We start from the raw sequence: 55738 nt of genomic DNA on the forward strand, positions 1-55738 counted from the left end.
CACCCACTGAAAGGAACTGATCGTGAACACCCTGACCTCGAAGGACGGCACCACCATCGCGTACGAGACGACCGGCTCCGGCCCCGCCGTCATCATCATCAGCACGGTCGCCGAGGACCACACCGGCGTCGCCGGCATCGCCGCCGAGCTGGCCCAGCACTTCACCGTCGTCAACTTCGACCGGCGCGGCCGCGGCGGCAGCGGCGACCCGCAGCCGTACGACCCGGCCCGCGAGATCGACGACATCGAGGCACTCATCGATACCGTCGGCGGCCGCGCGGCGCTGGTCAGCGGGTCGGGCGGCTGCGTGCTCGCGCTGGACGCCGCCAGCGCGCTCGGCCCGAAGGTCACCGGCCTCGGGCTGTTCGAGCCGCCCTTCATCGTCAGCGGCATCCGCCCGCCGTCGCCGGCAGGCTACGTCGCGCACCAGGAGGCACTGGTCGCGGCGGGCCGGCGCAGCGAGGCGGTCGAGTACTTCATGACCGAGCTGCTGCTGGTCCCGGCCGAGTGGGTCGAGGGCATGAAGCAGGACCCGTCGTGGGACGCGATGGCCGCGCTCGCGCACACCTATGCCTATGACGGGCGCATCGTGCAGGGTACGCAGGACGGCAAGCCGCTCCCCCGCGACCGCTGGTCGATCGACGCCCCGGTCGTGGTGCTGGTCGGCGAGCACGGCGAGCCGTTCGTGCACGAGGGCGCCCACGCGCTGGCCGACGTGCTGCCGCACGTCACGGTCGAGACCCTGCCCGGCCTGGACCACTCGGCGTTCTGGATGGCGCCCGGTCCCGTCGCGGAGTCCGTCCGCGCCTTCCTGACCCGCTGATCGGGTGGGCGGCGGCTCCTTCACGGGGCCGCCGCCCCGACATCGGTCAGTCGGTGCCGGCCTCCATGGCCGCCCGGTCGAGCATGACCTCGTCGGCGTCGACCTCGCCGCGCGAGGCGATGGCCTCGGCGCCGCCCTCCGGAAGCTCGCCGATGAGGTGCGTCGCGCCGATGAGCTCGGCGTGGGAGTCGCCGACCAGGCCGAGGCCCGCGTACTGCTCGAGCTTGGCCCGGGAGTCGGCGATGTCGAGGTTGCGCATGGTCAGCTGGCCGATGCGGTCGACCGGGCCGAAGGCGGAGTCCTCAGTGCGCTCCATCGACAGCTTGTCCGGGTGGTAGCTCAGTGCCGGGCCGTTGGTGTCGAGGATCGAGTAGTCCTCCCCGCGCCGCAGCCGCAGCGTCACCTCGCCCGTCACCGCCGAGCCGACCCAGCGCTGCAGCGACTCGCGCAGCATGAGCGCCTGCGGGTCGAGCCAGCGGCCCTCGTACATGAGCCGGCCGAGCCGCCGGCCCTCGTTGTGGTAGTTGGCGACGGTGTCCTCGTTGTGGATGGCGTTGACCAGCCGCTCGTAGGCCGCGTGCAGCAGCGCCATGCCGGGCGCCTCGTAGATGCCGCGGCTCTTGGCCTCGATGATGCGGTTCTCGATCTGGTCGGACATGCCCAGCCCGTGCCGTCCGCCGACGGCGTTCGCCTCGAGGACCAGCTCGACCGCGCTGCCGAACTCGTGGCCGTTGATGCTGACCGGCCGGCCCTGCTCGAAGCCGATGGTGACGTCCTCGGTGGCGATCGCGACCTCGGGGTCCCAGAACCGGACGCCCATGATCGGGTCGACGGTCTCGATGCCGTTGTCGAGGTGCTCCAGCGTCTTCGCCTCGTGCGTCGCGCCCCAGATGTTCGCGTCGGTCGAGTACGCCTTCTCGGTGCTGTCGCGGTACGGGAGGTCGTGCTCGCGCAGCCACTCGCTCATCTCGCGCCGGCCGCCCAGCTCACCCACGAACGCGGCGTCGAGCCACGGCTTGTAGATGCGCAGGTTCGGGTTGGCGAGCAGGCCGTAGCGGTAGAACCGCTCGATGTCGTTCCCCTTGAACGTCGACCCGTCGCCCCAGATCTGGACGTCGTCCTCGAGCATCGCCCGCACCAGCAGGGTGCCCGTGACCGCGCGGCCGAGAGGGGTGGTGTTGTAGTAGCTGCGGCCGCCCGAGCGGATGTGGAACGCGCCGCACGTCAGCGCGGCCAGCCCTTCCTCGACCAGCGCGGCGCGGCAGTCGACCAGCCGGGCGATCTCGGCGCCGTAGAGCTTCGCCCGCCCCGGCACCGAGTCGATGTCGTCCTCGTCGGCCTGACCGAGGTCGGCGGTGTACGTGCACGGCACCGCCCCCTTGTCGCGCATCCACGCCACCGCCACGGAGGTGTCGAGACCGCCGGAGAACGCAATGCCGACCCGCTCGCCGGCGGGCAGGGAGGTGAGCACCTTGGACACGAGCAAAAGTATGCAGGGTTCCGCATGACTATGCAAGCGGGTCTTCTGGTGATGTGGCCCACCCTGACCGACTGGGCTGGCGCTGCGCCGCGGGGTGGCGACGACGACCGGCTGACACCGGAGCGCCGGGGTGCCCGTTGGCCGGACCGACCGTTCGCCGTTGGTGCGACCGTTCGCCGTTGGTGCGACCGTTCGCCGTCCCCCCTGCTGTCCCATTCTCTTGCCGCGAACGTGGGCCTCGAGCGGACCGACGGGGCGCTCCGCGCCGGTGATGACCGCATGACCCGCACGCCCGCACGCCCGCAGCCCGCAGCCCGCAGCCCGCAGCCCGCAGCCCGCAGCCAAGAACGTGGCCGCTATCCGGGGGACGGGGCGAGCCCGGGCACGCCTCGATGTTCACCGGCGTGGTCCCGGGGCGTGTGCCGTGGGGTGACGTCGTGGTGGCGCCTGTGGACAGCCATGATCATCAACGATCGCATCCATCACCAGGCGTTCTGGTGCTTCACGAGGCACGCATGCCAGGCGAAGCGGGAGAACGCCTGGTGATGGCTCCTTGATCGCCGGCGACCGTGGCCCCGGCCTCAGTGAACTCCCGCACCGACCTCGCACACCGATCTCACCGTCGACCACGACGGCGTCCCATGGCTGCCGCCGGCCTTGCTCCGCGTCACCCGTCGACCGTGCCCGAAGCCTCCCGCCGGCCTTGCCCCGGCTCCCGTGAGCCGATGCGCCGGATGCCCTGATGCACGTCGGCCGACCTGTGGACCACGATGATCATCAACGATCGCATCCATCACCAGGTGTTCTCCCACTTCACCAGGTACGCAGATCTGGTGAAGCGAACAGAGTCCTCGTGATGGCTCACCAACGGCGCCGAAGTCTCACCGTGGACGCCACCACCACCCGGCCGGCCCCGAGCCGCCGGCAAGGCCGCCGTCACGCGTCGGGCGACGGATCCGGGAGGGCGGGATGCTCCGTCGGGTAGAGGGCGGCGACGAACCCGAAGACGGCGTCGCCGGAGCGCGGGATCGCGCTGAACTCGCGAACCAGCTCCAGCACCTTCTCCCAGAACTCCATCCCCCGCTCCCGCGGGATGCGGGCGTGGCGGTGGATGCTCATCATCACGTCGGCCTCGTACGCGGCCCGAGCCTCGGCCGACGCGACCGAGAGGTCGTTCTCCCAGATGACCGGGTGGTCGACCTTGCCGATGCGGAACAGCCGCGCCGTCCGGCCGTAGTAGCGCTCGTCGATGGCCCGCACCCGCCGGGTCCGGACGACGCGCAGCAGGCCGGCGTCGACCAACACTCCTACGTGGTGCGCGACGGTCGACTTGGGGCGGCCGACCGCCGCGGCCAGCTCGGTGACCGTCGCCGCGCGCTCGAGGACCAGATCGAGGAGGGTCGATCGCAGTGGGTCGGACATCGCGCGCAGCTGCGCCGGCGCCGTCACTACGGCCTGGTCGTCCAGGTCGTAGTCGGGCGTCGCGCGATCGATCGACATTTCCGGTCCATTCCATTAGTTTGGATTGATCCGTAGATCTGGATCATATCGAACCCGAGAGGGCGAACCACCATGCACATCGTTCTGATCCCCGGCCTCTGGCTGGACGGCTCGTCGTGGGAGCGGGTGATCCCCGTCCTCGAGCGGGCCGGTCACACCGCACACCCACTCACCCTCCCGGGCCTGGAGTCCCGCGACGCCGACCGCTCCTCGGTCACCCTGCGGGACCACATCGACGCGGTCGTGGCGGCGATCGACGCGGTGCCCGAGGAGGACGGGAAGGTGCTGGTCGTCGGGCACTCCCTCGGCTCCGGACTCGCCTACGCCGCCGCCGACGCGCGGCCGGACCGGGTCGCCCGCACCGTGTACATCGGCGGCTTCCCGGCGACGGACGGCGAGCCGCTCGGCCGGTTCGCGGCCGAGAACGGGGAGATCCCGCTGCCCAGCTGGGAGGACATCGGCGAGGCCGACCTCAAGGACCTCGACGACGCCGCGCGCGCCGACTTCCGCGCCCGCGCCGTCCCGTCGCCCGAGCGCGCCACCACCGACCCGATCCGGCTCACCAGCGAACGCCGCTACGACGTCCCGGTCACCGTCATCTGCCCGGAGTTCTCCGCGGCCGAGCTGCGCGCCTGGATCGACGGCGGCGAGCCGCCCGTGCAGGAGTTCACCAAGCTCCGCGAGGTCGAGTACATCGACCTGCCGACCGGGCACTGGCCGCAGTTCAGCCGTCCCGACGACCTCGGCCGGGCGATCAACGAGGCGGCGGCGAAGTGACCGACGTCGACGAGCACGGCCGCCCCGAACCCCCGGTCGACGGCGACGAGCTGCGCACGCTGACCGGGTTCCTCGACTTCCAGCGCGCCACCCTGGCGTGGAAGTGCCGCGGCCTCGACGCCGCCGGCCTGAACACCACCGCCGGCGCCTCGACCATGACGCTCGGCGGGCTGCTCAAACACCTCGCCTTCGTCGAGGACGACTGGTTCACGTTCTGGCTGTTCGGCCGCGAGCGCAGCGCGCCGTGGGCCACCGTCGACTGGCCCGCCGACTACGACTGGGACTGGCACTCCGCCGCCGACGACACCCCGGAGCAGCTGTTCGCGCTGTGGGAGGAGTCGGTCGAGCGGTCCCGGGCGAACCTGGCCGAGGCCATGGCCGACGGCGGGCTGAGCCGGCTCGCCGACCGTCCCTGGCGCGACGGCCGCATTGCCAGCGTGCGCTGGATCCTGACGCACATGATCGAGGAGTACGCGCGGCACAACGGCCACGCCGACCTCATCCGCGAGTCCGTCGACGGCAGCACCGGGGAGTGACCATGCCCGAGCCGATCACCATGCGCGCCTTCCACGCCGACGACCGCACGCGCGACTGGCGGGTCGTCGGCGACGGCGCCACCGCGGTCTTCCGCACCGGCTCGTTCGCGGCCGGCGCCCGGCTCGTCGCGACCATCGCGGCCGCGGCCGGCGCCGGGCCGCACCGTCCGGACGTCGACCTGCGGCACGACACCGTCGCCGTCCGGCTGCTCACGGAGACGCCCGACTACATGGGCATGACGACGGACGACGTCGAGCTGGCGGTGCGGATCTCGGACCTGGCCCGCGAGCAGGGGCTCGTCGCCGACCCGTCGCTGATCCAGACGGTCCAGGTGACCATCGACGCGCTGGTCAGCGCCGACGTCATGCCGTTCTGGGCGGCGGTGCTCGGCTACGAGCGGCGCGCCGACAGCCCCGACGAGGACCTCGTCGACCCGCGCTGGCGTGGCCCGTCGATCTGGTTCCAGGACATGGACGCGCCCCGCCCGCAGCGCAATCGCTTCCACTTCGACGTCTGGGTGCCGCCGGAGCTGGCCGAGGCGCGCGTCGAGGCCGCCCTCGCCGCCGGCGGCCGGCTGGTCCGCGACGCGTCGCCCACCTGGTGGACGCTGGCCGACGCCGAGGGCAACGAGGTCGACGTCACGTCCGCGGCCGGGCGCGACTGACCAGGGCCGGCCCCTCGCGCCCGCCTGGCGCGCGAGGGGCCGGCCGTCCGTGGTGCCCGGCGCGGTCAGCGCCGCAGGTCGGCTGCCTCGTCGACGTCGTCGACGTCGTAGACGGGGCCGGCGTCGCGGTGCGTCTGCGCCCGCAGCTGCGCCGATCGGGGCTCCTGGAACTCGACGGTGACGCCGGGCCGGCCGGCCTCGACCAGGAACTCGGCCGCCGTTCGCACCGTCGCTCCACCGGGCTGCCAGACGGTGTCGACCAGCCGCAGCGAGCTGAGCATCCGCTCAGGCGTCACGTCGCAGACCACGTAGCCGCGCTGGTTGTCGAAGTACTTCCAGTGCGGGCTCTCCTCAGCGATCGGCCGGTAGGTGTTCTGGAACGCGACCGGGTCGGAGTTGCCGCCGGACGAGATCGACGTGCCGGTGATCTCGGCGCCCACCACCGGCGACGACGGGTCGTCGAAGTCGGGGTGCAGGTCAGCGACCCAGGTGCAGTGCCGGTCCCCCGTCAGCACGACCGGGTTGGTGACGGCGTCGCTGCCGAACACCTCGAGCAGCCGGCGACGCTGGACGCGGTAGCCGTCCCAGTTGTCGAGGTCGAACGTGTCGACCTCGCCGGCGGTGCGGTCGTTCTGCGCCCACATCACCTGGTTGGCCAGCAGGTTCCACCGCGTCGCGCCGTCGGTGACGCCCTCGACCAGCCAGCGCTCCTGCTCGTCGCCGGTCATCGTCAGCGGCTCGGTCTCGGCCTGCTCGAGCGTGGCCGGCTGGTCCGAGCGGTACTGCCGGGTGTCGACGACGTGCAGGTCGACGAGGTCGCCGAACCGCAGCCGCCGGTAGAGCTGCAGGTCGAGGCCGCGCGGGCGGGCGCCGCGGCGCAACGGCATGTGCTCGTAGTACGCCTGGAACGCGGCCTGCCGCCGGGCCCGGAACGCCTCGGGCGTCTGGAGGTCCGGGTCCTGCGGGATCTCGTCGGCCCAGTTGTTGTCGACCTCGTGGTCGTCCCAGGTGACGATCCACGGGAAGCCGGCGTGAGCGGCCTGCAGGTTCGGGTCGGAGCGGTACTGGGCGTGCCGGTTGCGGTACTCGGCCAGCGTCATCGGCTCGCCGGTGCCCTCGTGGGTGCGGACGGTGGTGGTGCGCGGCACCGACTCGTAGATGTAGTCGCCGAGGAACGCGACGAAGTCCAGGTCCTCACCGGCCAAGTGGTGATAGGCGGTGAAATAGCCGTCCTGCCAGTTCTGGCAGCTGGCGAACGCGAACCGGACGGCGGCGACGGACCCCGCCGGTGCCGTCCTCGTGCGGCCGACCGGCGAGATCCGGCCGCCGGCCCGGAAGCGGTAGGCGTAGTCGGCGCCGGCACGCAGGCCGCCGACCTCGACGTGAACGCTGTGGCCCTGCTGCGGCAGCGCGATGGTCCGGCCGCGGCGCACGACCCGTGCGAACGTGTCGTCCTCGGCGACCTCCCACTCGACGGGGAACGGGCGATCCGGCATGCCGCCGCCGTTCAGCGGATCCGGCGCGAGCCGCGTCCACAGGACGACGCCGTCCGGCAGCGGGTCGCCCGAGGCGACCCCGAGCGAGAAGACACCGTCGGGCAGCGTGCCGCCGGTGCCGGGCGGCGCCGCATGAGCGCCGTCGACGCGGATGAGGCCGGGGACGGAGGCGGCCGCGGCGGTCGCGCCGAGACCGGTGACGAAGTGACGACGGGACAGGGGACGCTGGGGGGAGACATCCATGGACTCACGCTTCCCGCGGGGGTTAACGGAGAGTATGACAGGAAGTGACCGTCCGCTGAACGTCGCCGCGAGTCAGGTCGCGTCAGCGACACCGAGGTCACGCAGCAGCGGGCCGAGAAGGCGCCGGCTGATGCCGCCGGCATCCTCCGGCACGTCCGCGGCGCTCGCCTGCACGGTCATCACGTAGAGCTCCCGGTCGAGCGGCCTCGGGTCGCCGCCGGCGAGCAGCGTCGCCGACCCGGATCCAGTCGCCGGCCGTCAGATCGGGGGCGAAGCCGGCCCGGCCACGCCTCGTCAGCGCGCGCCCGGCCGCGGCCGCGACACGTTCGGGCTCCAGCGCCCAGTGGCGCGGCGCCGATGGCCGGACGACCAGGGCGAGGTGGCCGTTGCGGCGGTCCGCCCCGGGGACTCCGGTGGCGGTGAGCCGCGTCAGCTCATCCATCAGGTCGGCGCGACGACGGCGTGCGAGGAACCGCGAAGCGGTGGCGCGAGGAGCGCTCCGCTTCGGCCGGAGCCGGCGCCGCACCATGACCCAGCCGACCCAGCCGGTCAGGACGAGCCCGGCCACACCGAGCGGTGTCGGCCGTGGGAAGGCGAACTGCACCAGCAAGCCCAGGGCGCTGACACCGAACGCCGCCATCGCGATACCGGGCTCCACTTCGGCGAGCCCGGCCCGGACCCACGACCTGCGCCGGCGCGCGCTGCGGACGGCGATGTCCGTCGCCCAAGCCGCACCGCCGAGGAACGTCAGCGCGGCGAAACCGTCGGCCGGAACGGCCTGCCAGGGATGCGCCGTCGTCTCCAGCACGGTCCCGGAGGGCAGCCGAACCCACACCGCCTCGGAGCCGGCGAACAGAACCTCGACCATCGCGCCGGCCCGCAACTCGTCACGACCGGCTTGCCGGCGGAACTCCACCTCCAGCCGTCGCTCGTACGGTCCGCGCGGCCAGTCGCCCTGGACGTCCAGTTGCCACGTCCGGATTCCGGTGGAGCGGTTGCCACGGCGGTCGAGCGTCGATTCCGGCATCGCGTCACGGCTGGTGAGGCAGCTGGTGTCGAATTCACGGACGCACCGGGCGATGCCGGTCGGCTCGGCGGGGCGGGCGAACGCCCGCACCGCCTCGGCGGCGAACACCAGGCCCGCAAGGGCCGCGACAAGAGCCACGACGAGCCACAGGAACGGCCGGTTGAACCAACCTGTCCACCGCCGCACGCGCCCCTCCCCGTCGCCGGTGCGCGCAGCCTATCCCTGGAACCGCAGGTCAGGGATCTCGTCCTCGGGGACAGCGGTCCGGCACCTCAGGTGGAGGCCCCGGACCGGCCGCCGTTCCTAGCGTGCTGGACATGACGATTCTCCTGTCCGACCCGCGGGTCGCAGCCATACCGGTCGCCGACGAGGGCGAGCCGCTGGTCGAGCTCACCCCGTCGTTCGGCCTGGCCCGCGCGCGGGTGCGGGTCTCGCTGGCCCAGCGGCTCCTCCTCGCTCGCGACCGGCTGCCCGAGGGCGTCGGCCTGCGGGTGGTCGAGGGGCACCGCAGCGTCGCGGACCAGCGTGCGATCATCGCCCGCTACGCCGCCGAGCTGTCCGCCGTCCACCCCGGCCTCGACCGAGACCTCGCCGAGCTCGAGCGGCTCACCAGCCGGTTCGTCTCCCCCGTCGCCGTCGCGCCGCACGTCGCGGGCGCGGCGGTCGATCTCACCCTGGTCGACGGCGACGGGCGGGAGCTGGACCTCGGCACGCCGATCGACGCCACGCCGGAGCAGAGCGACGGCGCCTGCTACTTCGCGGCGCGCAACGTCTCGGCCGACGCACGGGTGCACCGCGCACTGCTGGCCGACGTCCTCGGCTCGGCCGGGCTGGTGAACTACCCGACCGAGTGGTGGCACTGGAGCTACGGCGACCGCTACTGGGCCCTGACGACCGGCGCGCCGGCCGCGCTGTACGGCCCGATCGGCGCCCACCTGGTGGCGGCATGATCGCCGCCGCGACGATCGACGCACGCCCGCGAGCCGCCGCCGTGACCAACCGCCCCCTGCTCACCGCCGACCTCGCCGCCGTCGCCGCCAACACCCGCGACCTCGCCGCCCATGCGCCCGGCGCCGCGCTGATGGCGGTCGTCAAGGCGGACGGGTTCGGGCACGGCGCCGTGGACGTCGCCCGGACGGCGCTCGCCGCGGGCGCGACCCGGCTCGGCGTCACCAGCGTCGACGAGGCGCTGGCGCTGCGGGCGGCCGGCATCGCCGCGCCGATCCTGAGCTGGCTGAACCCGGTCGACGCGGACTTCGGCGCGGCCGTCGCGGCGGGCATCGACCTGGCCGTCGCGAGCCGCCCGCACCTGGAAGCCGTCGCCGCGGCGGGCGCCGGACCGGCCCGCGTCCACCTGCACCTCGACACCGGCATGGCCCGCGACGGCGCCCCGCCGGCCGAGTGGGCGCAGCTCTGCGGCGCCGCCCGCCTCGCCGAGCAGCGCGGGCAGCTCCGTGTCGACGGCGTCATGGGCCACCTGGCCTGCGCGGACGTCCCCGCCGACCGGGCCAACGCGACCGGCCGGACCCGGTTCGCCTGGGGCGTCGAGGTGGCCCGGTCGTCCGGGCTGCGGCCGGCGCACCGGCACCTCGCCGCGACCGCCGCCACCCTCACCGACCCCCGCACGCACCACACGCTGGTCCGGATCGGAGCCGGTCTGTTCGGCATCGACCCCTCGCGGACGGTGCGCCTGCGGCCCGCGCTGACGCTGACCGCTCCACTCGTCGGCGTCCGCAGGGTCCGGGCCGGAACGCCGGTCGGCTACGGGCACGCGTGGACGGCGCCCGCCGCGACACACCTGGGCCTGCTGCCGCTGGGCTACGCCGACGGGCTGCCGCGGGCCGCGTCCGGGCGGGCCGAAGTGCTGGTCCGCGGCCGGCGCCGCCGGCTCGTCGGGCTGCTCTCGATGGACCAGGCGGTCGTCGACCTCGGCGACGACGCGGTCGCGCCCGGCGAGGTCGCGACGCTGTTCGGCCCCGGCGACGACGGCGAGCCGACGGCCGCCGAGTGGGCCGCCTGGGCCGGGACCATCGAGCACGAGATCGTCACCGGCATCGGCCCCCGCGTCGCTCGCGAGAGCGTCGCCGTGCTGCGGAGCGTCCGATGAACGCCCGCGGCGCCGCCCGGGTCGCCGTCATCGGCGGCGGGCAGAACTGCGAGCACGACGTGTCGCTGGCCTCGGCCTCCGCCGTCGCCGACGCCCTCGAGACCGCCGGCTACGCCGTCGTCAGGCTCACCATCGAGCGCGACGGCGGCTGGCGGCACGGCGCCGGCGGCTGCCCCGCCGACCTCGCCGACGCGGTCCACGTGCTGCGGACCTGCGACGTCGCCGTCCCCGTCCTGCACGGGCCGCGCGGCGAGGACGGCGCGCTCGCCGCGCTGTGCGAGCTCGCCGGCGTTCCCTACGTCGGCTCCGGCGTGCTGGCCGGCGCGTTGGCGATGGACAAGTGGGCGACGAAGCTGGTCGCGGCCGACCTCGGGATCGCTACCGCGCCCGGCGTGCTGCTGACCCCGTCGACGGCGCCCGGCTACCGCTGGACCCGTCCGGTCGTCGTCAAGCCGGTCGCCGCGGGGTCCAGCCAGGGCGTCACCCTCGTCGAGTCGCCCGGCGAGCTCCCCCAGGCGCTCGACGGCGCCTTCGCGCTCGACCGCCGCGTCCTCGTCGAGGACGTCGTCGCCGGCCGCGAGGTGGACGTCGCCGTCCTCGGCCGCCCGGACGGGTCGCGCACCGTCGCGCCCGCGCTGGAGATCGTCGTCGACGGGCTGTTCGACTTCGCGACGAAGTACGGCGGCGCCGCCGACTTCCGCATCCCCGCCGAGCTGGCCGACACCGAGCGCAAGGAGCTGGAGGACGCCGCCGTCGCGATGTTCGACGCGCTCGGCTGCGCGGGCGTCGCCCGGGTCGACTTCTTCCTGACCGCGGCCGGACCGGTGCTCAACGAGGTCAACACGATGCCCGGGTTCACCGAGCAGTCGCAGGTCCCGAAGATGTTCGCCGCCGCGGGCGTCTCCTACGCCGATCTGCTCGACCTGCTCGTCCGCGACGTCATCGGATGAGCCGCCGGATCGACGGGCTGGACCTGATCCGCGGCATCGCGGTCGGCCTGGTCATGCTCCGGCACGCGTTCCCCGGCCCGTTCGCCGGGGCCGGCGTGGTCGGTGTCGTCATGTTCTTCGCGCTGTCCGGCTACCTGATCACCGGGCTCCTCGTCGACGAGCTGGGCCGGACCGGGCGGATCGACTACCGCCGCTTCTACGCGCGACGCGCGCGCCGGCTGGTGCCGCCGCTGCTGGTGCTGGTCGCGGGCGTCGTGGTCGTGACGCTCACCTTGGACCCGCTGGGCGACCGCGCCGAGCTGCCGAAGACGGTGCTGGCGGCGCTGACGTGGACCGGCAACCTGCCGTTCGGCCACGCCAGCGACGCGACGTTCCACCTCTGGACGCTGGCGACGGAGGAGCAGTTCTACCTGCTGTGGCCGGCGCTGCTGGCGGTCGCGTTCGCCCGCGGCCGGGTGCGTTCGGCGCTGGTCGTGACGGCTGCCGCGTGCGGGCTGGCGTGCGTCGCGACGCTGGTCTGGCTGCGCTCGGACCCGGACCTCGCCTATGCGCTGCCGACGTCGTGGGCGGTGTGCTTCGTGATCGGTGCGGCGGCGCGGGTGTACCAGGACCGCTGGTCGGCGCCGCGGGGTCATGGCCCGCCCGGCTGGGAGGGAGTCCCACCCTACGGGCGGGCACCGACACCCACCGCGCGCACGCCCACACCGGCCGGGCGGGCGCCGGCGTCGATCGCCGTCGTCGCCGCTCTGACCGGCCTCGCGGTGCTCAGCGTGGTTCCATTACGGGGACACGCCCTCACCTACCTCGCCGGAGGCCCGACCATCGCCGCGCTCACCGCCGTCCTGCTGCTGGCCTGGCGCGGCTGGGCCGACGTGACGACGCCGGCGCTGCGGGCGCTGGTGTGGCTCGGGACGGTGTCGTACGCCGCGTACCTCTGGAACTACCCGCTGACCCTCTGGCTGCGACCGCACGCCGGCGCCGTCGCCGGGCCGCTCGCCCTCGTCCTCACGCTGGTCGCGGCCGAGCTGAGCCGTCGCTACGTCGAGCAGCCGCTCGCGCGCCGCGCCGTCCGGTACCGGGCGGTGGCGACGTGACGACGACCTGGCGGGCATGGGTGCCCGACATCGTCGCGGCGGCGATCGTCGCGGTGCTCGGGCTTTACGAGGCGGCGACGGCGGACGTGCTGCCGGAGTGGCGCATCGAGCTGGCGTTCGTCGCCGTCGGCACGGCGGTCGCCGTCGGGCTGAGCCGCCGGTTGCCGGCCGCCGCGCTCGCGCTGGTGTGGGCCGTGTGCGGGCTGCAGCTGCTGAGCGGCATCGACCTCATGCTGGTACAGGTCGCCATCGCCGCGGTCGCGTTCGGGACGGCGCGCTGGGGCAGTGCGGCGACGGTGTGGCTGAGCGCGCTCTCCATCCCGGTCGCCGCGGTGATCGTCAGCGTCATCGTCAACTCACGCGGCCTCGGCGGGCTGGCCGACCTCGCCGGCAACCACGGCCTCCTCGAGACCGTCCGCAGCCTCAGCATCACCTGGCAGCTCGCCGCCGTCGTCATGGGCATGGCGACGCTCGGGGCGCCCTGGCTGGTGGGGCTCGCGCTGCGCTTCGGCGACCGCGCCCGCACGTCGAAGGCGTCGCAGGAGGCCGCCGAGGAGGACGCCGCGCGCGCCGTCAGCGAGACCGAGCAGGCGCGCGAGATCGCCCGGCTGCGCGAAGACCAGGCACGGCTGGCCAACGACGTGCACGATGTGGTGGGGCACTCGCTGGCGGTCATCCTGGCGCAGGCCGAGTCCGCCCAATACCTCGACGACACCGACCCGAAGGCACTGAAGGACACCATGGCGAAGATCGCGACGTCGGCGCGGACCTCGCTGCGCGACGTCCGGCAGGTGCTGGCCGACACCGAGCAGCGGCCCGCTCAGCCGGCCGGCCTCGACACCCTGGTCGACGGCGTCCGCGCGAGCGGGCACGAGGTGGTGTCGACCGAGATCGGGATGCCGCGGCCGCTGCCGCCGGAGCTGGAGGTGGTCGCGTTCCGGGTGCTGCAGGAGATGCTGACCAACGCGATCAAGCACGGCCGCCGCGACGCCCCGGTCCGGGTCGAGCGGCACTGGGAGGGCGAGCTGCGCATCGAGGTCCGCAACGTCGTCGCGGCGTCGCCGTTCGCGGCCGCGGGCGCCGCCGACCCGGCCGGCGGGTCCGGCCTGGACGGTATGCGCCGGCGCCTCGAGTCCGTGGGCGGGCGCCTCGACGTCCGCCGCCGCGACGAGGAGAGCGGGACGACGTTCACGGCGACGGCGTGGGTGCCGGTCCGGGCGGGCGGCGCATGACCGCTGACATCCGGGTGCTCCTGGTCGACGACCAGGAGCTGTTCCGTGAGGGCGTCCGGGTCATCGTCGGCGCCCAGGACGGCATGACGGTGGTCGGCTCGGCCGGCGACGGGCTCGAGGCGGTCCGTCTGGTCGACCAGCTCTCCCCCGACGTCGTTCTCATGGACATCCGGATGCCCGACATGGACGGTGTCGAGGCGACCCGGCAGATCTTCCTTCCCGACCGGGTCGCGCGGCGGTCGCAGCCGGTGCGCGTCGTCGTCCTCACCACCTTCAACCTCGACGACCGCGCGGCGACGGCGATCCGCTACGGCGCCAGCGGCTTCCTGCTCAAGGACACCACGCCGCTGCAGCTGCGAGACGCGATCCGGACGGTGTACGCGGGCAATGCGGTGCTCGCGCCGCAGGACCTCGCGACGCTGCTGGACGGCCAGTTCCGCTCCCGCTCCGCCGTGCCGTCGGCGTACCTGTCGTTGACGGACAAGGAGCGCGAGGTGTTCACCGCGGTGGCGCGCGGCCTGTCCAACACCGAGATCGCCGGCCTGGTCTTCGCCAGCGAATCGACCGTCAAGACGCACGTCGGCGCCATCCTGCGCAAGCTCGCCCTGCGCGACCGCGTCCAGATCGTCGTCTTCGCCCACGAGCACGGCCTGCTCGACGGCGCCTAGCGACGCGAAGGCAAGCAGCGAGCAAGGGCGACGAAAGCGGGCTCGTCCACGCTGTGCGGCGTACCTGCACGACGACACGAGGAGGACGACGTGCGGACGCGAACACGACGCATGGCCGCGGTGGCGCTGAGCGGGCTGACGGCGACGGTGGTCGGTGCCGCACCGGCGGCGGCCGACGTGCAGCCGAACGTGACCTGGCGTTCCTACGGATACTCGGAGGCGTCGGAGGACGACGTCGGCGGACGCGACGTCTACGCGAGTCTCAACACCGGGACGGGGTCCGCCTACGAGGCGGGTTTCCGGGCCTACGGCGAGTGGTTCTGGGTGCGCGAGAACCGCACCGACGGCCACGGCCTGCGGGCCTACCTCTCGGTCGAAGGCTTCGGCACGGCGACGTACGTCATCAACACCTCGGGCGACGACTGGAACCTCAGCTTCCCCGAGGGCCGGGCGGTCTCGGTGAAGGTGTGCATCGACGGCACCAGCACCTGCTCGAACTGGTACGGCGGCGGCCGCACCTGACCTGGACCGACAGGCGGGTGAATTGCCGCTAGAGTCCGCTCGTGGCAGTCCACCTTCGAACACCTGGGACACCGCGTCTGACGGTCCGTGCCGCCGCCGGTCTCAGCGTCCTCGCGCTCTTCGCCGCCGGTTGCGGCGGCGAGTCCGCTCCTGCGGAGGCCGAGGACGACAGACCGGCGGCCGGCTCGGCCACGCCGGCCGCGACGGACGCGCCGGAGGTCGTGCCGTGGGCCGAGATCGAGACCTATCTCGCGGCCCGGCATGGCTACTACCGGAAGTTCGACAACCTGGCCGCCGGTGGCGAAGAGGTCACGATGACCAGTGAACGGGTGCAGTTCGACCTCGACGTCCCGTACCACGACCGGAGCATCGACATCTCCGCCGCGGCGGCGGAGATGTTGCCGGACGAGCCGCTGACGGGCAGCGGGATCATCCGGTTCGTCACGACCGACACCGTGGTGCTCATGCGGAACCCGGCCGCCCAGGAGCCCTGTGGGACACCGTGGGTCGACATGACCGCTGCGCTGGAGGACCGCACCGCCGAGTTCGGGCTGCCGCCCGCCGACCCACGGCTCGTCGAACCCTTCGACGTGCTCCGCTCGATCGTCGGCGAGCCGGAACCGGTCCGGGTCGACGCCGACGGCACGCTGTACGAGATCACCGTGCCGGACGGTGTCGGGCTGTCGCTGTCCGGCGAGGCGCAGACCGACCCCGGCATCCTCGCGACGATCGCCGGCATGGAGTCCGCCGGCCAGGTCTGGCTGCCGGCCGACGGCGGGCAGCTGCAGGTGAACGTCGACTACACCGACATCGTCATGGCGGTCACGGGGAACCCGGCCCCGGACGACACGACGTACACGTCGTCGTGGTTCATCAACACGGACATCGCCGAGATCCCCACCGACCTGCCGCCCGACGTGGCCGACCTGTCCTGCATGGACCAGGGAGCGGACGGCTGAGCGCCATGCGGACCGTCGGCGTCGACCTGAGCGCGGAACCGGCCGGCACGGCCGTGGCGACGATCCAGTGGGCCGGCGGCGCCGCCGTCGTGACCGCACTGGCCGAGAAGGCCGACGACGCGGTCATCATCGAGGCGATCGCGGGCGCGGACAAGAGCGGCATCGACTGCCCGTTCGGCTGGCCGTTGCCGTTCGTCGAGTTCGTGTCCGGCCACCGCGACGGACACGTGTCGGGCCACCCGACGCTCGAGGGGCGCGACTGGCGGCGCGAGCTGGCCAACCGCCGCACCGACGAGGTCGTGCGCGAGGCGACCGGGCTCATCCCGCTCAGTGTCGCGGCCGATCGCATCGGACACGCGGCGTTCCGGTGCGCCTGGCTGCTGGCCCAGCTCGCCCGCCGCGGGCTCGACGTCCATCGCGCGGGGAGCGGCACCGTCGCCGAGGTGTACCCGGCCGCGTCGCTGAAGGTCTGGGGGCTACGGCACCGCGGCTACAAAGGCACCGCGAACCGGCCGGCCCGCGAGGGGCTGGTGACGGCGCTGCGCGAGGCCGCACCGTGGCTGGACCTCGGCCCGTACGACGACACCTGCCGGCGGTCCGACCACGCGTTCGACGCGGTCGTCGCGGCGCTCAGCGCGCGGGCGGCGGCGCTGCGGCTGGTCTCGGCGCCCGAGGGCGAGCAGGTCGAGAAGGCGCGGGTCGAGGGCTGGATCGCCGTCCCGGAGTGCGGGCTCGACGACCTGCGCTAACGGCGCCGCCGGCCGCCCGGGGTGTGCCCGAACTCCTTGCCGTACGCCGCCACGAACGCCGACGGGCTGGCATAGCCGACCTGCCGTGCCACCCGCGTGACCGGCTCGGTCTCCAGCAGCACCCGGGCCGCGCGCAGCCGCAACTGCGCGCGGTAGCGGCGGTACGACGTGCCGAACTCGCGGCGGAAGTCGCGCTGCAACGTCGTCACGCTGGTGTGCAGCCGCGCCGCCCACTCCTCCAGCCGGGTGTCGTCGCCGGGGTCGTGCGCCAGCGCCCGCGCGACCGTCGCGGCGAGGCCGGCGCCGGCCACGGGCCGCCCGGGCAGCTCGTCCGCCGACGCGCCGAGGCCGGCGAGGATCCGCGCCCGCGCCGCCAGCGCCCGTTCCTCGTCGTGGCCGGGCCGGGCGATCATCCGCAGCGACCGGCCCGCCTCCGCGTCGACGGCGACGGCACCGGCCCGCAGGTCGCCCAGCGCCGGCGGCACCTCGCGCAGGCACACCCGGTAGACCAGCTCGCCGCCAGTGACGCGCACCTCGTGGCTCACGGCCCGCTGCACCCAGAACGCCTCCCCCTCGCCGACGAACCGCACGCTCAGCCCATGCCGCGCCGTCAGCACGCCGCCGGGCGCCCAGTACAGCTGGTGCAGGAAGTCCTGCCGCCGCTCGCCGAACTCCAGGACGCCGGACGACCGGTACTTGAGCAGGTAGATGCCGCCCGGGCTGCCGATGCCGTAGCCGTACTCCTCACACCACAGCGGATCGCCCCCGAACCGCTCCGTCAGCGACACAAGTTGACCTCTCGTCGACAGTTCCACCTCGTCCGGTAAGGCTAGCCTCACCTGCATGCGTACTCTGCTCCTCCCCCTCGTTCTCGTTCTCGCCCTGGTCGCGGCCTGCGGCGACGACGACGGCGGCAGCGCGAGCTCCGCGTCGCCGGAGTCCGGCGACATCCGCACGTTCGCCGCCGACAACGGCGACATCGACATCCCCGCCGACCCGCAGCGCGTCGTCGCCACCGGATACGCCGTCCCCGCGCTGATCGAGGCCGACGCGGCGCTGGTCGGCGTCTCGTCGTGGGAGCGCGGGCTGGCCATGATGACCGACGAGGACCGGGCGACGTACGAGGAGCTGCCACGGGTCGCCGGCGAGGCGGCGGCGGAGACGGACTACGAGGCGATCGCCGAGCTGCGGCCGGACCTCATCGTGCTCGGCATCCCGCAGCCGGTCATGGGCGACATCGACCTCGACTACCTGGAGTCGATCGCCCCTGTCGTCGCGATCGGCCCGACCGTGCCGGACGCCTGGCGCCAGCTGTCCGAGCGGCAGACCGACGCGGCCGACCGGCTGGAGGACTTCGAGGCGGGCCGGTCGGCCTACGAGGAGCGCGCCGCGGAGCTGGCCGCGAAGTACGAGGACGCGCTCGCCGGCCTGGAGTTCGGGCACGTCGGCGGCTACGGCGTCGCCGAGGACGGCACGTTCCAGCGCGAGTTCTCGCGGTCGTGGGGCACGAACATCGCCGAGGACGTCGGCGTCACGTACTACGGCGAGGTGGCCGAAGCGGGCGGCGGAGGGCGGGACGTGTCGGAGTACCCGGCGCTGGAGCAGATCACCGACAGCCTCGGCGAGGCCGACGCGATCACCTACACCGTCCAGCCGGACGGCACGCCGAACCCGTCGGTGCAGGCGGTCCTCGACTCCGGGCTGTGGCAGAACCTGCCGGCGGTGCAGGCCGGGCGCGCGTTCCCGATCCGCTACACCGAGGCGTCCACCTACCCGTCGGCGATGTTCACGCTCGACGCGCTGGACGAAGCCCTCGCGCCGCTGCTGGCGGCCCGATGAGCGCCGACATCGACCGCAGCGACCCGGGCCCCAAGGTCGCCGCCCACCACCGCTCCGGCAGCGGGGTCACGCGGATCCCGTACCCGATCGGCGTCCGCAGCGTCGCCGTCCGCCGCCGCGAGCAGGTGACGCCGCGGATGCTGCGCCTGACGCTCGGCGGTCCGGGCCTGGCCGGTCTGCACACCTACCACGCCGACGACCACGTCAAGATCGTCTTCCCGGACGACGACGGCGTCCTGCGCGCGCCGGTGCCCAACGACCGCCAGCTGCTGGACTGGCCGCGACCGCTGCCGCCGACCCGCGACTACACGATCCGCCGCTACGACCCGGACGGTCTGGAGGTGGACCTCGACGTCGTCCTGCACGACGGCGGCCTGGCGTCGTCCTGGGCGGCGGGCGCGCGGGTCGGCGAGGAGGTGACGATCGCCGGGCCGCCGGGCGGGAAGGCGTTCCCCTACACCTACGACCACTACGTCCTGGCCGTCGACGCGACCGGGCTACCGGCCGTCGCGCGCTGGCTGGAGTCCGCGCCGGCCGGCGTCAGCGCCGACGTCGTGGTCGAGACCGGCGAACCGGCCGAGCACGACTATCCGGTCCCTCACGGTGAGCGGGTGACGGTGCATCCGCTGGTCCGCGCCACGACGGGCTCGGCGCTCGCCGCGACCGTCGACGCGTTGCCGCGGCGCCTCGGGCGGACGTTCCTGTTCGCCGCGGGCGAGGCGGGCGACGTCAAGCCACTGCGGAGCTCGCGGCGCGGCGAGGTCGACGCCCTGGTGACCGGGTACTGGAAACGCGGCGTCGCCGGGCACGACGACGACTAGGACTCGTCGCCGGACTCCTTGATCGGCTCACCGGCCGGCGAGACGACGTACCAGACCTCGCCGACGTCCTCACCGGTGACGTCGCCCGGAGCCTGGTCCTGGGCGTAGGTGTAGAGCGGCCAGCCGTTCAGCGTGAGCTGCGGCTTGCCGTCGACGCCGGTGATGGTGCCGACCTCGCCGGTGACCCCCTGAACCGCCGGGGTGGCCGACGCGGCGGGGACGGCCGGCCAGGCGGCCGCACACTGGTCGGTGCACGTGGACGTGCCGGCACCTTGCGTGTCGTTGGTGTAGACGTACACCGTCATGCCCTTGCCGTCGACCACGATCTCGCCCAGACTCGACGACGCCGCGGCCAGCTCGAGCGAGGCCGGCGCGACCGGCGCGGACGGCGCCTCCGACGATCCGGACGACGACGTGGGCGCCGCGGGCGCGGCGGTGTTCCCGTCTCCGCCGCTGTCCGAGCAGCCGGCCAGTGCGAGCACGAGCCCGGTGCCGAGGACGGCCACAGTGCTGATCCTCATGATGACGTTCCCCCTGCCTGCCGCGAGTTCGCGGCCCACGACAGGTCATACGGAGGACGCGCGCCGCGGGATGGGCCGGTCCGCCCGCACTAGCCTGGGCGGGTGACGACGCAGCCACCGATCCCGGACCCGGCGCTGGTGGTGCTGGTGGGCGCCTCCGGCGCGGGCAAGTCCGAGTGGGCGCGGGCCCGCTACCGCGCGCAGGAGATCGTGTCCTCCGACGACCTGCGCGGCGTGGCCGGCAGCGGCCGGCACGACCTCGACGCGACGGACGACGCGTTCGCGCTGCTCGACCGCATCGTCGCCGCGCGCGCCGGCCGCGGGCTCACCGTCGTCGTCGACACACTGGGCCTGGAGGCCGACCGCCGCCGCGGCTATCTCGCCGTCGCCCGCGAGGCCGGGCTGCCCGCCGTCGCCGTCCGGTTCGACACGCCCGCCGAGCTGTGCCGCACCCGCAACGCCGCCCGCGACCGGCCGGTCCCCGCCCCGGCGCTGGCCGGCCAGCTGCGCCGAGCGGGCCAGGTCGCGGCGGAGCTGGACGGCGAGGGCTGGGACCTGGTCGTCACCATCCGGGCCGACACCCCGGAGACCGCCGCCGCACCGCCCGCGCCCGCCGCCGTGCCGGCGACGGGCGACCGCCAGGTGATCCTGCAGGTCTCCCGCTTCCCCTGGGGCGACGACCCGTCCGGCTGGCTCACGGAGGTCGCGCTGGCCGCCGACGAGGCGGGCTTCGCCGGGCTGGCGCTGATGGATCACCTCATCCAGATCCCGCAGGTCGGACGCGCGTGGGACCCGATCCCCGACTCGTTCACGACGCTGGGCATGCTGGCCGGCCTCGGCGCCGGGCTGCGGCTCGGCCCGCTGTGCACGCCGGTGACGTTCCGGCCCGGAGGCGTCATCGCGAAGGCCGTCGCGACGCTGGACGTGCTGAGCGGCGGCCGGGCGTTCGTCGGCATCGGCGCCGGCTGGTTCGGCCGCGAGCACGAGGTGCACGGGCTGGCGTTCCCGCCGCCGAAGGAACGGCTGGACGAGCTGGAGCGCGCCATCGAGATCATGCGAGCGCTGTGGGCGTCGGGCACGAAGGCGTATTCCGGGACCCGGGTCGCGCTGCCGGAGACGACGTCCTACCCGCGCCCGACCGGCCGGCCGGAGATCGTCGTCGGCGGGTCCGGCGACCGGTCGCTGCGCATCGCCGCGGCCCTCGGCGACGCCTGCAACCTGCGCACCGACGACGGCTTCGACGAGCGGCTGGCGGTGTTCGAGAAGCACCGCGACCGCACCGGCCGCGACGTCGCCGTCACCGTCCTCGACCTGCCGATCGTCGGCAGCGACCGCGACGACGTCTGGCGGCGGGTCGAGCGGTCCCGCGGCAACGCGCCGGCGGCGGCGTACGCCCGCAAGCACCACGCCGCCACGGCCGACCGGACGGCGCGGCGCTACCGCGAGCTGTTCGACCGCGGCGTCCGCACGATCTTCGTCGCCGTGCAGGACCTCGCCTCGCCCGACGACGTCCGCGCGCTGGCCCCGATCGCCACTCCCTGACGCCGTCAGCGGAAGTCGCGCTCCAGCCACGACGTCGGCGGCGCGTCCCATGCCAGCAGCACGAGGGCCGCGAGCAGCGCCAGCAGCACCGCCAGCACCATCCAGTCGTCCCGGTCCCAGGACCGCCGCGGCGGCCTCACGACGCCAGCCCCAGCGCGCGCTCGAGCAGGTCGCACCAGGCCGCGACGCCCGCGTCGGACGGATGCACGCCGTCGGACAGCAGGTCGCCGGTCACCGCCCCGGCCCAGTCGACGACCACCAGGTTCGGATGGCGCTGCGCGAGGGCGCGCAGCTGGTCGTTGAGCCAGTCCGAGTGGCTCCGGTCGGCCGCCCGCTGGACCGCGTCGCCGCTCCACCGGTCGACGTGGACGGTGAGCCAGTACACCGGGCGGCCGTCCGCCGCGGCCAGCACCCGCTCGACCTGCCGCCACCAGCCCAGCGGGGCGAAGACGTCGTTCGCACCGCTCACGACGACGATGCCGCGGTCCGGGATCAGCGCGGCGTTCTCGTCGATCCAGTCCGCCGCAGGCTCCGTCGGCCGGCCCGGGTGCGCGTTGACGGCGACCGGCAGGCCGTACGCCGCACCGGCCCGGACGGCCAGCTCGTACGCCGTCGCCTGCGCGATCGAGTCGCCGACGACCAGCAGCCCGTCGGCGTCGCGGACCCGGCGGAACTGGCGGGGCGTGCTGATGGACGGTGTGCGGTGCCGCCACTCCCCCAGCGTGCCGGTGCCCGGCACGGTCCGATCCTCGGTGAGCGCGGGTGGCAGCGCGGCTGCGCTCGGCGGTTGCGCCGCGAGCGGTGATGGCGCGGCCAGCACGGTGACGTCGTCCGGGGCGGCGCAGCCGGCGGCCGCGCCGAGAGCGAGCGCGAGCGTCAGGGCGCACGCGGGCAGGGTGAACCGGGGCATGGTGGTGCCCTTTCGCGAGGCGGCGCCGTCCTGGCGCCGTGACAAGGAGTTCTGGTGGCTCTGTCCCGCGCGGCCGCCGTGCCCGCGGCCGGCGTGCGGGCGGAGCGCTCAGCCCGGCCCGTCGCGCCCGTTCGCCATCGCCGACCCCCCGATCCGCGGGTTCTCCCCCGCCTCACTCTCAAGGACGCTGCGAGCGGACGATTCGGTTGCATTGGACGAATCCATGACGGAATCTCGATGCAGCGTTCCGGGCACGTGGCGCGTCCTCGGCTGTGACGGCCCACGACGGGAGGCAGGGTGGATTCGCAGATCGATGACGAGTTCCGGCGCTTCGTGGCCGGACGGTCGCTGGCGCTGCTGCGCACCGCGTACGCGCTGTGCGGCGACCGGCACACGGCCGAGGACCTCGTGCAGGGCGCGCTGGCCAAGCTGTACCGCCGCTGGCGCAAGGTCGACGACCCCGAGGGGTACGTCCGCCGGATCCTCTACAACGACCAGATCAGCCGGTGGCGCCGGCGGCTGGTCCTGCACGAGGACCCGGTCGACGTCGTGCCGGAGAACGCGGCGCCCGATCTCGCCGGCGCCGTCGGCGACCGCGTGGACGTCCTGCAGCTGCTGCGACAGCTGCCGCCGCGGCAACGGGCCGTGCTGGTGCTGCGCTACTACGAGGACCTGTCCGAACGCGAGATCGCCGCGGTGCTCGGGTGCTCGACCGGGACGGTCCGCAGCCAGGCGCACCGGGCCCTCGCCCGGCTGCGGGGCCTCGCCCTCGAACCGACCCTGGACGGAGCCTGACCATGAACGTCGATGACCTGCTCAAGACCACCGTCGACGACGCGGTCCGGGACGTGCCGCCCGGCTTCGCCGACGGCGCCATCCGGCGTGGACGTCGTGCCCGGCGCCTGGCCCGTGCCGCCGCCGGCGGTGGCGCGGCGCTCGTGGTGGCGGCCGCCGCGGTGGCCGCCGTCGTCGTGCCGAGCTCCTTGCGCGACAGTGCCGAGCCGCCGGCGGTCGACCGGCCGCCGGCCGAGGAGCCGGCGCCGGGGATGCCGGACGTCGTGCTCGACCTCGGCGCCCTCGGTCGTGGTCCGGAGCCGGCAGTGCCCTGGTACGAGCCGGCCGGCATCCTGCATTTCGGCACGGAGCAGTCACCGCACGTCATCGAGTCCGACTACCCGGCGCTGCGTCGGGTGGACGGTGGCTTCGTGGTGTGGGACGAGCTCAGCCTCGACCAGCCGGAGCGGTCGCTCGTGTTCGTCCCGGGGAGCGGCGGCCACACCGTGGAGATCGCCGGCGGCCCGATCTCGCTCCCGGTGGTCTCGCCCGACGGCACCCGGGTCGCCTGGGCGGTCAGCAACGGAGACCGGGACACCGACACCAGCACCCTGCTCGTCGCCGACGCCACCACGGGTGAGGTGCAGGAGGAACTGCCCGGCGTGCCGGGCCCGAGCACCCGGCCGATGGGCTTCCTCGACGACGACACGATCCTCGTCCAGGCAGGGGCCAACACCGTGTCGGGCCTGCACACCTGGGAGCTGGGCGGAGGGCTCACGCCATACCGGGACGAGACCGCGGTGGACGCGATGTCACCCGCCGGTGACCTGCTCGCCCTGACGGGAGCCGCCGGCGGCATCGACGTGGTCGACGTGGCCTCGGACGCGACGCTGTGGACCCTGCGGGACGGCTACCCACTCGCGTTCTCCCCCGACGGCAGCTACCTCGCCGTGGGTACCGAGCCGGTGAGGAACTGGCTGACCCCCGAGGACCTCGCGACCGCTCGGCCCGGCGACGTCATCGCCAGAGACGAGCACGAGGTCACCGTCACCCAGGACATGCTCGACACCGCGGCGCGCTATCCGGACGGCTGGGACCACCTCGAGCACCTCGTGGTCCTGGACGCCCGCACGGGCGCGGAGCTGCTGCGGGTCGAGGGCGAGCTGCCCGAACTCTCGGTGGTGTGGGAGTCCGGCACCAGCGTGGTGTTCAGCGCCTACCAGGACAGCGCGGAGGCGGCACTGGTCCGGTGCACCGTCCGGGCGAGTTGCGAGCTGGCCACCGAGCCGGCCGTCCTCGACGACGACCCGGATACCTACGACATCCCGTACCGCCTCGGGTTCTAGTCGCGCAGGGCGAGGTACTCGGCCCGGGCGGCGAAGATGCCGCGCATCTCGGCGGTCACGCCGGCCATGAACTCGTCGCGGTAGGTGGAGTCGGTGAGGATGGAGATGGCGTAGTAGAGCCCGGTGAACGCCGCCATCCCGCCGGCCACCCGAAGCAGTGTCTCCGTCAGGTGCACCGGGTGGCCGAACAGGTCGAACGGATAGTCCCACGAGCCGGTCGTGCCCGCCCAGGACTGACCCACCTCCGGAGTCACCGCGAACAGACCGAACGCGACGAAGAACGCGCCGACGCCCAGGCTGACCACGGACACCTGCATGATCTGGCTCACCACCAGCGTCAGCCCGACGTTGATCCGCTGCCGGCGGCTCAGCGGCCGGGAGTCGCCGTTGAGGTCGCCTTCGAGCTGCCGCACCAGCCCGGGCGCCCGGACGGCGAAGAACACCAGCCCCAGCCCGAACAGGAACCCGATGACGACCAGCGCGAACGCCCGCGGCATGGTGCCGAACATCTGCCACATCTCGGCGTTGACGAACAGCACCAGCGAGAAGATCAGCAGCAGCGGCAGCGTCCGGACCAGCCGCCCCAGCGACGCGGCCAACTCGTCGGCCATGCGGCTGAGCGCCCAGACCACCGTCGCGATCAGCCCGTACCCGACCACCAGGTAGACCAGCAGCAGGAACAGCGAGTTGCCGGCGATGATGCCGAAGAACTGCCGCCACTGACCGGAGAAGATCACCGGCAGCAGCGCCGGCACCAGCACGAACGCCACCAGCTCGGGCCGGCCGACCTCGCGCGGCAACTCCAGGAACCGGCGGCCGCGGATGCGGTTGAGCGCCCCGAACGCGGCGACCAGGATGGCCAGCCCGCCGAGGGCCGCGGCCACGTTGAGCAGGATCGGCCACTCCAGCTCGGTCGCGGCGAGCATCTCGCCCAGGAACACCAGCGCGAGCCACGGCGCCGCGCGGGTGAAGATGTCCTCGCTCGCGCTGTAGTCCTCGATGAACAGCGGCAGACCACTGCGCCGGAACCGGCGCTCGTAATCGGCGAGGTCCTCGCGATGAGCCACGTGCCGGACTCTAACCGACCACCGGACACGCACCCGTGTCAGCCGGGACGTCCGACAGCCGATGTCTCCCGCTTCGTCCGGGTACGATCCGGTTCTCGGGCCCACGAGGAGGAGCGGTGAGCGAGCAGCGCTACAAGCGGGACGAGGACCAGGCCGACCGCTACGACCGCCACTGGAACGAACTGCTCCAGGAGTTGCGCATCGCCCAGACCGGTGTGCAGATCCTGTTCGCGTTCCTGCTCACCATCGGTTTCACCACGCCGTTCCGCGAATCCGACGAGTTCACCCACGACCTGTACGCGGTGACGATCGTGCTCTCCGCGATGTCGACCGCGCTGCTGATCGCGCCCGTGTCGTTCCACCGGATCGTGTTCCGGCGGCGGGTTCGCGACAGAATGATCCCGATGGCTTCCAAGATGACCGCGGGCGGTCTGCTCTTCCTCATGCTCGCCGTGTGCGGCGGGCTGCTCCTGGCGCTCGACGTCGTGCTGGATCGCTGGCTGGCGATCACCGTGAGCGCCGCGGCGCTGCTGTGGTTCGTGACGTTCTGGTACATCATCCCCGGCCGGTTGCGCGCGCGGAGCGCGTCTTGACGCTCGTCCATCACCGGCACGACGGCGACGGCTGGGTGGACTGCGCCTGCGGGCAGCGGCACTGGGGCCGGTACGGCGCCGCGGGGCTGCTGCTGGTCGACGACGAGCGCGGAGTGTTGTTGCAGCACCGGGCGCACTGGAGCCACCACGGCGGCACGTGGGGCGCCCCTGGCGGCGCGCGGGCGTCGTCGGAGACGGCGCTGGAGGCGGCGCTGCGCGAGAGCGCCGAGGAGGCCGCCGTCCCGCCCGACGCCGTGCGACCCAGCCACGCCTGGGTCGAGGACCACGGCCCGTGGTCCTACACGACGATCGTCGCGCGCGCGACGCGGCCGGTCGAGGCGCGGCCGGCCGACCCCGAGAGCCTCGACATCACCTGGATCCCGCTCGACGACGTCTCGGCGCTGCCGCTGCTGCCGGCGTTCGGCGCGCTGTGGCCGCGGATCCGCGCCGCCGCGCCGTCCGATCTGGTGCTGGTGGTCGACGCCGCCAACGTGGTGGGCTCGCGGCCGGACGGCTGGTGGCGCGACCGAGTGGGCGCGACGACGCGGCTGCGCGACCAGCTGGGGCTGCTGGCGCCGGTGCCCGCGGCGGCGCTGGAGCTGCCGGCGACGCAGTGGTGGCCGCGCATCACGCTGGTGGCGGAGGGCCGGGCCCGCGGGGTCGGGTCGCTCGACGGCGTCACGGTCATCGACGCGCCCGGCAGCGGCGACGACGCCGTCACCACCGCTGTCGCGTCGGCCGCCGCCGAGCGGCCGCAGGACCACGTCGTCGTCGTGACGGCCGACCGGGAGCTACGCGGCCGCGTCGCCGACGCGGGCGGCCGCAGCATCGGCCCTTCCACCCTGTTCGAGATCGTCCACGGCGGGCGCTGAGCGGCGCAGACACAGATCTGAAGAGATTCTGAAGATCGCGAGTCGTTCCCTGGGTCGAGGCGGCCGATCGGCCGCCTCGACCTCCACAGGAAGGGGAACGACATGTCCCGGCTACGTCCTCACCGACTCACGGCACTCCTCACGGCCATGCTCGGCCTGGCGCTCCTGCACTTCGGCGCCACGCCGGCGACGGCCCAGCCCGACACCGCCGCCTCTCCGCGGGTGGCCGGCTGCGTCGGCACCTCGTTCGCCGGGACCCTCGGCAACGGGAAGGCGATCTGCAACGGCAACTACCTGGTCCGCATGCAGGGCAACGGCGACCTCGTCCTGCGCGTGATCTCCACCGGGCGGGCCTGCTGGACCAGCGGCACGGCGGGCGCCTGGTCGAACGACGCCTCCGCGACCTTCAACAAGAACATCTGGGGCCGGCCCTACGTCGACATCGACAAGGCGTCGCAGGGACGCATCGGGCGCGTCGTCGGCGCGCACACAGCCACGACGTTCGGGACCAACGCCAGCGTCAACAGCCGAGGCGAGTTCTGGATCGGCTATCGGAAGGTCGGTTCCTGCTGAACCCTCCCGCACCGGCGGCCGTCAGGCGGACTTGCGCTTGGCGGCCGCCTTCTTCGCCGTCTTCTTCGCCGGAGCCGGCGCTTCCTCGGCCTCGGCCTTGCCCGCCGCTCGGTTCTGCTTGGCCTCCTCGACGCTGCGGCGCAGCGCCTCCATGAGGTCGACGACCTTGCCCTCGGCCGGCGCGGCCTCCGGCGGCGCGACGACCTCGGCGCCCTCGGCCTTGGCCTCGACCACCTTCAGCAGCGCCTCGCGGTAGTCGTCGTGGTATTCCTCGGGGTCGAAGTCGCCGGAGAGGGTGTCGATGTAGGACTCGGCCATCGCCATCTCCTGCTTGCGGACCTCGATGTCCTCGCCGAGGAAGTCGAACTCGGGCTTGCGGATCTCGTCGGGCCACAGCATGGTCTGCACGATCAGCGTGCCCTCGAACGAGCGCAGCACCGCCAGGCGCTCCTTGTTGCGCAGCGCCACCTTGACGACGCCGACCCGGCCGGAGCGCTCCAGGGAGTCGCGCAGCAGCGCGTACGGCTTGGTGTCGCCGGTGGGCTCGGCGTAGTAGGCGCGGTTCAGCGACGTGGGGTCGATCTGCGAGAACGGCACGAACCCGAGCACCTCGACCGACCGTGAGGACGAGATGGGGAGGTCCTCGAAGTCCTCGTCGGTGAGCACCACCAGCTGGCCGCCGGGCAGTTCGTAGCCCTTGGCGATGTCGGCGTAGGCGACCTCATGCCCGCCGGCCTCGCAGACGCGCTTGTAGCGGACACGCCCCCCGTCGGCGGCGTGCACCTGCCGGAAACTGACGTCCTTCTCCTGCGTGGCCGACACCAGCCGGACCGGGATCGACACCAGCCCGAACGAGATCGAGCCCTTCCAGACCGTCTGCACAGGCATGTTCCACTCCGTCCGCCGGCACCTCATCCATCGTGCCCGTCCAGCCTAGTGTGGCTCCTACCGGCCCCGGCGCGCCTCCTGGGTCCGGTCCGGCCCGCGTGTCACTCTCGGAACATGAGGGCAACACGCAACCTGAACGTCGCGGCGCCCGAACTGCTCATCGGGTCCCTCACGGCCTGGTGCGGTGAATGCGACGCGGAGACCGAATTCGACAAGGTCCCGGGCGGACTGGGCGTGGAATTCGCCTGCCGGGAGTGCTCGGCGGCCGTCTTCAACGGCGACCTGCCGCTCATCGAGTCCATCTTCCAGCCCGTCGCCGTCTGACGACACCGAGCCGGAGGCGGCGGCCGGGCTGCTGCCGCGGTGTGTCCACTGGATGAGATTCCCCGACGATTTCGGGGGCCTTGCCCAGGACTGTGTTCGCTCTGCGAGGCATGCATGCCTGGTGGAGCGGGAGCACGCCTAGCGACGTACGCGATCGTTGATGATCACCGCTGTCCACAGGCACCAACGCCGCGTCACACGCCCCGGGACCACGCCCGTGCACCCCGAGGCGTGCCCAGACTCGCCCCGTCCCCCTGATAGCTGCCCGTTCTCGGCCGCGGTCGTGCGCGGCAGGAGAATCGGGCAGCAGGGGGACGGCCAACGGTCGAACACCGGCGAACGAGAGCACCGCCCCACGAGAGCCCGTGCGACTACGCCGCTGCCGCGGCGTCCACCACCTGGCCGTCGCGGAGCTCGACCGTGCGGTCGGCCTGCGCCATCAGGGCGGGGTCGTGCGTGGCGACGATCGCGGTCGTGCCGCGCCGCCGCACGAGGTCGTGGATGAGCTCCATCACCGAGGCGCCGGTCCTGGTGTCCAGCTGCGCCGTCGGCTCGTCGGCGATCAGCACGCCCGGATCGCCCGCAAGCGCCCGCGCGATGCCGACCCGCTGCTGCTGCCCGCCGGACAGCTCGTACGGCCGCTGTTCGGCGTGGCCGCCCAGCCCCACCAGCGCCAGCAGGTCGGCGACCCGCGCGGCCCGCGCGACCGGGTCCAGTTCCTGCAGCCGCAACGGGATCTCGACGTTCTCGGCGGCGGTGAGGATCGGGATCAGCCCGAACGACTGGAAGACGTAGCCGATCTGGTGCCGCCGCACCGGGACGAGCTCCTTCTCGCTCATCGCCGACACCTCGAGGTCGCCGACGAACACCTGGCCGCTGGTCGGCCGGTCCAGCGCACCGAGCATGTTCAGCAGGGTGGTCTTCCCCGACCCGGACGGCCCCTTCACCACCAGCAGCTCACCGGGGTGTGCTTCGAGGTCGACCGCGCGGACGGCGTGCACCTCACGAGCGCCGCTGCCGAAGACCCGGCCCACGGCGACCGCGCGGACGGCGTGGTTCTCACTCACCGGCGACCCCTTCTCCACGACGTTCCCGTTCGTCCGGCCACACGCCGATGTGGTCCGGTTCCAGCGCCAGCCGGACGCGGTCCTGCAGCTGCAGCTGCCCCACGAAGTCGTCGGGCAGCTGGAGCCTGCCGGCGCGGTCCAGGACGGCGAACTCCTCGGCGATGTGCTGCTCCTGACCGTGCTCGTCGAGCTCGGTGCGCCGCAGGATCTCCGTGGCCGTGCGGCCGTCGCGGATCTGCACCGTCCGCCCGACGTGCCCGGCGACGGCCTGATCGTGCGTCACCACCAGGACCGTCACGCCGAACTCGGTGTTCGCGCGGCGGATCGCCTCGAACACGTCGGCCGACGTCGCCTCATCCAGCTCGCCGGTGGGCTCGTCGGCCAGCAGCACCCGCGGGTCGTTGACCAGCGCGACGGCGATCGCGACACGCTGCTGCTCGCCGCCGGACATCTCGGCGGGGCGGCGGTCGCGGCAGTGCCCCACGCCCATCGCGTCGAGCAGCAGATCGATCCGCGCCGCGCGGCTCTTCGACCGGGCGATGGCGGCCGGGACGGCGAGGTTCTCGGCGGCCGTGAGGTACGGCAGCAGATTGCGCGACGCCTGCTGCCAGACGAAACCGACGGTGTGCCGCTGGTACCGGACCCGCTCACGGCCCTTCATCGTCAGCATGTCGTGCCCGGCGACCTTCGCGACCCCGGCGGTCGGCGTGTCCAGCCCGGACAGGATGTTCAGCAGCGTGGACTTGCCCGACCCGGACGCCCCGACGACCGCGACCACCTCGCCCGCGTCGATGCGCAGGTTGAGGCCCTGCAACGCCTGCACCTCGACACCCTCGGCGGTGTAGATGCGCACGACGTCCTCGCACACGATGTCGCGCCGGTCGGTCCGGTCGTCCTGCAGGAGTTCTGTCACGTCTCGTCACCAATCCGTAGCACGCCGGACGGGGCCAGTCGCCGTCCCGTCAGCACCGACACCACCACCGCCGCTCCGACCACCAGCACGAAGCCCAGCGTCACGAGGCCGAGCAGCCCGAACGGCAGGTGCACCGCCGGTTGCTCTCCGCCGCCGGTCAGCGACCGGAGGTCGACGCCGGAGAGCACCGCCCACGGCAGCGCCACACCCAGCACCAGCCCGGTCACCAGCGACACCGCCGCCACGGGCGCGGCTTCCCAGACCACCAGGCCCTCGCCCTGCCGGCCGGACAGTCCCAGCGTGCGCAGTTGCGAGAGCAGCCGGCCGCGGGACGGGGCGCCCACCACCATGGTGAGGACGACCGCGGCCGCGCACAACACCCCGGTGAGCGCGATGGCGCCGACGATGGCCCGGGCCGTGCCGTCGGTCACCGGGCCGCGCAGGTCCTCGATCGCCGACGCGGGCGTCGTCACCGTCCGCTCCCCCAGCTCCGCGCCGACGGCGGAAGCACTGCCGCCGGAACCGAGGTCGACCAGCGTGATCCGTGGCGGGATGATCGGCAGGCCGGCGTCCTCGAGCACGCCGCGGTCGACCAGCATCCACTGGCTGCCCGTCGTCAGCCCGGCGATCGGACCGGAGGTTCCGGCGACGACGGCGTCCAGCCGCTCGCTCAGCGACAGCGTGCCCGTGACGTCGTCGTCGACGACCCCGTCGGCGACCAGCAGCGGGATCGCGCCGTCCGGCCCCGGTGTGGTCAGACCGGACGGCAACGGGTCCAGCGCGGTCCCGGCGGCACGCAGCGCGTTGAGGGCGTCGACGTCGACGACGTAGAGCGGGATGCGGTTGTCGATGGGACCGACCTTGAACAACGTCGGCCCGGTCGTCACGACGGGCACGACGGCGTCGACACCCGGCAGGTCCGCGACGGCGGCGAGCTCGTCCTCGGACAGCGGCGGGCCGGCCACCCGGACATCCGCGCCGACCTGCTGCCATGCGGTCTGCTCGATGCCCCGCTCGGTGGTGGACCAGACGACGATCGAGAACGCGGCGATCGACATGCCGACGACCAACGCGAGCATCGGGACGAACCCGGCGACGGGGTCGCGGACGGCCCGCGCGGTCCCGAGGTAGGCGACGGTGCCCCGGCGGCCGCCGAGCACCCGGCCCAGCGTCGCCATCGGCCGCGGGTACAGCCGCATGACCAGCACACTGACGGCCAACGCGAGCAGCAGCGGCGTGGCGGCGGTGAGCGGGTCGACGCCCGCGCCGCCGGCATCCAGCCCCCGGGCGTTGAGCGCCAGGCAGGCGGCGGCCGCCGCGCCGACGGCCAGCCCCTCGACCAGCTTGCGGGCCCGCGACGGGCGACCCAGCCCGAGGTCGCGGCGGACGGCGCGCAGCCCCTTCGGGCGCGCGGCCAGCGGCAGCAGCACGGCCGGCGCCAGCCCGACGATCAGCGGCAGCACCATCCCGGCGGCCCCGCCGACGCCGTCGACGAACCAGGCGACGAGCACCGTGGCCAGCGCGGCGGCCGGCAGCCCGAGCAGCACGCCCTCCGTCACCATCAGCAGCCGCAGTTGCAGCGGCGACGCACCCCGGGCGCCGATCAGCGCCAGCGCGGAACGCCGTCGCTCGACCATCAGGCGTGCGGCCAGCGCCAGCACCGCCAGCGCGACGCCGAACGGGCCGGCCGCCACGATCGCCATGACCGCCTGGGAACTCTCGTGCCGCTCGGCCACCCGGTCCAGGACGTCGACCGAGCCGGTGGTGAGGATCGGGGCGAACGGATTGCCGTACTGGCCCGTCCCGGCGCCGACCGGCGGCGCGGCGGCGATGAACCGGCTCAGCGCGTCGCGCAGCGGCACGGTGAAGTCCGCCCGAGCCGACGAGACGTCCACCGGGTACCAGAGCCGGGTCTCGATCGGGGACCCGAGCACGGGTGCGAGCGCCGCCCAGGACTCCGGGTCGACATACCCGGCGACGGTCAGCACCCGGCCGAGGTCCCAGTCGTCGAAGACCTCGGGCGCCAGCGCGGCGCGGTGGTGCGCCCACGCCGGCGCGTCGGCATCCAGCGGCTCGTACACGCCGGACAGCCGATACGCGATCCGCAGCATGCTGACCGGCTCGAACGCCGGCGTGACGGTGCCGATCGTCCAGCCGACGTCCTCGGCCGAGGACCGCTCCACCATGACGTCGACGACCAGCGGCTCGCCGGGCGTGACCGGTCCGGTGACCGGTGCCGGCGGCTCGCCCTCGACCACGCGGACGGTCTCGGCCCAGTACGGGTCGGCGGTCGGCAGGAGGTTCGTGACGCTGTCGAACGCCCGCACCTCGACCCGCCAGATCGGCGAGGTGACGACGAACCGGCCCGGCCCGGTGGCCGCGCGAACGGGCTCCGGAGCGCCGTCGCGGACCGCGGCGATCGATCGGTCGAGCGGCCCCCAGAGGTCACCGTCGTCGCCCATGGGCGGCGGCACCGCGGCCACCGACGTCACGTCACGCAGCACCGGCCGCGTGCCGGCCATCTCCGAGCGCAGGTCGTCGGTGAGCACCTGCTCGGTCAGCCGCGGCAGCGCCGCGGCCACGAACGCCAGGACGAACACGACGCCGACGACGACCAGCGCCGCGGCGCGGTCGGCGAGGAACTGCCGGCGGAACAACCGCCCGGTCCCCAGACCCCGGCTCATCGCCGCTCCTCCCCTGGGACGGCCAGCGCAGCGTCACGGCCCGCGCGCGAGGCGTGCAGCAGCGCCACCGCCGCGACCACCGCGCCCAGCACGATCCCGAACAGCGCCAGCGCGCCCAGGCTCGTCCCGCCGACCGGATCCAGCGTCTGCGGCACGCCGGACGTGGCCGCCCTGGCCAGCACGGCCACGGTCAGGGCCGCGACGACGAGCCCGCCCACCCCGCCCGCCACCATCGCCAGGAGTCCCATCCCGGCCTGCTCGATGCGCCGCGACCTGGCCTGCTCCGACGGCGCCACTCCGACGACCCGCAGAACGGCCAGCTCGCCGCGCCGCTGCCGCTGCAACGTCGTCGCCGAGGCGATGGCGCCGATCGCCGTCAGCACGATCGCGGCCCCGGCCACCGACCAGAACGCCGGCACGACGTGCCGGGCGAGGCCGTGGTCCAGCAGCCCGGACCGGACCGTCTCGCGGTCGGTCAGCTGGGCCGCGGCGGCCAGCCCGGCGTCGCCGACCGCCGCCGCCAGCCCGGCGGCGTCACCGCCGCCGGCGCTCATCCACACCTCGGTGATGCGCTGCGGACGAGAGGCGACGCGCAGCAGTCCCTCGGTGAGGCTCGGCAGGTCGGCGACAAACGCGACCGGCTCGGCCACACCGGGCACCACCGGCACCGACGCCGCCACCAGACCGTCGATCTTGGAGCCGACGACGTGCATGCTGACCGGGTCGCCGACCTGCAGGCCGAAGCGATCCAGCGCCGCCTGCGACGCGACGACGGGAATCGGCTCGCCCGGGTCACCCTCCGGCATCAGCCGGACGGTCGCGCCGGGAACGGCCAGGAACGAGGCCGACACCGCGGAGACGGCGCCAGGGGCGATGTCCGGTCCGACGAGACGACTGGCGCGCGGCTGTGGTCCCCACGGCCCGACGTCCCCGAGCGGCACGTCGGTGGTCGCGCCGGATCCGTCGACCGCCCGCAGCGCCGTCACGGCCGGCTCGGCCGGGCCGGAGTGCGAGACGGCGAGGTCGGCGGCGACGACGGTCTCGAACCCGGCGGGCAGCTCCGCGACGCCGTCCTGGACGACGGCCTGGGCCAACACACCGTCGGCGTCGGCGACCAGCAGGGTCAGCGCGGAGACATCGCTGACGTCCACCTCCAGCCGCTCGGTGCCGGCCGGCAGCTCGAAGCCGGTGAGCCGCGGCCGTTCCGGCGCGACCTGGTCGGCGACCCGCCCCGCGGGGAACACGTCGTCGCGGCCCTCGACCACGTCGCGCAGCCCGTAGGCCGGCATCGCCAGCAGCGCGGTGCTCTCGTCGCCGATGCGGGCGCCGGTGGACAGCACGCCGACGGCCTCGCCGGCGCCGTCGACCCGCTGGAACGGCTCGGCGGACTCGGCCGGCCGGGTCGGCGTGAGTGGCCCGGCGCGGTCGAAGGTCACCCGCACGTCGGCGCCGGAGCGCACGTCGGCCAGATCCTCCTGCAGACCGGTCCACGTGGCGGAGTACGACGCCGCGAGCACGCCGGCGCCCGACGTCACCACCACCAGCACGACCACCGACGCGTAGACCGGCAGCCGGCGGGTCACCTGCCAGGCCGGCAGCAGCAGCCCCAGCCGGCGGCGGCCGGACAACGCCCGCTCGGCCAGCGCCAGCGGGAACGGGACGGCGAGCAGCGCGAGCGCCGCGCAGGCCAGCAGCGCCAGCGCCGGACCGGGTGTGGCCAGAAGATCAGCACTGCTGCTCTCGGACGCCCCGTCGCCCGCGCCGTAGCGGCGCAGCTGCCAGATCGCGACGGCGGCGGCGATCAGCGCGACCGCGGCGAAGGTCCAGCCGATCGCCCCGGTGGCGCGGCGGCTGGTGAACGCGACGGTGTCCTGGACGCGGCGGCGGGCGGTCGCGGCGGCGCCGGCCACCAGCAGCACGAGCGTGCCGACGGCGACGCCGGCAGCGCACCAGGAGGCGATCGCGGTGTCGACGGCCGGTCCGCCGCCGGCACGCAGCGCGGCCACCGTCGCGGCCGCGCCGAGCGCCGCGGCCGGCACGACCACGGCCACCGACTCCAGCACCGACCACCACACCAGTTGACCGGCGGACATCCCGCGCGAGCGCAGCAGCGTCGTCTCGACCTCGCGGACCACGCCGAGCAACCGGGCCACCTGGGCGCCGGTGACGATCGCGACGGCCACCAGGACGACCAGAGGCACGGCCGAGACGCTGGTGCCGCGGGCGACGTCGTCGTCCAGGGCGGCCGCGGTGGCGGCGAGGTCGCCGCTGGCCGCGACGCCGCGGACGCTCACCCGCTCGTCGTCCTCGAGCGCGCCGATCAGACGCGGCAGCGTATCGGCCAGGGCGGCGACCTGCCCCGGCGTGATGGCGTCGGCCTGCGGCGTGATGCGCCACCGCACCCGCGGCGTCGCCTCGACGGAGGTCAGCGCGTCCTCGGTGACCACGAACGGCCCGTAGGCGGACCCGTCGACGCCGGCCACCTCTATCGGCTCGCCGAACCAGAACGGGTCGGCGGGGTCGGCGGGCAGCCAGGTGCCGGTGACCAGGACCCGGGTCTCGCCGACGGTGATCTCGTCGCCCGCGGCCAGGCCGAGCGCCTCGGCGGCGGTGGCGTGCAGGGCCGCCTCGGTGCCCGCGCCATCGGCCGGCCAGGCGCCGGCGACCAGCTCCGCGTGCTCCTCGAGGCCCTCGTAGACGGTCAGGACGCCGCGGGCGTCCTCGTCGCTGCCGGGCACGGCGAGGGTCTCCTCGCCGCCGGCCAGGCTGCGGTACACGTCCAGCGGCGCGCCGCCGGACCGCGCGGCGACGACCTCGCGGACCGCGTCGTCCTGGCCGGTCGCGTCGGGGCCGAGCCGGGTGACGGCCTGCACGGCCGCCTCCGCCGGGGGCGCGTCGCGCAGCGCCTCACGGACGCCGTCCTGGCTGGCCACGACCAGATAGCCGACCAGCCCGGTGGTCACCGCCGCCACCACGAACACCCAGGCGGCCACCGTCGCCACGACGGCGGCATGGGCCCGCGCGCGCTTGACCCGCATCAGCCGTGCTCACCGGCCTGGCAACCGTTTCCCCCACGCATGATCGGCACAGACTACCCGGGACGACGCAGGGCATAACAGGCCACCGCGGTCGCTGCGGCCACATTGAGACTATCCACGCCGGCCTCCATCGGGATGCGCACCCGACGCTCCGCCGCCGCCATCCAGCGCGCGGACAGCCCGTGCCCCTCGCCGCCGACCAGCAGGGCCGTCCGCTCCGCCGGCACGACCTCGGCGAGGTCGACGGCGTCGTCGGCCGGCGTGAGCGCCAGCGTCTCGAACCCGGCCGCTGCCAGCGCCGCGGGAGCGTCGTACCACTCCTGCACCCGCGTGTACGGGACGGAGAACACCGTGCCCATCGAGACCTTGACGGCGCGCCGGTAGAGCGGGTCGGCGCAGCGCGGCCCGAGCAGGACGGCGTCCCAGCCCAGCGCCGCCGCGCAGCGGAAGATCGCGCCGACGTTGGTGTGGTCGACCAGGTCCTCCAGCACGACCACCCGCCCGGCCCGCTCCAGCACGGACTCCAGCGGCGGCAGTGGCCGGCGGTGCAGCGACGCCAGCGCGCCGCGGTGCACGTGGAAGCCGGTGACGCCCTCGATGACCGGCTCCGGCGCGACGTAGACGGGGACGTCCCCGGCCGCGGCGAGCACGTCGGACAGCCCCTCGACCCAGCGTGGCGCCATGAGGAACGAGCGCGGCCGGTAGCCCGCGGCCAGCGCGCGGCGCACCACCTTCTCACCCTCGGCCAGGAACAGCCCGTGCTCGGCCTCCAGCGACGTGCGCAGTTGGACGTCGCGCAGCGAGACGTAGTCGGCCAGCCGGGGGTCGTCGACACCGGCGATCTCGACCAGCCGCGGCCCCGCGTCGCCCGTCACCGCAGCACCAGCACGACGACGGCGACCGAGCCGACCACGACGATGACCACGCGCAGCACCAGCGGCGACAGCCGCCGGCCCACGCGCGCACCGACCAGCCCGCCGGCCGCGGAGCCGAGCGCGATCAGCCCGGCCACCGCCCAGTCGACGTCGGCGACCACCATGAACACCAGCCCGGCGACCAGGTTCACCAGCCCGGCCTGCACGTTCTTCACGGCGTTCAGCCGCTGCAGCGAGTCGGACAGCGCCAGGCCGAGGACGGCGAGCAGCAGCACGCCCTGCGCGGCGCCGAAGTAGCCGCCGTACACCGCGGTCAGCAGCACCAGCAGCCACACCACCGGACCGCCGTGCTCACGCCCGGCCGGCCGCTCCTTCAGCCGCCCGGAGATCCACGGCTGCGCCGCCACCAGCACACAGGCGAGGACGATCAGGATCGGCACGATGGCCTCGAACGCGCCGGGCGGCAGCGCCAGCAGCAGCACCGCGCCGCCGGCGCCACCGATGATCGCGGCCAGCCCGAACCGGAGCACCCGGTCGCGCTGGCCGCGCAGTTCCTCGCGATAGCCCCAGGCCCCCATGACGGAGCCCGGGACCAGCCCGACGGTGTTGGACACGTTGGCCACCACAGGCGGGTAGCCCAGCGCCAGCAGCGTCGGGAACGTGATCATCGTCCCGGAGCCGACGACGACGTTGATCGCACCGGCGGCGAACCCGGCCGAGACGATCGCGACGACGTCGAGCAGGCTCACCCTGCCGGAGGCGCGGGCGGAGCGGGCGGCGTCGGCGGGGTCGTGGGCGGCTCGTCACCGGGGTCGGTGGTCAGGTCGCGCCCCAGCGCAGGGCCGTCGTCGGCCGGGCCGCGCTCGTCGTCGCCGGACGCGCCGTCGGACGCGGAGTCCTCGTCGTGCTCGCTGACGTCGACCTCGGCCGGCGGCAGCGGCTTGGTCGGGTCGGACGCGACCTCGGCCGCCTGCAGCGCCAGCCGGACCTCCTCGGCCGCGGCGGCAGCGGCCGCCTCGCCCTCGGCGGCGGCCGCCCGCGCGGCGGCCTCGACCTCTTCGGCGGCGCTGTCGTCGGCCGGGATGGCGCCCGGCGCGAAGCCGGAACCGAACCGGCCGACCGCGTCGCCGAGGCCCTCCAGCGCCTTGCCGAACTCGCTGGGCACGATCCAGACCTTGTTGGAGTCGCCCTTCGCGATCTCGGGCATCATCTGCAGGTACTGGTAGGCCAGCAGCTTCTGGTCGGGGTTGCCGCGGTGGATGGCGTCGAACACGGCGCCGATGGCCTTCGCCTCACCGTCGGCGCGCAGGACCTGCGCCTGCTTGTCGGCCTCGGCACGCAGGATCTGCGCCTGCTTGTCACCCTCGGCGGTGAGGATGGCGGACTGCTTCTGGCCCTCGGCCGTGAGGATCTGCGACTGCCGCACACCCTCGGCGTTGAGGATCGCCGCACGCTTGTCGCGGTCGGCGCGCATCTGCTTCTCCATGGAGTCCTGGATGGACGGCGGCGGGTCGATGGCCTTCAGCTCGACCCGGTTCACCCGGATGCCCCACTTGCCGGTGGCGTCGTCGAGGACGCCGCGGAGCGCGTTGTTGATCTCCTCGCGGCTGGTCAGCGTGCGCTCGAGGTCCATGCCACCGATGACGTTACGCAGCGTGGTGACGGTCAGCTGCTCGATGCCCTGGATGTAGTTGGCGATCTCGTAGGTCGCCGCCTTGGGGTCGTTCACCTGGTAGTAGATGACGGTGTCGATCGAGACCACCAGGTTGTCCTGGGTGATCACCGGCTGCGGCGGGAACGACACGACCTGCTCGCGCAGGTCCAGCAGCGGCAGCACGCGGTCGATGAACGGCACGACCACCGTCAGGCCGGGGTCGAGCGTGCGCTGGTAGCGGCCCAGCCGCTCGACGATGCCGGCCCGTGCCTGAGGCACGATGCGCACCGACTTGGCCAGCGTCACCAGCACGAAGATGGCCAAGAGGATGACGACGAGGAGAACGAATATCTGACCGGCTTCCATGAATTGACCTTCCGAGTTTCCGTGTGGCCGGGCGAGTCGCGGAAAACCTATCAGTGACGGGTCTATCGCGGGTCGGCCTCGAACACGAGCGCCGTGGCCCCCTGGATCTCGATGACGTCGACGTCGCGGCCCGCCTCGATGACCGAGGTGCCGTCGTAGCTGCGAGCGGTCCAGATCTCGCCGGCCAGTTTGATGAGGCCGCTCTCGGAGTCGACCGTCTCGACGACGACGCCCTTGCGGCCGACCAGCGCGGCGGCGCCGGTGCGGGTGCTGCCGCTGGTGCGCAGGTGCCGCTTGGCGACCGGCCGGACGAACCCGAGCAGCGCGACGCTGACGGCGATGGCGATGACGATCTGCAGCCACAGCGCGTCGATGCCGACGGCCGCCGCGAGCGCACCGGCCAGCGCACCGCCGGCCAGCATGAGGAAGATCAGGTCGACCGTGGTGGTCTCGACGATGCCGAGCACGAACGCCAGACCGAGCCAGGCGACCCAGTCGTGGTCGCCGAGCCAGTCAAGGAATCCCTGCATGGTCTCAGTCTATTGCGCGGGGACGGTGTCCCGCTCGCCCAAGACCGCGCGCGCGGACCACCGCCCGTCCTCGTGGCGTACCCGCAGGGGCAGCCCGAACGCGGTGGTCAGGTGCTGGTCGGTGAGCACGTCGCCCATCGGTCCGGCGGCCACCACCCGGCCGCCGGCCAGCAGCAGCGCGTGGGTGAACCCGGGCGGGATCTCCTCGACGTGGTGGGTGACGAGCACGGTGGCCGGCGAGGCGGGGTCGGCCGCGATCTCGCCGAGCGTCGCGACCAGCGTCTCGCGGCCGCCGAGGTCGAGGCCGGCGGTGGGCTCGTCGAGCAGCAGCAGCTCGGGGTCGGCCATCAGCGCGCGGGCCAGCTGGGTGCGCTTGCGCTCGCCCTCGGACAGGGTGCCGAACGTACGCTCGGCGAGCTGCCCGATGCCCATGCGCTCGAGCAGCCAGCGGGCCCGCTCGTCGTCGAGGCTCTCGTACGACTCGCGCCACCGGCCGACGACGCCGTACGCGGCGGTCTGCACGACGTCGAGCACCGACTCCTGCCGCGGGATGCGCTCGGCCAGCGCGGCGCTGGTGATGCCGATGCGCGGCCGCAGCTCGAACACGTCGACGGCGCCCATCATCTCGCCGAGCACGGCGGCGTAGCCGCTGGTCGGGTGCATCTGGGCGGCGGCGATCTGCAGCAGGGTGGTCTTGCCCGCGCCGTTGGGCCCGAGGATGACCCAGCGCTCGCCGTCGGCCACCGCCCAGGTGACCTCGTCGAGCAGGCGGTTGCCCGAGCGCACGAGCGTGACGTCGGCAAGTTCCAGCACATCGGACATCGCGTGGACCGGCTCCCTCGGTGACTGCGGACGAAGCCCGTGACGTGCTCGTCCCGGAACCCCCGCCCGACTCTATCGGGCGGGTCGTAGGCTCTGAGGTCATGGTCACCCTCCCCCGATCCGCCCGCCTCGCCGCGTGGGGCACGGCCTGGCTGCGGAACGAGGCAAGCCTCGACGACGTCGTCGACCGCGTCCGCGCCGACGACGAGCCGCACGACGCCGTCGACGTCCCCGGCAGCGCCACCTCGACCGGGCTGTCCGAGGCGCTGCGGGCACTGCGCGGCGCCGGTGTCACGGCGTTCCTCGTCGCGCTGCCCGCACCGGGCGACCCCAGCGGCCTGGGCGGCCCGGCCGACCTCAACGGCTACGCCGTCGACGCCGGCGAGGCGGTCATCGCCGAGGGCGCCCCGTACGCGATGGTGCCCGACGTCCGCACGTTCGGCCCGCCGGGCGACCAGGGGCACCTGGTCACCTGGATGGTGCGCGACGCACAGCCGGCGCCGCCGGGTCCGTCGCTGGCCGAGGCCGACCGCGAGCTGACGACCGCGCTGCTGGCCGCCGGGTCGATCCTCACCGACCTCGACGTGCCGTCGTGGCGGCCCGAGGTCGAGGCGCTGCTCGGCGACATCCGCGCCAACCGCGAGTCCGACCCGCTGCCGCGCGCGTTCCCGCAGCAGGCGCAGGCCCTGGCGGCGAAGGCGGCCCGGCTGCTCGCCGTCGTCCGGTTCGCGCTCGGCGACGACGGCGGGGCGGTCACCACGGCCGAGGCCACGTCGCGGCGGGCGGCGCTGACGCCGCTGGAGCGGGCGTCGCGATCGGCCCTGGCCGCCGCGTGCAACGCGCTGGCCGCACGATAGCGTTGCGGCTTGCGATGAGCCTGCCACCGGAACCCCCCGCCACCACCCTGCTGGTCACCCTCACCGGGCGCGACCGCCCCGGTCTGACCGCCCGGTTGTTCGCGACGTTGTCCGCGCACGACGTCGAGGTGCTCGACGTCGAGCAGGTGACCGTCCGCGGCCGCCTGGTGCTGGCAGTGCTGCTGAATCCCTCGGGCGCCGCGCAGTCCGACACCGCGCTGCGCGGGTCGCTGACCTCGCTCGGCGAGCAGCTCGGCGTCGAGGTCGAACTGGCGCCCGGCCACGGCGACCACCGCCGCCCGCCGGGCCGCGCGCACATCACGGTCCTCGGCTCCCCGCTGCGGCCCGGCGCGGTCGCGGCACTCACCGACGCCGTCGCGAAGGCCGGCGCGAACATCGACCGCATCGTGCGGCTGGCGTCGTACCCGGTCACGTCGATCGAGTTCGAGGTGTCCGGCGCCGACCCCGCCCGGTTGCGGGCCGACGTCGCCGCCGTCGCGCTGGCCGAAGGCGCCGACGTCGCCGTCCAGCCGTCCGGCCTGCTGCGCCGGGCCAAGCGGCTGGTCGTCATGGACGTCGACTCCACCCTCGTGCAGGGCGAGGTCATCGAGATGCTGGCCGAGAAGGCCGGCGTGCTCGACCAGGTCGCCTCCGTCACCGCGAGGGCCATGCAGGGCGAGCTGGACTTCGCGGCGTCGCTGCGCGAACGGGTCCGGCTGCTCGCCGGGCTGCCCGCGTCCGCCGTCGCCGAGGTGCGCGCTGCCGTGCAGTTGACTCCGGGCGCGCGGACTCTGGTGCGCACGCTGAAGCGGCTCGACTACAAGTGCGCCATCGTCAGCGGCGGGTTCTCGCAGATCACCGACCCGCTGGCCGACGAGCTCGGCATCGACTACTCCGCCGCCAACACGCTCGAGATCGCCGACGACGTACTGACGGGCGGGCTGGTCGGGCCCATCCTGGACCGGCCCGGCAAGGCCGCCGCGCTGGCCCGGTTCGCCGCCGTCGAGGGCATCCCGCTGTCGCAGACCGTGGCGGTCGGCGACGGCGCCAACGACCTCGACATGATCGCCGCTGCCGGACTGGGGGTCGCGTTCAACGCCAAGCCGATCGTCCGCAGCGCCGCCGACACCGCCGTCAACGTCCCGTACCTCGACGCGATCCTCTACCTGCTCGGCATCAGCCGCGACGACATCGAGGCCGCCGACGCCGCCGACGGCACCCCGACCCCCGCGCCACCGCTGCGCTGACCCACCCCGAGTTGATCACGTTCAGTGGGGGTGCTCCCGCTTCACCAGGCATGCATGCCGCGCGAAGCGGGAGGACGCCAACTTGACGTGATCATTCCCGGCTCGCGGGGTCAGCCGCGGGCGACCGTGTAACCGACCAGCCGGACGCCGCCCGGGTCGACCGCGGCCCAGTCGCCGCCGACGGTGAACACCGCGACCGACGACGTCGGGAAGCCGGCCCGCATGCGCGCGGTGTCCTCGACCGCGGAGTCGCCGTCGTCGAGCGCGTTGGCCAGCATGCCGATGCCGGGGTTGTGCCCGACGATCACGGCCGACGCGACCTCCGGCGGCAGCGCCCGGACGATCTCGAGCAGATCACCGGCCGACGCGTAGTAGACGTCGTCGGTGACGACGGGATCGGGCGCGCCGGGCAGTTCGGCCGCCAGCAGCTGGTACGTCTGCCGCGTTCGCTTGGCGCTCGACACCACGGCGACCTGCACCTGGACGTCCTGAGCGTGCAGCCAGCGGCCGATGACCGGAGCGTCGCGGCGACCCTGGCCGGCGAGCGCGCGGCCGTGGTCGTCGCGGTCGTCCGGGTGCTCCGCCTTGGCGTGCCGGATGAGCACGAGGGTCCTCGCCATCCACGCAAGCCTAGGGGCTCTAGTACCTTGCGGCAGGATGGGGTCGTCCGTCGATTGCCCGCGATGGCCCCATGGCCACGATCGTCCCGATCTGGTAAGGATTCGCTGTGGAGATCACCGTGCCCGAAGCCGATGCCGCCGTGCCCGACGTCCCGCCGCCGCCGGCCGCCCCCGACCCGGCGGCCCCGCCGGTCGCCAGCTCGCGGGCCGACCTGCGGCATCGGCTCAACACGGCCACGGCCGGGTTCGAGGCGCCGCTCGCCGCCATCGACATGGAGGCGTGGGACGTCAACGCCTCCGACCTCGTCCGGCGCGCGGCGGGCAAGCCGATCCGCGTCGCCAGCAAGTCGCTGCGCAGCCGGGCGTTGCTGCGCGACGTGCTGGGACGCGACGGGTTCCACGGCGTGCTGGCGCTGACGCTGTCCGAGGCGCTGTGGCTCGTGGGCACCGAGCTCAGCTCCGACGTCGTCGTCGGGTATCCCACCGCCGACCGCCGCGGCCTGGCCCGGCTGGCCGGCGACGAAGAGCTGGCCGCCGGCATCACGCTCATGGTCGACGACGTCGCGCAGCTCGACCTCGTCGACGCGGTGGCGCCGTCCGACGGGCGGGTCGACATCCGGGTCTGCCTCGAGCTGGACCTGTCGTGGCGGCCCGTGGGCGGCCGGCTGCGGGTCGGCGCGAAGCGGTCGCCGCTGCACTCCGTCGACGACATCGTCCGGCTCGCCCACGCGGTGCAGTCGCGGCCGGGGTTCCGGCTGGTCGGCGTCATGGGTTACGAGTCGCAGATCGCCGGCGTCCAGGACGCCCCGCCCGGACGCGGCTGGCGCGGGCGCATGGTGCGGTCCATGCAGAAACGGTCGTGGGCCGAGCTGTCCGATCGGCGCGTCGCGGCGGTCGAGGCGGTCCGCAAGCTCGCCGACCTCGAGTTCGTCAACGGCGGCGGCAGCGGTTCGGTCGAGCGGACCGTGTCGGACGTGTCGATCACCGAGGTGACGGCCGGGTCCGGGCTGCTGGCGCCGCGGCTGTTCGACGGCTACACCAGCTTCTCGCCGCGCCCGGCGGCGTTCTTCGCGGTACCGGTGGTGCGCCGCCCCGGTCCGGGCATCGTCACCGTCGCGGGCGGCGGCTACATCGCCAGCGGTGCCGCCGGCGACGACCGCCTGCCGGTGCCGTGGCTGCCCGAGGGCCTGACGCTGGACAAGGACGAGGGCGCCGGCGAGGCACAGACCCCGCTGCTCGGCTCCCCCGCCGACGACCTCGCCATCGGCGACCGCGTCTGGTTCCGGCACGCCAAGGCCGGTGAGCTGTCGGAGCGGTTCGACCAGTACTACCTCGTGCGCGGCGAGCGGCTGGTCGACACCATCGCCACGTACCGCGGGGACGGCAAGACCTTCCTGTAGTGGCCGTTCTCAGTTTCGACGCGCTGGCCGCGCGGGTTCGCGGGCTGGCGCCCCGGGCCGGGTCGACGACGGTGGTCGCCGTCGACGGCCCGGCCGGTTCCGGCAAGACCACGCTGGCGGCGCGGCTCGCGGCCCGGCTCGACGACGCGCCCGTCGTGCACATGGACGATCTCTATCCCGGCTGGGACGGGCTCGCGCACGCCGCTGCCGCGGTCGCGTCGGAGGTGCTGCGGCCGCTGGCCGAGGGCCGGCCGGCCAGGTACCGGCGGTGGGACTGGCACGCGGACCGCTGGGCCGGCCGGGTCGACGTCCCCGCCGCACCGTTCCTCGTCGTCGAGGGGTGCGGCAGCGGTTCCACGCCCGGCGCGCCGTACCTCGCGCTGCTGCTGTGGGTCGAGGCGCCGCACGACGTACGCCAGGAGCGCGGCTTCGATCGCGACGGCGACGGCTTCCGGCCGCACTGGGAGCGCTGGGCCCGTCAGGAGGCCGTCCTGTTCGCGGCCGAGCGCACCCGAGAGCGGGCCGACCTGCGCATCGACACCGCGTCGCCGGTCCCGCACGACCCGTCGCGCGAGGTCGTCGCTACATCCGGAGTCTGAGCCGCCGCCCGTTCTCGGTTAGCGTTGGGCCGTGCGCGTCGCCGAGCTGACCATCTACCCCGTCAAGTCGACCCGTGGGCTGGCGCGGACGGAGGCCGAGGTCGAGCCCTGGGGCCTCGCCGACGACCGCCGCTGGATGGTCGTCGACGACGCCGGCTACGTCGTCACCGCGCGGGTCCGGCCGGCGCTGCTGGGCGTCACGGTGACGCCGTTGGAACGCGGCCGCATCCGGCTCGAGGGCCCGCACGCCGCGCCGCTCGAGGTCGACGCCACGGCGTCACGCGACTACGTGCCGGTGCAGATCTGGAAGAACACCCTCGACGCCGTCCGCCCCGGTGCCGCCGCCGACGCCTGGTTCGGCAAGCTGCTCGACCAGGACGTCCGCCTCGTCTGGCTCGACGACCCCACGCGGCGGCCGGTCAACCCCGTCTACGGCCTGCCCGCCGACCGCGTCTCCTTCGCCGACGCGTTCCCGCTGCTGGTGACCACCACCGGGTCGCTCGCCCGCCTCAACGACTGGATCGTCGAGGAGGCGCTGCTGCGCGGCGAGGAGCCGCCTGACGAGCCGCTGCCGATGCGCCGGTTCCGTCCCAGCGTCGTCGTCGACGGCGCCGACGCGTTCGCCGAGGACACCTGGTGCCGCCTGCGCATCGGCGACGTCCCGTTCCGCGCGGTCAAGCTGTGCGACCGCTGCGTCCTCACGACGATCGACCCGGACTCCCAGGCGCGCGGCAAGGAGCCGCTGCGCACCCTGGCCCGGCACCGCCGCTGGGACGGCAAAGTGTGGTTCGGCATGAACCTCGTCCCCGACGGCGCCGGCCGCATCGCCGTGGGCGACGTCGTCGAGATCACCGCCGGCTAGGACGGATCGGGCAACACCGAGAAGACCGCCTGCATGGTGGCCCGATGCAGCGCGGCCACGTCGCCGGAGACGCCGTCGAGCACCAGGTAGGCCTGCCCCTGGTTGCCCAGCGCCGTGCCGCCCAGCACGTCGGACGGCGACATCAGCAGCGGCTTGAAGTACTCACGACTGCCCGGCCAGACGTCGCAGGCCAGCAGATTCGTGCACAGCGCGCCGTAGATCACGCCGGTGTCCCAGACCGCGAGGTTCACGGTGCCGCCGGTGGACGTCCGGTACGACGCGGTGACGGCCTGGGGAGACTCCACCTTGGCCTGTGGGTCGTTCAGCGGGCCCGGCTCGTGCCGGTCTATCCGCACGCGGGTCAGCGGGCCGAGGGCTCTGGTCAACGCCGCCTCGACGTTCGCCCACGACTCGGCGACATAGCCCATGCCGAAGTCACTCCTCAGTTCCGCGAGGTTGCCGCCGACGCTCCCGGTCAGCCGGGCCATCGAGTCCAGGGCCACGCCCCAGACCGCGTCGCCGATGCGTTCCGCCTCACCGTCGCTGAGCACGTCGCCCGGCCGCGTCGCCGGCTCGGCCTCCGGGGTCTCCCACACGACCGTGATGGCCACCCAACTGCCGTCGAGCGCGAGAACCCGGTGCTGGGGGTCCGGCGAGCCGAGCACCCGCACCGTGCCGTAGTGGTCGGGCGATTGTGTGCAGTCGTCCCAGACCGCCGTCCGGCTGAACGCGGCCACCGGCTCGGTGCACGGCCGGAACGCGCGGGACTGCATGGCCCCGGTCTGCCACCAGACGCGCAACGTGAACGGCGTCCCGTCACGTTCGACGGAGTACACCAGCCGGTGCCGGCCCACGGCCTGCGCCGGCGCTTCGCCGCCGGCGAACTCCACGTCGTCCGGCAGCGCATTCTCGACCGCCGCCAGCATGCCCGACGGCATCGTCGGGGTGGCGGACTCCGGGACACCGGCCGACTCCTGCACCTCGACCTCGACCTCGGCCGCGCCGTCACCGGACGTGCGGCGGGGCTGGGCCAGGAACCGCATGCCCGGCTCCGGGTCGAACGGCGGCAGCTCGTCGTAGCCGGGGGCCGCCGCCTCGACGCCGGGCGCCCGCAGGTCGACGAACGCGTCGGGCACCACGAGGCCCAGCGTCCCGGCGGCCACGACCGCCACGACGCCCGCGACGATCCGTCGGCGGCGCCGGCGTGTGCGCAGGGCGCGGCCGCGGGCGATGTCGTCGTCCGGCGAGACGATGCGGTCCGGCTCGTCGAGCACCGCCTGCGCGAACAGGTGCTTCAGGTCGTCGTCGGTCATCGCACCTCCCTGATCGACGCGAGCTGGGCCGGGCCGAGCACGGCGCGCAGCCGCTCCAGGCCGCGCGCCGTCTGGCTCTTGACATTTCCGGTGCTGCAGTCCAGCAGCTCGGCCACCTGCTCCACCGAGAGGTCCTCCCAGAACCGCAGCACCAGCACGGCCCGCTGTTTCGGCGGCACCCCGGCAAGCGCGGTCATCAGCCGCGTCCGGGTGTCCGGGTCGCCGCCGTCGGCCGGGTCGCCGCCGCCGATCCGGTCCGGCACGGCCGCGACCGCGTACTCACGGCGCCACGGGCGGCGGGTGCTGTCGACGTAGGCGTTGAGCATGGTGCGGCGGGCGTACGACGGCGCGTCCTCGCGGCGGCGGACCCGGCGCCAGCTGAGGTACAGCTTCGTCAGCGTGTCCTGCACGAGATCCTCCGCGGCGTGCCAGTCCCCCGTCAGCAGATAGGCGGTCCGCAGCAGGCCGCGGCGTCGCACCGACACGAACTCCCGGTACGACGCCTCGTCGATCGCCGACATGCACCGCCTCCCACCCCCGGGCCGCGCCCGTCACCTGTTGGACGGTGACGGGCGCGTTCCAGGTTGCACGGAATCGGCGGCAGGTTCGTCAGCCGGCCGGGAACGGCGTCCGCACCTGTGCTTCGAGCGCCGAGATGATCTCGCCGAGCGCCCCCATGGCGCCCGCCAGGCCGGCGGCGGGATCGTCCGACTGCGGCACCTCGTCCGACGTGACCCGCAACCAGAGCTGACCGCGTGGCCCCACCGAGCCGCCACCCTCGTGGTTCTCACCACCGCCGCCGGCCGGGCCCAGCAGTTCCTGACTACCGGTCGCGATGGCGCACTCCATGATCGCGTCGATGCACATCGTGTCGGTGATCCGCGGCCGCTGCCAGAACCACACCTCCACCTCGACGCCGTCCGCCGTCACATAGTTCGCCGAGACCGTGCCGACCTGGTGCTCGACGTCCTGCAGGTCGATGGCCGGGTCGCCGGCGGGGCCGTCCACCGCGGTCAGCGCGGCGCCGACGGCGTCCTCCAGGATCGAGTGCACCTCCGGCCACACGCCGACGATGTCGCCGAGGTCGGCGCCGCTGGTGAGGTCGTCGGAGTCGAGCTCGGCGGTCGCCGCCAGCACCGCGTCGCGGACGGCCTCGCTCTCGGCCCGGTCGAGGGACGGCCCGGTCGGCAGGGAACCGGGTTCGGAGCCGTTCGACGACGTCGCCTGCGAGCCCGGCAGCGGGAACGGACGCGTGCTCCACGTCACGATCACGGCCGCGTCGTCGTTCTGGGCCATGACCACTGACGAGTCGAACTCGAGGTCTCCGGCGGCCTGCCAGACGCCATCGTCGCTGCCCTCCGAGCAGTTCCGCCACTGACTGGAGGTGCCCTCGAGCGGGCCCGGCTCGCTGCACGGCCGGAACTCCCCCAGGTCGGTGCGTGCCTTCTCCACGGTGACGCCGAACTGGAATCCCGTGCCGCTGTCGCCGCGCTCCAACTGCACGCCGATGGCGGCACCGACCGACGGAGGACCCTGCAGGCCCGGATCGTCGAGTCCGACGACCTCGACGTCGGCGGGGAGGGCGGACTCGACGGCGTCCCAGATCACCTGCTTGACCGGGTCGTCGCCGACCGCGGGCGGGTAGTCGCCGCCGTCCGGCGCGCCGTCCGCCGCGACGGAGTCGTCGCGGTCATCGTCGAAGACCGCCGGGAGGACGGCCGCGCCCAGACCGGCCACCGCGAGCAGCGCCACGCCGCCGGCGACCCGCTGACGGCGCATCCGCCGCTGCCGGGCACGGCCGCGGGCGACGTCCTCGTCGGGGACCACCGGCCGGAGCGGTTCGCCCGTCAGAGTCGTCCGGAACATGTCCTTGAGAGTGGCCTCGGTCATCATGCGTCCCTCAGTTCGACGAATGCCTCGGAGCCGAGAACGTCTCGTAATCGTTCGAGACCTCGCGCCGTCTGGCTCTTGACGTTGCCGGAACTGCAGTTCATGAGGTCGGCCACCTGCTCGATGGAGAGGTCCTCCCAGAACCGCAGCACGAGGGTGGCTCGTTGCCGCGGTGGGACGGAGGCCAGGGCGGCCAGCAGCCGAGACCTGGTCAGGAGGTCACCCGATTCAGCCGGGTCGCCGACGCCGACGACGTCCGGGATCGCGCCGACCGCCTGCTCTCGACGCCACGGACGGCGGGTGCCGTCGATGTGCGCGTTGACGAGGATCCGGCGGGCGTAAGCCAGCACGTCGTCGCGGCGGCGGACCCGCCGCCACGACACGTACAGCTTCGTCAGTGACTCCTGGACCAGGTCTTCGGCCGAATGCCAGTCGCCCGTCATCAGGAAGGCGGTTCGGAGCAGCGCGCGTCGTCGAGCGCTGACGAACTCCCTGAAGGACGTCTCGTCCGTGGGTTGCATCTACCGCCTCCACTGCCGTTCCGGGTGAGGGCCCTCACCCTGCTCACGGAACGACCGTGGTCCCGGGTTGCATCAATGCAACCCGGACGTCGATCAGATGCGGCAGGCCAGGATCTCGGTGACGAGGATCGCGCGGGCGCCGACCGCCCACAGGTCGTCCATGACGCGCTGCGCCTCGGTCCGCGGCACCATGGCCCGGACGGCGACCCAGCCCTCGCGGTGCAGCGGCGACACCGTCGGCGACTCCAGGCCGGGAGTGAGCGCGCTGGCCTCGTCGACGCGGTCGGCGCGGATGTCGTAGTCCATCATCACGTAGCCGCGCGCGACCATGACGCCGTTGAGGCGGCGCAGCAGGAGGTCGATGGCGGCCGCCCCGTCGCCGTCGGCGCGCCCGATGAGCACGGCCTCGGACCGCAGGATCGGCTCGCCGACGATCTCGAGGCCGGCCTGCCGCAGCGTCGTCCCCGTCTCGACGACGTCCGCGATGACGTCGGCGACGCCCAGTTGCACCGCCGTCTCGACGGCGCCGTCCAGCCGCACCACCGACGCGTCGACGCCGCGGTCGGCGAGGTAGTCGCGCAGCAGCCCCGCGTACGACGTCGCGACCCGCAGCCCGCCGAAGTCGGCGACCTTCTCGGCGGTCCCCGGACGCGCCGCGAAGTGGAACGTCGAGCCGCCGAAGCCGAGTGCGAGCAGCTCCTGGGCCGACGCACCGGAGTCGAGCAGCAGATCGCGCCCCGTGATCCCGGCGTCGACCGTACCGGCGCCGACGTAGACGGCGATGTCGCGCGGGCGCAGGTAGAAGAACTCGACGTCGTTGTCGGGGTCGCGCAGCACCAGTTCCCGGCCGCCGTCGGAGCGCTGGCGGTAGCCGGCCTCGCGCATCATCTCGGCGGCGGGTCCGGACAGTGAGCCCTTGTTGGGCACGGCGATCCGTAGTGTCATCGGACAGGCCTCTCAGAGTTTGTCGTAGACGTCGGCGAGGGTGATGCCGCGGGCGAGCATGAGCACCTGCACGTGGTAGAGCAGCTGCGAGATCTCCTCGGCCGCTCGCTCGGTGCTCTCGTGCTCGGCCGCCATCCACGCTTCGGCGGCTTCCTCCACGACCTTCTTGCCGACGTGATGGACCCCATGGCGGACCGCCTCGACGGTTCCGGAGCCGGCCTCACCGGACTCCACCTTCGCGGACAGCTCGACCCAGAGGTCCTCGAAACTCTTCACGTCGCACAAGGGTACGGATACGGTGCCCCTCGCCGCCGCGCTGGTTCACGAGCCGGACACCGCGCCTGCGTCAGGGACGCGCGCGGGGCCATGTCCGCGGCGCTGCGCGGGCGGCGAGTGCGGTGCTGTCCAGCGCCCGTCCGCTCGCGGGCGGACCCCGCCCCGAGGGGGTGGGTGGCCCACCCTACGGGCGGGCACCGACACCCTCGCCGCACGCCGTCCGGCGCGCTCCTCACAACCGGCGCTAGGCGTAACAGTTGCGCAGCGCGACGACCGTGGCCAGCGCGGCCTGCGTCGCCTCGTAGCCCTTGTCCTCCTTGGATCCCGCCAGGCCGGCACGGGCCAGCGCCTGCGCCTCGTCGTCGCAGGTCAGGACGCCGAAACCGACCGGCACCCCGGTGTCGACCGCGACCCGAGTCAGGCCGTCGGTCGCGGCCTGGCAGACGTAGTCGAAGTGCGGCGTCTCGCCCCGCACGACGACACCCAGTGCGACGACGGCCTCGTAGTTGGCTCGGGCCAGCCGCGCCGCCGCCACCGGGAGCTCGAACGAGCCGGGCACGCGCAGGATCAGCGGATCGTGCACCCCGGCCTCCTCCAGCGCCCGCTGCGCCCCGGCGATCAGCCCGTCCATGATCTGCTGATGCCACAGCGACGCGACGACGGCGACCCGGAGGTCGCCCACCTTGCCCACCTGCAGCTCGGGCGCGCCCTGACCACTCATCGTCCGGTGTCCTCTCGTTCCGCGGATTCCTCGGAGCCTGACAGATCACCGAGGTCGTGCCCCATGCGGTCCCGCTTGGTCGTCAGGTACCGCAGGTTCTCGGGATTGACGGCGACCGGCAGCTCGACGCGTTCGGCCAGCTTGAGGCCGTACCCCTCGACGCCGGTCAGCTTGGCCGGGTTGTTCGTCATCAGCGCGATGGTGCGCACGCCGAGGTCGGCGAGGATCTGCGCGCCGGTCCCGTAGTCGCGGGCGTCGGCCGGCAGGCCCAGCTCGACGTTGGCGTCGACGGTGTCCAGACCGCCGTCCTGCAGCTCGTACGCCTGCAGCTTGTGCGCGAGTCCGATGCCCCGGCCCTCGTGCCCGCGCAGGTACACGACCACGCCACGACCGGCGCCGGCGACGAGGTCCAGGGCGGCGCGCAGCTGCGGGCCGCAGTCGCAGCGCAGCGAGCCGAACGCGTCGCCCGTGAGGCACTCGGAGTGCAGCCTGACGAGGACCGCCTCGTCGCCGGCCGCGTCGGCGTCGACGTCGCCCATGACCAGCGCGATGTGCTCACTGCCGTCGAGGACGTCGCGGTAGGCGTGCGCGGTGAACGTGCCGTGGACGGTCGGCAGCCGGGTCGTGGCGACCCGCTCGATCTGCCGCTCGGTGCGCCGGCGATACCGGATGAGATCGGCGATCGAGATCATCGCGAGGTCGTGCTCGTCGGCGAACTCGCGCAGCGCCGGGGCGCGCATCATCGAGCCGTCGTCGTGGACGACCTCGCAGAGGACGCCCGCGGGTGTCAGGCCGGCCAGCCGGGCGAGGTCGATGGCGGCCTCGGTGTGCCCCGGACGCCGCAGCACGCCGCCCTCCCTGGCTCGGAGCGGGAACACGTGGCCCGGCCGGCTGAGCTCGTACGCCTCGGTCGCGGAGTCGGCCAGCACCCGCGCCGTGTGGGCACGTTCGGCGGCCGAGATGCCCGTGGTGACACCGTGTCGGGCGTCGACGGAGACGGCGAAGGCGGTGCCCTTGCGGTCCTCGTTCACGACGGTCATGGGCGGCAGGTCGAGCCGGTCCAGCTCGGTGCCGAGCATCGGGACGCAGATGACGCCCGAGGTGTACCGGATGGTGAAACCCATCAGCTCCGGCGTGGCCTTGGAAGCGGCGAAGATCAGGTCGCCCTCGTTCTCGCGGTCCTCGTCGTCGACCACCACCACGGCCTTGCCGGCCGCGATGTCCGCGATCGCCCGCTCGACGGTGTCCAGCTGCACGGTCATGCATCCACCTCTGTCGTGTTCTCGGCTGTCACTCCGGGCGCCGCGGCGCCGCCGGCCAGGAGCCGCTCGACGTACTTGGCGACCACGTCGACCTCGAGGTTCACTCCGTCGCCGGGCTGCCGGCGGCCGAGCGTGGTCAGTTCGAGCGTCGTCGGGATCAGGCTCACCTCGAACCAGCCGTCGCCGAGCCCGGACACCGTCAGCGACACCCCATCGACGGCGATCGATCCCTTCTCCGCGACGTAGCGCAGCAGGGTGTCGGGCGCCTCGACGCGGACGACCTCCCAGCGGCTGCCCGGCGTCCGGGAGACCACCGTGCCGACACCGTCGACGTGGCCCTGGACGATGTGGCCGCCGAGACGGTCGCTCGCCCGCACCGCCCGCTCGAGGTTGACGGCGTCGCCGACGCCGAGCTTCGCCAGCGTGCTGCGGTCGAACGTCTCGCGCATGACGTCGACGGTGAACGTGTCGCCGTCGACCGCGGTGACGGTCAGGCAGACGCCGTCGACGGCGATCGACGCGCCGTGCACGGCGTCGTCGGCGACCTTCGGTCCGCGGACGGTGAGCCGCCCGTCGTCCGCGTCGCCCTCGACGGCGATCAGTTCGCCCAGTTCTTCGACGATCCCGGTGAACATTGCCTCACGCCTTCCTGTGTTCTCGCGGGGTTGCGGTGATGCGCAGATCGGGGCCGACCATCCGTACGTCGGCGACGTCGAGCCGGATCGCGGCGTCGATGGTGTCCACGCCGGCGTCGGCCAGCGCGGCTGGACCGGAACCGAGCAGCGCGGGCGCGACGTAGCCGACGACGCGGTCGATCAGACCGGCCCGCCAGAACGCGCCGGCCAGCGTCGGCCCGCCCTCGAGCAGGACGTATCGCCGGCCGCGCTCGTACAGCTGGTCCAGGAGTTTCCGGAGGTCGACCCGACCGTCGGATGCCGCGCCGACCTCGTCAGCGGTCGCGATCCACGTCGGCGCCTGATCGTCGCGCACCCGCGCCGTCGCCGGCGTCGTGCCGGCACTGTCGACGACGACGCGCAGTGGTGGCGCCACGGCCGCGCCATCGAGCCGTGCGGTCAGCCGCGGATCGTCGGCGAGCACGGTCCCCGACCCGACGACGACGGTGTCGACCGCCGCCCGCAGCCGATGGACGTCGGCACGGGCGTCCTCGCCGGTGATCCACCGGCTCGTCCCGTCGGCTGCCGCGCTGCGCCCATCGAGCGTCGCGGCGAACTTCCAGACGACGAACGGCCGATGAGTGCGGAATGGCGTGAGCCAGCGGGCGTTGGCGCTGGTCGCCTCGTCCGTCAGCACGCCCACCTCGACGTCGACGCCGGCCGCGCGCAACGTCGCCGCTCCCCCGGCCGCCACCGGGTTCGGGTCGGCGACGGCGACCACGACCCGGGCGACCCCGGCCGCGATCAGCGCATCGGTGCACGGCCCGGTGCGTCCGGTGTGGTCGCACGGCTCCAGCGTGACGACGGCGGTGCCGCCGCGGGCGCGCTCGCCGGCCTGCGTCAGCGCATCGATCTCAGCGTGCGGTCCGCCAGGGCGCTCGTGCCAGCCCTCGCCCGCCGTCGCACCGGTGGCATCGAGGACGACGCAGCCGACATCGGGGTTGGGCGGCGTGGTGTGGGCACCGTTCATGGACAACTCGATGGCGCGGCGCATCGCCGTCAGCTCCACCGGACTCGCCACCGGCCCTCCTCGCCTCGTCGGGCGAGCTCCGGGGCGGGCGCGAATGCACCACTGACGACCGGCTCAGCGCTACGGCCGCGCACGTAGGCGCGACCAGCCGAGACGGCCGCGCGTGCTTCCTCCCATCCGGACTTTAACCGTCGGTCTCGGAATTTCGCCGAGTCAACCGTTCGTCATCCGCTGGTGCGGAGGGCGACCGGGTCGCGGACTGTCACCGCCGGTTCGGACTTTCACCGACCCCGGAGCACGCTTCGTGTCTCGAAAAGCGTAACTCTCCCCGCACGAAACGCATTCCCGGCCCTGCCAATTGTCCGCCTTCTCACATCCCAGCCGAGGTCACCGGGGCGAACTCGGCGGCCCGCAACGGGCGGTGGGTGGCGGAGCTAGTGCGCGGCCTTCGCCGCCAGCTCCCGCAGCTCGGTGACGGCGGCGGCGGCATCGTCGGCGCCGTAGACGGCCGACCCGGCGACGAACACGTCGGCGCCGGCGTCGGCGCAGCGCTCGATCGTCTCGGCCGACACGCCGCCGTCGACCTGGATCCAGACGTCCAGCCCGGACCGGGAGACCAGCTCGCGCGCCCGCCGGATCTTCGGCAGGCACACGTCGAGGAACGGCTGCCCGCCGAAGCCGGGTTCGACCGTCATGACCAGCAGCATGTCGATCTCGGGCAGCAGGTCGGCCCA

Annotated in this window: 58 protein-coding genes, 1 pseudogene and 1 riboswitch (2 of these 60 cut by a window edge); of the genes and pseudogenes, 28 read left to right on the top strand and 31 right to left on the bottom strand. The window is 73.7% G+C overall.

Annotation, left to right across the window (positions count from 1 at the left end; genetic code table 11):
• Together DZA62_RS21845 and DZA62_RS21850 are read left to right on the top strand one after the other, a co-directional pair.
• Positions 1–10: the 3' portion of an SRPBCC family protein gene (locus tag DZA62_RS21845; RefSeq protein WP_157987824.1), read on the top strand. Its footprint begins 479 nt before the window's first position; only the last 10 of its 489 coding nucleotides appear in the window; its start codon lies beyond the left edge, outside the window; the stop codon is at positions 8–10.
• 12 nt (positions 11–22) lie between these two features.
• Entirely contained in the window at positions 23–823 is an 801-nt protein-coding gene (locus tag DZA62_RS21850) for an alpha/beta fold hydrolase (protein WP_116951053.1), read from the top strand.
• A gap of 46 nt (positions 824–869) precedes the next feature.
• Here DZA62_RS21850 and argG read toward each other — a convergent pair whose 3' ends face one another.
• The gene (gene argG, locus DZA62_RS21855; RefSeq protein WP_116951054.1) at positions 870–2303 is read right to left on the bottom strand and encodes an argininosuccinate synthase; all 1434 of its coding nucleotides are present in this window, start codon (positions 2301–2303) and stop codon (positions 870–872) included.
• Between the two features lie 936 nt (positions 2304–3239).
• Positions 3240–3803: an ArsR/SmtB family transcription factor gene (locus tag DZA62_RS21865; protein WP_116951056.1), complete on the bottom strand. Its 564-nt coding sequence runs from the start codon at positions 3801–3803 to the stop codon at positions 3240–3242.
• 72 nt (positions 3804–3875) lie between these two features.
• Between DZA62_RS21865 and DZA62_RS21870 the strand changes: the two genes are divergently transcribed.
• Genes DZA62_RS21870 through DZA62_RS21880 form a run of 3 tightly spaced genes read left to right on the top strand, consistent with a single transcriptional unit; the run spans position 3876 to position 5781 of the window.
• Positions 3876–4580, top strand: a complete 705-nt coding sequence (locus DZA62_RS21870) for an alpha/beta fold hydrolase (protein ID WP_116951057.1) — start codon at positions 3876–3878, stop codon at positions 4578–4580.
• Complete coding sequence (locus DZA62_RS21875; RefSeq protein WP_116951058.1) at positions 4577–5116, top strand: DinB family protein; 540 nt, start codon at positions 4577–4579, stop codon at positions 5114–5116. The genes DZA62_RS21870 and DZA62_RS21875 overlap by 4 nt, the downstream gene beginning before the upstream one ends.
• Positions 5117–5118: 2 nt before the next feature.
• Entirely contained in the window at positions 5119–5781 is a 663-nt protein-coding gene (locus tag DZA62_RS21880; RefSeq protein WP_116951059.1) for a VOC family protein, read from the top strand.
• Positions 5782–5846: 65 nt separating this feature from the next.
• Here DZA62_RS21880 and DZA62_RS21885 read toward each other — a convergent pair whose 3' ends face one another.
• Both DZA62_RS21885 and DZA62_RS21890 read right to left on the bottom strand, forming a co-directional pair.
• Complete coding sequence (locus DZA62_RS21885) at positions 5847–7520, bottom strand: alkaline phosphatase D family protein (protein ID WP_116951060.1); 1674 nt, start codon at positions 7518–7520, stop codon at positions 5847–5849.
• 97 nt (positions 7521–7617) lie between these two features.
• Positions 7618–8733, bottom strand: a complete 1116-nt coding sequence (locus tag DZA62_RS21890) for a hypothetical protein (RefSeq protein ID WP_157987825.1) — start codon at positions 8731–8733, stop codon at positions 7618–7620.
• A gap of 131 nt (positions 8734–8864) precedes the next feature.
• Here DZA62_RS21890 and DZA62_RS21895 point away from each other — a divergent pair, with 131 nt between their 5' ends.
• The 9 genes from DZA62_RS21895 to DZA62_RS21935 all read left to right on the top strand — a co-directional run bounded on the left by DZA62_RS21895 (position 8865) and on the right by DZA62_RS21935 (position 16828).
• Positions 8865–9497 carry a M15 family metallopeptidase gene (locus DZA62_RS21895; RefSeq protein WP_198664046.1) on the top strand — a complete coding sequence of 211 codons (633 nt, stop codon included), beginning with the start codon at positions 8865–8867 and terminating at the stop codon, positions 9495–9497.
• Positions 9494–10654, top strand: a complete 1161-nt coding sequence (gene alr / locus DZA62_RS21900; RefSeq protein WP_116951062.1) for an alanine racemase — start codon at positions 9494–9496, stop codon at positions 10652–10654. The genes DZA62_RS21895 and alr overlap by 4 nt, the downstream gene beginning before the upstream one ends.
• The gene (locus tag DZA62_RS21905; RefSeq protein ID WP_116951063.1) at positions 10651–11604 is read left to right on the top strand and encodes a D-alanine--D-alanine ligase family protein; all 954 of its coding nucleotides are present in this window, start codon (positions 10651–10653) and stop codon (positions 11602–11604) included. Before alr ends, DZA62_RS21905 begins: the two co-directional genes overlap by 4 nt.
• Complete coding sequence (locus tag DZA62_RS21910) at positions 11601–12698, top strand: acyltransferase family protein (protein ID WP_116951064.1); 1098 nt, start codon at positions 11601–11603, stop codon at positions 12696–12698. Before DZA62_RS21905 ends, DZA62_RS21910 begins: the two co-directional genes overlap by 4 nt.
• Complete coding sequence (locus DZA62_RS21915) at positions 12695–13930, top strand: sensor histidine kinase (RefSeq protein ID WP_157987826.1); 1236 nt, start codon at positions 12695–12697, stop codon at positions 13928–13930. Before DZA62_RS21910 ends, DZA62_RS21915 begins: the two co-directional genes overlap by 4 nt.
• Positions 13927–14598: a response regulator gene (locus DZA62_RS21920; RefSeq protein WP_116951140.1), complete on the top strand. Its 672-nt coding sequence runs from the start codon at positions 13927–13929 to the stop codon at positions 14596–14598. The genes DZA62_RS21915 and DZA62_RS21920 overlap by 4 nt, the downstream gene beginning before the upstream one ends.
• A 90-nt stretch (positions 14599–14688) precedes the next feature.
• Positions 14689–15120: a hypothetical protein gene (locus DZA62_RS21925; RefSeq protein WP_157987827.1), complete on the top strand. Its 432-nt coding sequence runs from the start codon at positions 14689–14691 to the stop codon at positions 15118–15120.
• A gap of 41 nt (positions 15121–15161) precedes the next feature.
• Positions 15162–16079 (top strand): hypothetical protein, encoded by a 918-nt coding sequence (locus tag DZA62_RS21930; RefSeq protein WP_116951067.1) that lies wholly within the window; start codon positions 15162–15164, stop codon positions 16077–16079.
• Positions 16080–16084: 5 nt separating this feature from the next.
• Positions 16085–16828: a DUF429 domain-containing protein gene (locus DZA62_RS21935; protein ID WP_116951068.1), complete on the top strand. Its 744-nt coding sequence runs from the start codon at positions 16085–16087 to the stop codon at positions 16826–16828.
• On the opposite strand, the gene DZA62_RS21940 is transcribed toward DZA62_RS21935, so the two are convergent.
• Positions 16825–17616 (bottom strand): helix-turn-helix transcriptional regulator, encoded by a 792-nt coding sequence (locus tag DZA62_RS21940; RefSeq protein ID WP_198664047.1) that lies wholly within the window; start codon positions 17614–17616, stop codon positions 16825–16827. The two genes, DZA62_RS21935 and DZA62_RS21940, sit on opposite strands and share 4 nt — an antisense overlap.
• A 55-nt stretch (positions 17617–17671) precedes the next feature.
• Here DZA62_RS21940 and DZA62_RS21945 point away from each other — a divergent pair, with 55 nt between their 5' ends.
• Together DZA62_RS21945 and DZA62_RS21950 are read left to right on the top strand one after the other, a co-directional pair.
• Positions 17672–18667 (top strand): ABC transporter substrate-binding protein, encoded by a 996-nt coding sequence (locus DZA62_RS21945; RefSeq protein ID WP_116951069.1) that lies wholly within the window; start codon positions 17672–17674, stop codon positions 18665–18667.
• Complete coding sequence (locus DZA62_RS21950; RefSeq protein WP_116951070.1) at positions 18664–19488, top strand: siderophore-interacting protein; 825 nt, start codon at positions 18664–18666, stop codon at positions 19486–19488. Before DZA62_RS21945 ends, DZA62_RS21950 begins: the two co-directional genes overlap by 4 nt.
• Here DZA62_RS21950 and DZA62_RS21955 read toward each other — a convergent pair.
• Positions 19485–20009: a COG4315 family predicted lipoprotein gene (locus DZA62_RS21955; protein ID WP_116951071.1), complete on the bottom strand. Its 525-nt coding sequence runs from the start codon at positions 20007–20009 to the stop codon at positions 19485–19487. The genes DZA62_RS21950 and DZA62_RS21955 overlap by 4 nt on opposite strands.
• A gap of 102 nt (positions 20010–20111) precedes the next feature.
• Here DZA62_RS21955 and DZA62_RS21960 point away from each other — a divergent pair, with 102 nt between their 5' ends.
• Positions 20112–21551, top strand: a complete 1440-nt coding sequence (locus DZA62_RS21960; RefSeq protein WP_116951072.1) for an LLM class flavin-dependent oxidoreductase — start codon at positions 20112–20114, stop codon at positions 21549–21551.
• A gap of 5 nt (positions 21552–21556) precedes the next feature.
• Here DZA62_RS21960 and DZA62_RS37290 read toward each other — a convergent pair whose 3' ends face one another.
• Positions 21557–21691, bottom strand: coding sequence for a hypothetical protein (locus DZA62_RS37290; RefSeq protein ID WP_269813914.1), 135 nt, complete (start codon positions 21689–21691; stop codon positions 21557–21559).
• Positions 21688–22461 carry a GDSL-type esterase/lipase family protein gene (locus tag DZA62_RS21965; protein ID WP_116951073.1) on the bottom strand — a complete coding sequence of 258 codons (774 nt, stop codon included), beginning with the start codon at positions 22459–22461 and terminating at the stop codon, positions 21688–21690. The genes DZA62_RS37290 and DZA62_RS21965 overlap by 4 nt, the downstream gene beginning before the upstream one ends.
• A gap of 297 nt (positions 22462–22758) precedes the next feature.
• On the opposite strand from DZA62_RS21965, the gene DZA62_RS21970 reads away from it, so the two are divergent.
• Both DZA62_RS21970 and DZA62_RS21975 read left to right on the top strand, forming a co-directional pair.
• The gene (locus DZA62_RS21970) at positions 22759–23256 is read left to right on the top strand and encodes a SigE family RNA polymerase sigma factor (protein ID WP_116951074.1); all 498 of its coding nucleotides are present in this window, start codon (positions 22759–22761) and stop codon (positions 23254–23256) included.
• A gap of 2 nt (positions 23257–23258) precedes the next feature.
• Positions 23259–24581: a WD40 repeat domain-containing protein gene (locus tag DZA62_RS21975; protein WP_116951075.1), complete on the top strand. Its 1323-nt coding sequence runs from the start codon at positions 23259–23261 to the stop codon at positions 24579–24581.
• On the opposite strand, the gene DZA62_RS21980 is transcribed toward DZA62_RS21975, so the two are convergent.
• Positions 24578–25648 (bottom strand): hypothetical protein, encoded by a 1071-nt coding sequence (locus DZA62_RS21980; RefSeq protein ID WP_116951076.1) that lies wholly within the window; start codon positions 25646–25648, stop codon positions 24578–24580. The genes DZA62_RS21975 and DZA62_RS21980 overlap by 4 nt on opposite strands.
• A 116-nt stretch (positions 25649–25764) precedes the next feature.
• On the opposite strand from DZA62_RS21980, the gene DZA62_RS21985 reads away from it, so the two are divergent.
• The 3 genes from DZA62_RS21985 (at position 25765) to DZA62_RS21995 (ending at position 27686) form a co-directional block, all read left to right on the top strand.
• Positions 25765–26241, top strand: a complete 477-nt coding sequence (locus tag DZA62_RS21985) for a DUF6328 family protein (RefSeq protein WP_116951077.1) — start codon at positions 25765–25767, stop codon at positions 26239–26241.
• Positions 26238–27113 carry an NUDIX hydrolase gene (locus DZA62_RS21990; RefSeq protein WP_116951078.1) on the top strand — a complete coding sequence of 292 codons (876 nt, stop codon included), beginning with the start codon at positions 26238–26240 and terminating at the stop codon, positions 27111–27113. The genes DZA62_RS21985 and DZA62_RS21990 overlap by 4 nt, the downstream gene beginning before the upstream one ends.
• Before the next feature lie 102 nt (positions 27114–27215).
• Positions 27216–27686, top strand: a complete 471-nt coding sequence (locus tag DZA62_RS21995; protein WP_157987828.1) for a hypothetical protein — start codon at positions 27216–27218, stop codon at positions 27684–27686.
• Positions 27687–27707: 21 nt separating this feature from the next.
• Here DZA62_RS21995 and ku read toward each other — a convergent pair whose 3' ends face one another.
• Positions 27708–28574: a non-homologous end joining protein Ku gene (ku, locus tag DZA62_RS22000; protein WP_232827561.1), complete on the bottom strand. Its 867-nt coding sequence runs from the start codon at positions 28572–28574 to the stop codon at positions 27708–27710.
• Between the two features lie 114 nt (positions 28575–28688).
• On the opposite strand from ku, the gene DZA62_RS22005 reads away from it, so the two are divergent.
• Positions 28689–28898 carry a hypothetical protein gene (locus DZA62_RS22005; protein ID WP_116951081.1) on the top strand — a complete coding sequence of 70 codons (210 nt, stop codon included), beginning with the start codon at positions 28689–28691 and terminating at the stop codon, positions 28896–28898.
• 371 nt (positions 28899–29269) lie between these two features.
• Here DZA62_RS22005 and DZA62_RS22010 read toward each other — a convergent pair whose 3' ends face one another.
• The 9 genes and pseudogenes from DZA62_RS22010 to DZA62_RS22050 form a co-directional block, all read right to left on the bottom strand.
• Positions 29270–29965 (bottom strand): ABC transporter ATP-binding protein, encoded by a 696-nt coding sequence (locus DZA62_RS22010; RefSeq protein WP_116951142.1) that lies wholly within the window; start codon positions 29963–29965, stop codon positions 29270–29272.
• Positions 29958–30878: an ABC transporter ATP-binding protein gene (locus DZA62_RS22015; protein ID WP_116951082.1), complete on the bottom strand. Its 921-nt coding sequence runs from the start codon at positions 30876–30878 to the stop codon at positions 29958–29960. Before DZA62_RS22015 ends, DZA62_RS22010 begins: the two co-directional genes overlap by 8 nt.
• Complete coding sequence (locus tag DZA62_RS22020; RefSeq protein WP_157987829.1) at positions 30875–33562, bottom strand: ABC transporter permease; 2688 nt, start codon at positions 33560–33562, stop codon at positions 30875–30877. Before DZA62_RS22020 ends, DZA62_RS22015 begins: the two co-directional genes overlap by 4 nt.
• Positions 33559–36600, bottom strand: coding sequence for a hypothetical protein (locus tag DZA62_RS22025; RefSeq protein ID WP_116951084.1), 3042 nt, complete (start codon positions 36598–36600; stop codon positions 33559–33561). Before DZA62_RS22025 ends, DZA62_RS22020 begins: the two co-directional genes overlap by 4 nt.
• A 53-nt stretch (positions 36601–36653) precedes the next feature.
• Positions 36654–37475, bottom strand: coding sequence for a TrmH family RNA methyltransferase (locus DZA62_RS22030; protein WP_198664048.1), 822 nt, complete (start codon positions 37473–37475; stop codon positions 36654–36656).
• Positions 37472–38224 carry a sulfite exporter TauE/SafE family protein gene (locus DZA62_RS22035; protein WP_116951085.1) on the bottom strand — a complete coding sequence of 251 codons (753 nt, stop codon included), beginning with the start codon at positions 38222–38224 and terminating at the stop codon, positions 37472–37474. Before DZA62_RS22035 ends, DZA62_RS22030 begins: the two co-directional genes overlap by 4 nt.
• Before the next feature lie 364 nt (positions 38225–38588).
• Positions 38589–39495 (bottom strand): annotated as a pseudogene (locus tag DZA62_RS22040) (SPFH domain-containing protein); the annotation flags it as partial.
• Between the two features lie 62 nt (positions 39496–39557).
• Positions 39558–40025 carry an NfeD family protein gene (locus DZA62_RS22045; protein ID WP_116951087.1) on the bottom strand — a complete coding sequence of 156 codons (468 nt, stop codon included), beginning with the start codon at positions 40023–40025 and terminating at the stop codon, positions 39558–39560.
• Between the two features lie 9 nt (positions 40026–40034).
• Positions 40035–40847 carry an ABC transporter ATP-binding protein gene (locus tag DZA62_RS22050; protein ID WP_116951088.1) on the bottom strand — a complete coding sequence of 271 codons (813 nt, stop codon included), beginning with the start codon at positions 40845–40847 and terminating at the stop codon, positions 40035–40037.
• A 101-nt stretch (positions 40848–40948) separates the two neighbouring features.
• Here DZA62_RS22050 and DZA62_RS35855 point away from each other — a divergent pair, with 101 nt between their 5' ends.
• Entirely contained in the window at positions 40949–41704 is a 756-nt protein-coding gene (locus DZA62_RS35855) for a hypothetical protein (protein WP_157987830.1), read from the top strand.
• Between the two features lie 14 nt (positions 41705–41718).
• Positions 41719–42951, top strand: coding sequence for a phosphoserine phosphatase SerB (gene serB, locus DZA62_RS22060; protein WP_116951090.1), 1233 nt, complete (start codon positions 41719–41721; stop codon positions 42949–42951).
• Between the two features lie 110 nt (positions 42952–43061).
• Here serB and DZA62_RS22065 read toward each other — a convergent pair whose 3' ends face one another.
• Positions 43062–43571: a SixA phosphatase family protein gene (locus DZA62_RS22065; RefSeq protein ID WP_116951091.1), complete on the bottom strand. Its 510-nt coding sequence runs from the start codon at positions 43569–43571 to the stop codon at positions 43062–43064.
• 212 nt (positions 43572–43783) lie between these two features.
• Here DZA62_RS22065 and DZA62_RS22070 point away from each other — a divergent pair, with 212 nt between their 5' ends.
• Genes DZA62_RS22070 through DZA62_RS22080 form a run of 3 tightly spaced genes read left to right on the top strand, consistent with a single transcriptional unit; the run spans position 43784 to position 46432 of the window.
• On the top strand, positions 43784–44971 hold the full coding sequence (locus tag DZA62_RS22070; protein WP_408619359.1) for an amino acid deaminase/aldolase: 1188 nt from the start codon (positions 43784–43786) through the stop codon (positions 44969–44971).
• The gene (locus tag DZA62_RS22075; RefSeq protein ID WP_116951092.1) at positions 44971–45570 is read left to right on the top strand and encodes a uridine kinase family protein; all 600 of its coding nucleotides are present in this window, start codon (positions 44971–44973) and stop codon (positions 45568–45570) included. The genes DZA62_RS22070 and DZA62_RS22075 overlap by 1 nt, the downstream gene beginning before the upstream one ends.
• Positions 45571–45601: 31 nt before the next feature.
• The gene (locus tag DZA62_RS22080; RefSeq protein WP_116951093.1) at positions 45602–46432 is read left to right on the top strand and encodes an MOSC domain-containing protein; all 831 of its coding nucleotides are present in this window, start codon (positions 45602–45604) and stop codon (positions 46430–46432) included.
• Here the strand turns inward: DZA62_RS22080 and DZA62_RS22085 are convergent.
• The 11 genes from DZA62_RS22085 to rpe form a co-directional block, all read right to left on the bottom strand.
• A complete protein-coding gene (locus DZA62_RS22085) occupies positions 46429–47745 on the bottom strand; it encodes a hypothetical protein (RefSeq protein ID WP_116951094.1) in 1317 nt (438 codons plus the stop codon). The two genes, DZA62_RS22080 and DZA62_RS22085, sit on opposite strands and share 4 nt — an antisense overlap.
• Positions 47742–48266, bottom strand: a complete 525-nt coding sequence (locus DZA62_RS22090; RefSeq protein WP_116951095.1) for a SigE family RNA polymerase sigma factor — start codon at positions 48264–48266, stop codon at positions 47742–47744. Before DZA62_RS22090 ends, DZA62_RS22085 begins: the two co-directional genes overlap by 4 nt.
• 88 nt (positions 48267–48354) lie before the next feature.
• Positions 48355–49611 carry a hypothetical protein gene (locus DZA62_RS22095; protein ID WP_157987831.1) on the bottom strand — a complete coding sequence of 419 codons (1257 nt, stop codon included), beginning with the start codon at positions 49609–49611 and terminating at the stop codon, positions 48355–48357.
• Between the two features lie 23 nt (positions 49612–49634).
• Entirely contained in the window at positions 49635–50156 is a 522-nt protein-coding gene (locus tag DZA62_RS22100; protein WP_116951097.1) for a SigE family RNA polymerase sigma factor, read from the bottom strand.
• Between the two features lie 93 nt (positions 50157–50249).
• Positions 50250–51101, bottom strand: a complete 852-nt coding sequence (hisG, locus tag DZA62_RS22105) for an ATP phosphoribosyltransferase (protein ID WP_116951098.1) — start codon at positions 51099–51101, stop codon at positions 50250–50252.
• Between the two features lie 12 nt (positions 51102–51113).
• Entirely contained in the window at positions 51114–51377 is a 264-nt protein-coding gene (locus DZA62_RS22110) for a phosphoribosyl-ATP diphosphatase (RefSeq protein ID WP_116951099.1), read from the bottom strand.
• Positions 51378–51621: 244 nt separating this feature from the next.
• Positions 51622–52098, bottom strand: coding sequence for a 6,7-dimethyl-8-ribityllumazine synthase (gene ribH / locus DZA62_RS22115; protein ID WP_116951100.1), 477 nt, complete (start codon positions 52096–52098; stop codon positions 51622–51624).
• Positions 52095–53360 carry a bifunctional 3,4-dihydroxy-2-butanone-4-phosphate synthase/GTP cyclohydrolase II gene (locus DZA62_RS22120; RefSeq protein WP_116951101.1) on the bottom strand — a complete coding sequence of 422 codons (1266 nt, stop codon included), beginning with the start codon at positions 53358–53360 and terminating at the stop codon, positions 52095–52097. The genes ribH and DZA62_RS22120 overlap by 4 nt, the downstream gene beginning before the upstream one ends.
• Complete coding sequence (locus DZA62_RS22125) at positions 53357–53995, bottom strand: riboflavin synthase (RefSeq protein WP_116951102.1); 639 nt, start codon at positions 53993–53995, stop codon at positions 53357–53359. The genes DZA62_RS22120 and DZA62_RS22125 overlap by 4 nt, the downstream gene beginning before the upstream one ends.
• A gap of 4 nt (positions 53996–53999) precedes the next feature.
• Entirely contained in the window at positions 54000–55028 is a 1029-nt protein-coding gene (ribD, locus tag DZA62_RS22130) for a bifunctional diaminohydroxyphosphoribosylaminopyrimidine deaminase/5-amino-6-(5-phosphoribosylamino)uracil reductase RibD (protein ID WP_116951145.1), read from the bottom strand.
• Between the two features lie 135 nt (positions 55029–55163).
• A riboswitch (FMN riboswitch) is annotated at positions 55164–55307 on the bottom strand.
• A gap of 131 nt (positions 55308–55438) precedes the next feature.
• Positions 55439–55738 carry the final stretch of a ribulose-phosphate 3-epimerase gene (gene rpe / locus DZA62_RS22135; protein ID WP_116951103.1) on the bottom strand. 363 nt of this gene lie beyond the right edge of the window, so 300 of the gene's 663 nt are visible here — the last part of the coding sequence; its start codon lies off the right edge, out of view; it ends in the stop codon at positions 55439–55441.

It is taken from the genome of Jiangella endophytica, assembly GCF_003427025.1.
In the GTDB taxonomy this organism is placed as follows: Bacteria; Actinomycetota; Actinomycetes; order Jiangellales; family Jiangellaceae; genus Jiangella; species Jiangella endophytica.

Excerpts from the sequence above, each read along its gene's own strand:
- DZA62_RS21935 (WP_116951068.1), top strand. The coding sequence starts at position 16,085 with ATGCGGACCGTCGGCGTCGACCTGAGCGCGGAACCGGCCGGCACGGCC.
- DZA62_RS21995 (WP_157987828.1), top strand. The coding sequence starts at position 27,216 with ATGTCCCGGCTACGTCCTCACCGACTCACGGCACTCCTCACGGCCATG.
- DZA62_RS22020 (WP_157987829.1), bottom strand. The coding sequence starts at position 33,562 with ATGAGCCGGGGTCTGGGGACCGGGCGGTTGTTCCGCCGGCAGTTCCTC.
- DZA62_RS21905 (WP_116951063.1), top strand. The coding sequence starts at position 10,651 with ATGAACGCCCGCGGCGCCGCCCGGGTCGCCGTCATCGGCGGCGGGCAG.
- DZA62_RS22025 (WP_116951084.1), bottom strand. The coding sequence starts at position 36,600 with ATGCGGGTCAAGCGCGCGCGGGCCCATGCCGCCGTCGTGGCGACGGTG.
- ribH (WP_116951100.1), bottom strand. The coding sequence starts at position 52,098 with ATGAGTGGTCAGGGCGCGCCCGAGCTGCAGGTGGGCAAGGTGGGCGAC.
- DZA62_RS21910 (WP_116951064.1), top strand. The coding sequence starts at position 11,601 with ATGAGCCGCCGGATCGACGGGCTGGACCTGATCCGCGGCATCGCGGTC.
- alr (WP_116951062.1), top strand. The coding sequence starts at position 9,494 with ATGATCGCCGCCGCGACGATCGACGCACGCCCGCGAGCCGCCGCCGTG.
- DZA62_RS22120 (WP_116951101.1), bottom strand. The coding sequence starts at position 53,360 with ATGACCGTGCAGCTGGACACCGTCGAGCGGGCGATCGCGGACATCGCG.
- serB (WP_116951090.1), top strand. The coding sequence starts at position 41,719 with ATGAGCCTGCCACCGGAACCCCCCGCCACCACCCTGCTGGTCACCCTC.
- DZA62_RS22090 (WP_116951095.1), bottom strand. The coding sequence starts at position 48,266 with ATGTCGGCGATCGACGAGGCGTCGTACCGGGAGTTCGTGTCGGTGCGA.
- DZA62_RS21885 (WP_116951060.1), bottom strand. The coding sequence starts at position 7,520 with ATGGATGTCTCCCCCCAGCGTCCCCTGTCCCGTCGTCACTTCGTCACC.
- DZA62_RS22095 (WP_157987831.1), bottom strand. The coding sequence starts at position 49,611 with ATGTTCCGGACGACTCTGACGGGCGAACCGCTCCGGCCGGTGGTCCCC.
- DZA62_RS22045 (WP_116951087.1), bottom strand. The coding sequence starts at position 40,025 with ATGCAGGGATTCCTTGACTGGCTCGGCGACCACGACTGGGTCGCCTGG.
- DZA62_RS35855 (WP_157987830.1), top strand. The coding sequence starts at position 40,949 with ATGGTCACCCTCCCCCGATCCGCCCGCCTCGCCGCGTGGGGCACGGCC.
- hisG (WP_116951098.1), bottom strand. The coding sequence starts at position 51,101 with ATGACACTACGGATCGCCGTGCCCAACAAGGGCTCACTGTCCGGACCC.
- DZA62_RS22100 (WP_116951097.1), bottom strand. The coding sequence starts at position 50,156 with ATGCAACCCACGGACGAGACGTCCTTCAGGGAGTTCGTCAGCGCTCGA.
- DZA62_RS22085 (WP_116951094.1), bottom strand. The coding sequence starts at position 47,745 with ATGACCGACGACGACCTGAAGCACCTGTTCGCGCAGGCGGTGCTCGAC.
- DZA62_RS22065 (WP_116951091.1), bottom strand. The coding sequence starts at position 43,571 with ATGGCGAGGACCCTCGTGCTCATCCGGCACGCCAAGGCGGAGCACCCG.
- DZA62_RS21975 (WP_116951075.1), top strand. The coding sequence starts at position 23,259 with ATGAACGTCGATGACCTGCTCAAGACCACCGTCGACGACGCGGTCCGG.
- DZA62_RS21965 (WP_116951073.1), bottom strand. The coding sequence starts at position 22,461 with ATGCCCCGGTTCACCCTGCCCGCGTGCGCCCTGACGCTCGCGCTCGCT.
- DZA62_RS21945 (WP_116951069.1), top strand. The coding sequence starts at position 17,672 with ATGCGTACTCTGCTCCTCCCCCTCGTTCTCGTTCTCGCCCTGGTCGCG.
- DZA62_RS22050 (WP_116951088.1), bottom strand. The coding sequence starts at position 40,847 with ATGTCCGATGTGCTGGAACTTGCCGACGTCACGCTCGTGCGCTCGGGC.
- DZA62_RS21870 (WP_116951057.1), top strand. The coding sequence starts at position 3,876 with ATGCACATCGTTCTGATCCCCGGCCTCTGGCTGGACGGCTCGTCGTGG.
- DZA62_RS21955 (WP_116951071.1), bottom strand. The coding sequence starts at position 20,009 with ATGAGGATCAGCACTGTGGCCGTCCTCGGCACCGGGCTCGTGCTCGCA.
- DZA62_RS21920 (WP_116951140.1), top strand. The coding sequence starts at position 13,927 with ATGACCGCTGACATCCGGGTGCTCCTGGTCGACGACCAGGAGCTGTTC.
- ku (WP_232827561.1), bottom strand. The coding sequence starts at position 28,574 with ATGCCTGTGCAGACGGTCTGGAAGGGCTCGATCTCGTTCGGGCTGGTG.
- DZA62_RS21865 (WP_116951056.1), bottom strand. The coding sequence starts at position 3,803 with ATGTCGATCGATCGCGCGACGCCCGACTACGACCTGGACGACCAGGCC.
- DZA62_RS22125 (WP_116951102.1), bottom strand. The coding sequence starts at position 53,995 with ATGTTCACCGGGATCGTCGAAGAACTGGGCGAACTGATCGCCGTCGAG.
- ribD (WP_116951145.1), bottom strand. The coding sequence starts at position 55,028 with ATGCGCCGCGCCATCGAGTTGTCCATGAACGGTGCCCACACCACGCCG.
- DZA62_RS21950 (WP_116951070.1), top strand. The coding sequence starts at position 18,664 with ATGAGCGCCGACATCGACCGCAGCGACCCGGGCCCCAAGGTCGCCGCC.
- DZA62_RS22005 (WP_116951081.1), top strand. The coding sequence starts at position 28,689 with ATGAGGGCAACACGCAACCTGAACGTCGCGGCGCCCGAACTGCTCATC.
- DZA62_RS21880 (WP_116951059.1), top strand. The coding sequence starts at position 5,119 with ATGCCCGAGCCGATCACCATGCGCGCCTTCCACGCCGACGACCGCACG.
- DZA62_RS21895 (WP_198664046.1), top strand. The coding sequence starts at position 8,865 with ATGACGATTCTCCTGTCCGACCCGCGGGTCGCAGCCATACCGGTCGCC.